The sequence below is a fragment of the Dietzia sp. Die43 genome, assembly GCF_024519835.1.
GTDB classification, from domain to species: Bacteria; Actinomycetota; Actinomycetes; order Mycobacteriales; family Mycobacteriaceae; genus Dietzia; species Dietzia kunjamensis.
In genome coordinates this window covers 113562-170601 of the sequence record NZ_JALJRF010000004.1, presented here as the reverse complement: position 1 = coordinate 170601, position 57040 = coordinate 113562, and the positions used below count along the sequence as shown (strand labels likewise).

Sequence of the window (57040 nt, the reverse complement as noted above, 5' to 3'; positions counted from 1 at the left end):
GCGCGGCCGTCGGACGGCCAGGACATCACCGCCGACACCGAGCTCGTCGACCTCGCCGCCGCGTGGGTGGCGACCCTCGACGACGGGCGGCGGACACCGCAGACAGTCGAGAAGTACCGCGCGACCATCGACAAGCACATCACCCCGGCACTCGGCGGCGTGCGGGTCGGTGAGGCGTCGGTGGGCAAGCTCGACCGGTTCCTCCGCGCCGTGGACGGGGACGCGACGGCCAAGTGGTGCCGGGTCATCCTTTCCGGCATGTTCGCGCTCGCGGCTCGCCACGATGCGATCGAGCACAACCCCGTCCGGGACACCTCGACGCGGCACCGCCCCGCCAAGGTGGTCCGCGCGCTCACCCTCGACGAGGTCGCACAGTTCCGGGCCAACGTCGCCGCGTGGTGCGGCGGGAACACGATGGGTCCGCCGCGTGGGGACGACCTCGCCGAGCTCGTCGACGTACTCCTCGGCTCCGGCGTGCGGATCGGCGAGGCTCTCGCCCTGCGGTGGGAGGATCTCGACCTCGACGCCGCCCTGCCGACGCTCACGGTCCGCGGGACCGTCGTGTTCGTCGGGGGCAGGTACGTCCGTCAGCCCACGGCCAAGACCTCGGCGGGGCACCGCGGGGTGATCCTGCCCGCGTTCGTCGTCGCGGCGCTCCGTCGACAGGCCGCGCGCGACCTCCCGGCCGACGACGGGCTCGTGTTCCCCTCGGCCAGGGGTGGGCCACGCTCCCCCGATAACGTCCGCCGGCAACTCAGGGCGGCGCGCGGCGAGGGATTCGAGTGGGTGACGCCGCACGTGCTCCGCAAGACCACCGCGACCATCGTCGAGCGGGCCGTCGGGATCGACGCCGCCGCCGCTCAGCTCGGACACTCCGGGTCCCGCGTCACCGCCGCGCACTACATCGAACGCGCCGCCACCGCGCCCGACCTGCGGTCCGCCCTCGACGCCCTCGGCCCCGTTTCGGGTGGGTTTCGGGTGGATGAGGCGGCCGATTCGGCGACCTAGTCGACGTTCTCCCTGGTCAGAGAGCTGGAGACGAGACTTGAACTCGCAACCGCCCGATTACAAGTCGGGTGCGCTACCAATTGCGCCACTCCAGCACGGGCAGCGACACCGTCGCGTCCCGCCGGACATCCTAACCCGGCCACCGTCGGGGCTCTTGACTACGGTGTGCACCGTGGAGACCCGCGACGCACCGGCACCGCTCACCCGACCCCTGGCGTGGATGGGACTGCGCAAGTCCGCCATGGACCTGGCGGTCGAACCCCCGCTGTCCCCCATGGCGCCGGTCGACCTCGACGACGACGGCGCCGTCACCGACGTGCTCAACCTCGCCCTCGAGATCGGCGGGATCCTCCTATCCTCCGGTGAGGGTGCGGCGGACACCGTCGCCCAGGCCGAGTCCGTGGCGGCGGCGTTCGGCCTGCCGGGCGCGACCGTGGAGGTCACCTTCACGTCGCTGACCATCGGGGTCAACCGACGTCGCGGACGACCGCCGATCTCGGTCATCCGGGTGGTCAACTACCGCACCGTCGACATGACGCGGGTGACCCGCGTCTCCCGTCTCATCGACCTCATCGTGCGCCGCCAGCTCACCGTCGACCAGGCCGCCGCCGAGGTCGAGAGGATCGTGGCCTCCCCGCACCCGCACTCCTTCCGGGTCGCGGTCCTGGGGTGGGCGATGCTGGGGTGCGCGGTCGTCATCCAGCTCGGGGGCAGCCCGCTGGCCGGCCTCATCTCCATGGTCTCGACGTTCGCCCTAATGTACGCCAACCGCTACCTGGACCGTCACCGGCTGCCGACCTTCTTCCAGCAGGTCGTGGGCGGGTTCATCGCAGCCGCGTGGGCCCTCGCCGCGTACGTGGCCGTGAGCAACAACTTCATCGAGGTCCAACCGTCCCAGCTGGTCGCGGCCGGGATCATCGTGCTGCTCGCCGGGCTCACCCTCGTCGGCGCCATCGAGGACGCCATCACCGGGTTCCCCGTGACCTCCGCCGGGCGAGGGGTCGAGACGATGGTCATGACCGGCGGGGTCCTGGGCGGGATCACGATCGCGCTCGCGGTGTTCGAGCGGCTCGGTATGTCCCCTCCCCCGATCGACCCGGCCATCGCCGGCAACGCCGCGGTCCACATCGCGGTGTTCGCCGCGGGCGTGGGCGCCGCCGGGTTCGCCGTGGCGAGCTATGCGACGGTGCGCGCGACCTGGCTCGCCGCGGCCGTCGGCGCGATCGGGATGCTCATCTTCCAGGCGGTCATGGCCACCGGACTGGGAGTGGTGGTGGGGTCCGCCCTCGCAGCCTGCACGATGGGCCTGATCGGCGGCATCCTCGCCCGTATCGCCACCGTCCCGCCGCTGGTCGTGACCATCGCCGGCATCACGCCGTTCCTGCCGGGCCTGTCGGTGTACCGCGGCCTGTCGGCGCTGACGAGCGACCAGACGGGTATCGGTCTGGGCCTGATGTTCCAGGCGTTGGCGATCGCGGTGGCACTGGCCGCCGGGATCGTGTTCGGTGAGTGGGTGACCCGCAATCTGCGCCGGTCGGCGGCCGCGGACGGGTGACGTAGGATCGGCAGCGGACGATGTCGCCCGAACAGGGCGCGCGCCCCCCACCGATCACAGGAGGACTCCGATGGCATCCGCTGCCGCCAGCAAAGAACCCGAGCTCGACGACCTGGAGCCGGTCGCGGACGAGACCGCCGACATGGCCCGCAAGGTCGTGGCCTCGTACTCGGCCGACGCCGACGAGTGCCGGATGCTCCTCGACATGCTGGGGATCGGTCCGGAGCCGCAGGTGACGGCGGACGCCGAGTAACCAGACCACAGCGATCCACGCGAGGGGGCAACCGATGACGAGCGGTACCGGGCACACGTCCACCGGAGCAGGTGCCGACTTCGTCGTCGTCGCCAATCGTCTCCCCGTGGACCTCGTCATCGACCGGGACGGTACCGAACACTGGAAGGCCAGCCCCGGCGGTCTCGTGACGGCGCTGGAGTCCATCCTCAAGGCCAACGACGGCGCCTGGGTGGGGTGGCCCGGCGTCCCCGACGCCGCCCCCGAACCGTTCGACGCGGACGGCATCCGCCTCCACTCGGTCACCCTGTCCGCCCAGGACGTCGAGCTCTACTACGAGGGTTTCTCCAACGCCACCCTCTGGCCGTTGTTCCACGACGTGGTGGTGCCGGCCGAGTACCACCGCGAATGGTGGAACGCCTACCGCGAGATCAACACCCGTTTCGCCGAGGCCACCGCGGAGGCCGCCGCCGAGGGTGCCACCGTCTGGGTGCAGGACTACCAGTTGTTGCTGGTGCCCTGTCTGCTGCGCGAGCTGCGCCCCGACCTGACCATCGGGTTCTTCCTCCACATCCCGTTCCCGCCCGTCGAACTGTTCATGCAGCTACCGTGGCGCACCGAGCTGGTCGAGGGCATGCTCGGCGCCGACCTGGTGGGTTTCCACCTGCCCGGCGGGGCGGACAACTTCCGGATCCTCGCCAACCGCCTGCGCGGCTACCCGTCCGTCCGACTGCGCTCGACGCGGGGCCGCGCCTCCGAGATCCGGGTGGACGACCGCATGGTGCGTGTCGGCGCGTTCCCCATCTCCATCGACTCCGCGGCCGTGGACGCCACGGCCCGCACGCGCGAGACCCAGGACCGCGCCGCCCGCCTGCGCGAGGAGTTGGGTTCGCCGCGGGTCCTGCTGTTGGGCGTGGACCGTCTGGACTACACCAAGGGCATCGACGTCCGCCTGCGCGCGCTGGAGGAGCTGTTCGAGGAGGGGCGTCTGGAGCCCGCCGACGTGACCCTCCTCCAGCTGGCCACGCCGAGCCGCGAGCGGGTCGAGCAGTACCAGATCATGCGGTCGCGGATCGAGGAGTCGGTGGGCCGCATCAACGGCACGTTCGGCGAGATCGGGCACCCCGTGGTGACCTACATCCACCGGCCCGTCCCGAAGACGGAACTGGTGGCGTTCTACACCGCTGCCGACGTCATGCTGGTGACGCCCGTGCGGGACGGCATGAACCTGGTGGCCAAGGAATATGTGGCCTCGTGCACCGACGGCGACGGCGCCCTGGTGCTCAGCGAATTCGCCGGCGCCGCCGCGGAACTACGCCAGGCGTACCTGTGCAACCCGCACGATCTCGACGGGGTCAAGGACGCCATCATGGCCGCGGTCGACGACTCCCCCGAGGATCGGCGGCGCCGTATGCGGTCGCTGCGTCGTCAGGTGTTGGGCAACGACGTCCACGCGTGGGCCCGCCGGTTCTTCAACACACTCGACGCCACCTCGGACGACTAGGACCCCGTCCGCCCCGCGCGGCGCCCCATACCCGGGCGCCGGCCGGCGGTCAGAGCGCTTCCGGGTCAGAGCGCTTCCGGGTCAGAGCGAGTTGAGCTCGGCGAGCTTCCACGTCCCATCCTGGCGGACCATGTCCACGCTCAACCGTGAGGCCGAGCTGGCCGCCTCGGGTGCGTCCTTGGTGGAGACCATCCGGTTGAGCATGACCAGCACGGTGACGCGCTCGGCGTCCGTCACCTCCTGCGGCGCGGCGGCGGCGACGGTCGCGTAGACGGTGGCCTCCTGCTGCTTGGCGGCGGAGGAGACGGTCGGCATGGACTGTTCGACGAACTCCGACAGTGCCGGGTCGGCGAGCCGCTCCCGTACCGCTCCGAGGTCCGCGTCCACCGTCCGGTGGTCGTAGGTGAACATCTGGGTGGTGATCTCGCGAGCCGCGTCGGTGGCCGCCCGGGGCGCGGCCGCGATCTGTTCCTCGATCGCCGTCGCCTCGCGGGCCTCGACGTACTGCCACGTGGCCAGGCCGGTGACGACGACGAGGACCGCCGACACCAGCGCCAGGGCGGTGATCAGGGTGCGCCGACGGGCCGGGTCGATCGGTTCCCGGGACGCCGGCGACGGCGAGGGGGTCGAGGTGGCCGGCCGGGCGGTCGCGCCGCCGGCGGTGTCCTCGTCCGATCGTGGGTCGGCGGTCTCGGTGCGGGGCATGGCCTCCATGCCCTCGAACAGCCCACCGGCCCGTGCGGCCTCGAGGGCACGCTCGCGGGCGGCGTCGGCCTTGCGCTGGGCGCGGGCCGCGCGTTCGGCCTCGCGCTGGGCGCGACGGGTGGCGCGGATGTCGGAGTCGGGAGTGGTCATGGGATGAAGTTCACCCCCGTGACCTTCATCTCGCCGTCGTCGTGTCGGTTCACGGTCACGCGCACACGGTACTGGCGGTCCTGGTCCTCATCGGACTTCGGGTTGCCGATGGTCTGGTCGATCGCCATGATCACCTCGGCCCGGTCGGGGTAGGAGTGCTCGACGGCGGCGGCGGACACCACACCGTCGGCGACGACATTGGTGGTCTTGACGACGTCCTCGTACGAATCGCGGCGAGGCGCGAACTGCTCCGAGAAATCGCCGTCGATCAGGCCGACGATCTCGTCGACGTCCTCCGACAGCGTCTCCTGCCTGATGGTCATGAGCTTGGTCATCACAGTCGTCGCGAAGTCACGGTACGAGGCGTCCAGTTCGGCAGCGGAGGCCCGGTCGGCGCGCACGGAGGCCGCCGAGTTCCGCTCACCCAGCCACAGCGACGTCGCGACGACGGCGGCCACGAGGCAGACCGCCGCGACCACCGCGGTCACGGTGAGCCAGGGGCGCCCACGGTCGGCGGGGTTGTCGTCCGGCTGTGGCACTAGGTCACTCCGTTCGTGAGGATGTCGGCCAGGTCGGCGTCCGCCGAGAGTCGTCCGGCATCACCGAGATTGAGCTGACGATACGTCTTGCCGTCGGCGCCCAGGTATTCGCCCGTCGACGGGTCGTACATCGCGGCCGACGTGCGGATCTCCTGTTCACCGGTGTCGGACGACGGCACAACGTTCCACCCGTTCGGGTTGTTCCCGGGCGGACCGACCTCGCTCGTGTCCGGGGGGTTGATCCCCTCGGGCTGGTAGTCGTTCGCCGCGCACTCGGCGGGCGACGCCGCCCGCCGACCGGGATACTCCATGCACGGCAGGTTGCGGGCTCCACGGACGGTCGTCTGGGAGTCCTTGGGGACCTTGCAGTAGATGCCGTTCATCAGCGGGGGCACGGACAGGTCGGCGGGCGACCGCCGCTGGTCCGCCGGCAAGAAGCCGGTGGTGCACGGCGGGGTCTCGTTGATCTGGAGGTTGAAATCCACCTTGATCTCACCGGTGTCCTTGGCGCCGTTGATCGCGGTGATGAGCGAGGACACCAGGGCCGGGTAGATCACGAGCAACTGCTCGATGGAGCGGTTGTAGACCACGCCAACCTCGCCGACGCTCACCAGGTTGGCGACCAGCACCGGCATGGTCGGCTGCAGATCGTTGAGGACCCTGGTCGCCCGGGCCAGCGAGTCCGGGCCGCGCTGGATGATCGAGGTCAGCTGGGGCTCGTTGACCCGGAGCTGATCGGTCAGGTCTGCGAGGTTCCGGGTCCAGGCACGGATCGAGTCCGATGAGCGCAGCTGCGAGTCCAGGACCGGCTCGGCGTCGGCGATCAGCTGGCGGGTGGCCCCGGTGTTGCGCTGGGCCTCCTCAAGGAGGAGCTGCGCGGAGTCCAGGAACTGCTGGAGCTCCCGCTCGGAACCGTTGAACGCGTCGAACGACTCAGAGATGACGCGGCGCATCTTGCCGTCGTCGATCGACGCCATGAGCACCGTGGCCTGGTCCAGGACGGGGCCGATCCCCTGGGGCATGTCGACCCGGTCCTCGCCGAGCACGGTGCCGTCGGCCATCTCGCCGACGGGCTCGCCCTCAGGCACTAACTCGACGAACTGCTCTCCGACCGCGGAGACACTCCGGATCTGCGCACGCACGTTCTCGGGGACCTCCGCCCGCGTGTCGAAGTGCAGTTCGGCCACGACGTGACCGGGCTTGAGGGTGACCGCGTCGACCCTCCCGATCACATTGCCCAGGTAGGAGACGTTGGCGTTCTTGTAGAGCCCACCGGTGTCCGGCATCTGCAGTGCGACATCGGTGCGCTGCCAGCCGAACGCAGTCGGCAGCTTGAGGTACGAGACCGACATCACCGAGAGGGAGAGAACCGTCACCACGGCGAAGATGGTCAGCTGGATTCGCACGAACCGGGTCATCGGGGGGCCTCCTCGGTCGGGGCACCGGATTCCGGCTCAGGCGGCAGTTCGGCGAACGGCTCCTCGCCCGAGTGCTCCAGCCGCGGGATCTCAAGGGAGAACGGGTTCGCGCCGGCCAGCGGATTGGGCGCGAGGCCCACATAGCCCTCGAGGCCGGCCATACGGTTGCCGAACTCGGTGCCCAGGAGGAAGGTCTCCGACAGACGCGGCATCGTCGTGTCGGCGTGGATGTACAGGTTGGCGTAGTCGCCGCGGAGGAAGTTGTCGATGCCCGCCTGCGGGAACGGGAACGTGATGAGCACGCTCAGCGCCCGGGTCAGGTCGCGCCCGGCGTTGGCTAGCGAGTCGAGGACCGGCGTGATGTCGCGGAGGTTGTCCACCAGGTTCTGTCCACCACCGGCGTCGATCACCTGGTTGGCCTTGTTGCCGAAATCCCCGAGCGAGACCATTGCTGTGGTCAGCTCCTGCTTCTGGTCGTTGATCAGCGCGACGGCCTCGGGCATCTGACCCAGCGCCTTGGCCAGGGTGTCGTTCTGCTCGTTGATCTGCCGCGAGAGCCGGTCCAGACCGTCCATGGCCGCGATGATGTCGGCCCGCTGCTGGTCGAGACCACTGACGGTGGTCTCCAGCTGGGAGATGACCTCCTTGGCCTCGAACTGGCGACCGTCCAACGCGGTGTTGAGCTCGCGGGAGATGGTCTCGAACTGGGCCAGTCCGCCGTTGGTGAGGACCACCGACAGCGCCGACAGCGTCTGCTCGGTGGTCGGGTACACACCGGCGCGGGCCAACGGGATGACGTCCCCGTCGGAGAGCGAGCCCTCGGGTTCGCCGTCCGGGGGCGGGAAGATCTCGAGATGTTGCGACCCCAGGAGGCTGGTCTGCCCGATCTTCGCATGCGCGTTGGCCGGGAGCCGGACATCCTCGTTGAGCGAGACCGTGACGATCGCCGTGTAGTCCTCCACCTGCATGTCCGTGATCGATCCGACGTTGACGTCGTTCACTCGGACCGGGGAGTTGCGGGTGATGGTGGTGACGTTGGGCATCTCAAGGGTGATCTCGTACGCACCCTCGCCCCTGCCCTGCGCACCGGGTAGCGGCAGGGAGTTGAGACCCTCCCAGGTGCATCCGGCACCGGAGAGCAGCACGACGGCGCCGAGTGCACCTGCCGTCAGAATTCGGCCACTGGGTCGGTTGCGGAACATCTACGCATCTCCCGTCACGAGCAAGGTGTCGGTGAGGTTGTCGCCCTTGTTGACCACGTTGATCAGCGGGTCGGGCCGGTCGGAGACCGGCTGCACACCCGGTGGGGTCTGCGTCCCTGGCTTCTGCGAGTCCCAGATCTGTTGGGGCTCCGCGGTGGGCGTGATCGGCGGGGTGACCGCGCCGTATGGGTAGTTGGAGGCGAGCGAGTTGAACAGCGGGCCCATGTACTGGGCGCACAGCTGTGCGTCGGATTCGGCGGTGTTGTTGGCCAGGCCCGCGATCGCACCGCAGATGAAGTTGGTCGGGTTGGCCATCTGGTTCATGGTCAACACCCCGGTGAGGACGCCCTGGTACGGCCGGTAGATGTTGTAGAAGTTGGCCATGGCGGTGGGGCCCACGTGGAGCACTCCCTCCAGCTCGGCCCGCCGGTCGCGCACCACCTCGGTCGCCTGGCCGAGCTTGTCGACAGCAGTGGTCACGCGTTCCCCGTTGTTGTCAAGGAACCGGTTGATGTCGGTCACCGCCAGGTCGAGATCGCTCAGCGCCGCATCGATGTTGCCCGTCTGGTCTCCGAGCACCTGCGACACGCTGGCCAGCCTCCCCCCGAAGGACACGATCTGCTCCTCGCTCTGTGAGAGCGCGGTGACGAACAGTTGCAGGTTCTTGAGGGTGGTGAAGAGGTTCTCTCGCCCGTCCGAGAGCAGCGCCATGGTCTGCGAGACCTCGTTGAGGGCGTCGCGGACCTCCGCACCGTTGCCGTCGAGCATCGCGTCGGCCGAGTCGACGAACTCGCCGAGCGGGCCCGTCTCCTCGTCACCAACGGGACTGAGGGCGGTGGACAGCTTCATGAGCTGCTCCTTGACCCCGTCCCATTCCACCGGGATCGCGGTGCGCTCGACGGGGATCGTGCCGCCGTCCGGCATCTCCTGGCCGCCCGTGAAGGCGGGGGTGATCTGGATGAACCGCTCGGCCACGAGGGACTGTGCCACGAGCAACGCGGTGGCGTCGGCGGGGACCGGGACGTCCCGGTCGACCTTCATCGTGACCTTGGACCTGCCGTCCTCGGAGGTGATCTCGGAGATCCGTCCGACACGCACCCCGAGCACCCGGACGGTGTCGTCCTCGTAGACGCCCCGGGTGGATTCGAAGAAGGCGATGATCGTCTTGGTCCGGGTGGAGAAGAACCACACCGTGGCAATCACGAGGAGGACGACGACGACGAGGGCCACGACCTTGGACAGTGTGGACGAGAACAGTCGACTCATCGGGGCAACCTCTTCTCGCCCCAGCCGGGGTGCTCGTCCATCAGGGTCAGACCCGGTACGGCCGGCAGCGTCGGCTCGCGCACCAGTCCGGGCTCGGGCTGGACGCGGTCGTCGATGAGAGGCATGAGGTCGCGCAGGATGGTCTGCTGGTAATGACCGATCGACAGGTTGGACACGTAGGCGTTGAACCACGGTCCGGACGCCACGGCCTCGCTCAGCGCCGTGGAGAACGGCACGATCCGGCGCAGCCCCAGATCGATGTCCTCTTTGTTGCGGATCAACAGATCCGACACCTGCTCCAACTTGTCCAGGGCGGGTCCGAGCTGTGCCTCGTTGTCCTGGACCACCCCCGAGAGCTGCCGGGCGAGTTCGTCGATGTTGACAATCAACTCGCTGAGGGCCCTTCGCCGGAGGTCGAGCTGGGTGAACAGCACGTTGCCGTCCACCATGAGCTGGTTGATCTGGTCACTTCGCTGCCCGAGGATGTCGGTGGTCCCCGCGGCCTTGTCGAGGAGCTGCCGTACGCCCTCGTCACGCTCGTTGAGAGAGCGCGAGAGCCTGGTGATCCCGTCCAGCGCTCCCCTGATCTCAGGCGAGGACCCCTCCATGGTCTCGGCGAGCACGGTCAGCGCCTCGTCGACCTTGTCCGTGTTCATTGCCTCGACGGTGTTGCTGAGGTCGCCAAGCGCGGCGGTGAGCGAGTACGGGACCGAGGTCCGCTCGAGCGGGATGATGTTGGCGGGGAGCTCGCCCTGGCCGTCAGAGAAGACCCCGAGCGCACGCCGGCCGAGGATCGAGTCGGTCTTGATCTGGGCGGAGGTGTCCGCGCCGAGCGCGACGTCGGTGTCGATGTCGAAGCGGACCCTGACCCTGTCCCCGTCGAGCTCGATCTTCCGCACCGAACCGACCCTCATCCCGGCCACCTGCACCTCGTCACCGGTGTTGAGCCCGGCTGCGTCGGCCACGTACGCCGTGGCGTTCCGCAGCCCGTTGACGAAGGGGATCCGGTCGTAGTTCAGCGAGATCGCCATCAACGCCACGGCCCCCACGGCTCCCCAGACACCGATCGTCTTGGGGTCGCGGTCGCGGAACCGGAGCTGTCCTCGGGGCGCCTTCGGCGGGGTCCCGTCTATTGTGTCACTCATCGGGGAACGCACACCGTCCCGTCGTCTGCTCGTACTGGGGCAGGTACACGCCCCTGCCGGTCACGGGGTTGGTGACCTGCACGATCACACCGCAGAGATAGAACTGGAAGAAGCTGCCGTACACGCCCAAGCGCCCCATCTTCTCGAAGTCGGACGGGAGCCGGTTGATCACGTTCTCGACGAACGGCTCGTCCTCGTTGATGAGTGTCGCCACCCGGTCGATCTGGGCGACGTCCTCGCGCAGGGCCGGGCGGACGTCGGACAGGAGTGTGGTCATGTTGGCGCTGGCGTCGTTGAGGCGTTCGACGGACTCGCCTATCGGCTCGGAGTTCGCCGACAGACCAGAGACGAGCTGCTGGAGGTCGTCGACGATCGAATCGACGTTGGACTGGTTGTCCGCCACCGTGGTGAGCACCCCGTTGAGATTGGTGATGATGTCTCCGATGAGCTGGTCCCGATCAGCCAGTGTCTGAGTGAGGGACGACGTCGAGGCGAGCAGGTCCTGCACGGTTCCGGCCTCGCCCTGGAATACCTTGACGATCGATTCCGACAGCTGGTTCACCTGGCCGGGGTCGAGTGCCCTGAACAACGGACGGAGCCCGCCGAGCAACGCGTCGAGGTCCAGAGCCGGGGAGGTCTGCGAGATCGGCAGCGTCCCGCCCGCCTCGAGCGGAGACTGATCCCCCTCCCCCCGGTTGAGTTCCAGATAGCGGTCCCCGGTCAGGTTCTCGTACCGCACCATCGCCTCGGTGCTAGCGTGCACGACCTGGTTCCCGGCCACGGAGAACCGGACCGCGGCTGTGTTCCCGTCCGCCAGTGTGATCCGGTCGACGCGGCCCACCTCCACTCCCGCGATGCGCACCTTATCCCCAGACTCCAGCCCCGAGACGTCGGTGAACTCGGCATTGTACTTCTCGGACGCGCCGGAGCGGTACTCGCTGAAGACCATGACCAGACCGGCCAGGACCAGCACCATCACCGTGGTGAAGATCGCCAGCTTGATCAGGGTGAGACGGGCGTTTCGCGCTGCCGAGCGCCCGGCGGTCACGGGGCCTCCCCGTCCATGCCGAGCATGACCTGCAGCAGCGTCGGGGGCGCGGGACGACCAGGCTCGGTGGGCCGCAACGGGCCGAACAGCGGGGCGGGGCGAGTGGTGAACACGTCGGGCATGCCCTCCACGGGGTTCGAGCCGGTGTCGGTGACGACGAACGGGGCGTGGACCTCCGGGTCCGGGAACGGGAGGCCGTAACAGTTGGGTCCGGTGCTGGCGTTGACCTTCGGCAGGTCCTTGGGGTACTCGTACGCTCGCGCCCCCTGCTGCCACCCCGACTTGAATACCAGGCCGGGCTGGTCCTCGCCGCCGAAGGCTGACTTGGCGCCCTCGACGCCCTGGTTCAGGCCCACGATCAGACAGGTGAGCATGGGGTGGTACTCCGCCAGCAGGCTGGTCGAGGCACGCAGGTCCGAGAGCGTCTTGACGAGTTCGTTGCCGTTCTCGGACAGCAGGCGCTTGCCGGTCTCGCCCGTGCCGATCGCAGAGACCAGCAATTGTTCGAACCGCGCCTGGTTGTTGACGACGTTGGCGCCGACATCGGTGCCGGAGTCGAGCAGGCGCATGATGTCGGGGGTGACGTCGGCGTAGAGGTTGGCCACCCGCGACCCCTTGGCCAGGTCCCTCTGGAGGGTGTCGATCTGCGGGTTGATCTCTTGCAGGTAGTCGCCCAAGTCGGTGATCGTGCGCCCCACCTGTTCACCGCGCCCGTCGACCGCCCCGGAGACCGCGCCGAGGGTGGCGTTGAGCTTCTCCGGCTCGATCGCGATGAGCAGGTCGGTCAGGTCCTGGAACAGTGTGTTGACCTCGGCGGTGACATTGGACGCCTCGACGACGGTGCCCGCGGCCAGCGGCGTCGGGTCCGGCCGCATCGGGGACTCGAAGTCGACGGACTTCGCACCGAACACTGTGTTGGATCCGATCGTCACCGGGGAGTTGGCGGGGATGGCCTCCAGCGCCGCGGGATCGACCTCGATCTCGATCGTCGCCCCGCCGAACTCTTGGCGGATGTCCTTGACGTTGCCGATCTCCACACCGCGGGCGCGCACCTTGGCGTCGGCCTCCATGACCAGACCGGCGCGATCACTGCGGACGGTCAACGGCACCCGGCTGTCGAAGACCCTCGCGAACATCAGGAGGGAGAGCGCGATCACCACGACGATGAAGAGCGCCAGCACCGTCGCCGCGATGCGCTTGGGCACCGTATCGCTCTGACTCACAGTTCTCGCCACGTCCGCCTCCTATCCTGACAGGTTGAAGTTGCCGTCTCCGCCGTAGATCGCGAGGGAGAAGAGAAGGGTTACGGTCACCACCGCGATGAGCGAGGTGCGGACGGCGTTGCCCACGGCCGAGCCGACGCCGGCGGGACCGCCGGCGGCGTTGTAGCCGTAGTAGGTGTGGATGAGCATGATCGTGATGGCCATCGCGATGGCCTGAACGAAGGACCACAGGATGTCCGTGGGGATGAGGAACGTCGAGAAGTAGTGGTCATAGACGCCGCCGGACTGACCATAGATCTGCACGGTCGCGAACCGGCTCGCCAGGAACGAGGCGATGACGGCGAGCGAGTACAACGGCACCACGGCGATCATCCCGGCGACGATCCGGGTGGAGACCAGGTAGGTGATCGAGTCGATCGCCATGACCTCCAGCGCGTCGATCTCCTCGGACACCCGCATCGCCCCGAGCTGGGCCGTCGCGCCGGCACCGATGGTGGCGGCCAACCCGATGCCAGCGATCACGGGTGCGGCGATGCGGACGTTGATGAACGCCGCGAAGAAGCCGGTGAGCGCTTCGACCCCGACGTCGGTGAGCGAGGAGAAGCCCTGGACCGCGATCACGCCGCCGGTGGCGAGGGTGAGGAACCCGACGATCACCACTGTGCCGCCGATCATCGCCAGCGCACCCGTTCCCATGGCGATCTCGGCGATGAGCCGCAGTGTCTCCTTCGGGTACTGGGTGAGCGCCCGCGGCGTGGCCAGCAGTGCTCGCCAAAAGAACAGGGCGATGCCGCCGAAGTCGTCGGCCCTGCCGACGGTGTGGTGCCGGGCCCGCGCGAGATGCGGGAACCGGGTGGTCTCGATGACGGCCACCTCACGCCCCCAGGACCTTGACGCCGACCGCCGTGAGCACGGTGTTGACGACGAACAGGGCCATAAAGGCGAAGACGACGGTCTCGTTCACAGCGCTGCCCACCTCTTTCGGCCCGCCCCGGACGTAGAGGCCCTTGTAGCAGGCCACGAGCCCGGCCAGCATGCCGAACATGCCGGCCTTGATCTGCGCCAGGATGAGCTCACCCAGGCCCGTGAGCAGGGTGATCCCGTCTACGAAGGCGCCCGGGTTGACGCCCTGCAGAAGAACCGAGAAGAGGAAACCGCCGAGGATGCCGATCGTGCACACCAGGCCGTTGAGCAGCAGCGCCACGAAGGTGGACGCGGCGACCCGGGGAACGACCAGGCGCTTGACCGGGTCGATCCCGAGGACCTCCATCGCGTCGATCTCTTCGCGGATGGTGCGGGCCCCGAGGTCCGCGCAGATGGCGGTGGCCCCGGCCCCCGCCACGATGAGGACCGTGACCATGGGGCCGACCTGGGTGACGGCGCCGAGCGCGGCCCCCGCCCCCGACAGATCGGCCGCACCGATCTCGCGGAGCAGGATGTTGAGCGTGAAGCTCACCAGGACGGTGAACGGGATCGCCACCAGGATGGTGGCCATCATGGAGACCCTGGCGATGAACCAGGACTGTTCGACGAACTCCCGGCCCTGCCGCACGATCGACGGGAAGGACACGAACGTGTCGAGACTCATGGCGACGAAATCGCCGACTCCCTTAAGCGGCGCATCGAGAACTCTCGCCATATCGCCCCCCTCCTGTCTTCCTTCATCCCCCGGTCACACCAAACTGAACAAGTGACCGGTTCATCGTGACCCAGATTACATAGTAGCTAGAACACGTTCTATCTGACAAGGGCTTCCCCATCCCCCCGACCGGTGCCCCTGCCAGCTCGCGTCGGGGGAATCCAACACGCCCGACACACCAATAAGTCGTCCCCGGCGCGATCGACGTCGATCACGCCGGGGACGGGCCCGCCACTCAGAGCTTCATGATCTCCGCAGCGGAGAAGGACTTGCCCTCCGGGCGTCCTGACCAGTGCCCGGAGATCGCATCCGCGAACTCGCGACGGTCCCATACGCCACCCTCCGCGTCGAACCTCTTCTCCACGACGGGCGCCTCCACGAGCGCCACCATCCCGCCGTATACCACGAACAGCTGACCGGTGACGTGCGCAGCAGCGGGCGAGGCCAGGTAGGACACGAGGTCCGCGACCCGGTCCGGCGAGAGCGGATCCGGCCCCTCGGAGGAGTCCCAGGGCTCGAAGACCGCCTCCGTCATCCCGGTGCGACCGCGAGGGGCGATAGCATTGGCGGTGCAGCCGATGCGCTCCAGCACCCGCGACGCGGACAGCGTCAGCGCGGTGATCGCGGCCTTGGCCGCGCCGTAGTTGGCCTGGCCGGGCGGGCCGAAGAGCCCCGCCTCCGACGAGGTGTTGATGAGCCGGCCGTAGACCGGCCCCCCGGACTTCTTGCTCTCCGCGCGCCAGTGGGCGGCCGCATTGCGGGTGAGCAGGAAGTGACCGCGCAGATGCACCTTCACGACCGCGTCGAAATCCTCGTCGGAGAGGTTGAACAGCATCTTGTCGCGCGTGATCCCGGCATTGTTGACCACCACGTGCAGCCCGCCGAGTCTGAGTGCCTCGGCCACCATGGCGTCCGCGGTCTCCCGCTCGGAGACATCGCCCACGACGAGTGCCGCCTTGGCTCCGGCCGCCTCGATGTCCGCGATCACCGCATCTGCTGCTTCACCGGCGCGGATGTCGTTGATGACCACCGCGGCCGCGCCCGACCTGGCGAGCTCGACCGCCTCGGCCGCGCCGAGACCCGAGCCGGACCCGGTGACCACGGCGACGCGCCCGTCGAGTGAGAGGTCCGCGTCGAGATTCTCCCGACCCATCCCCGCGGTCACTCCGCGGCCTTCAGCGCGGCCATCGGGCACTTCTCCACAGCCTTGAGTGCGCGCTTCTGCAGGTCCTCGGGGACCTCGTCGACGATCACACGCACGACCTCGTCGTCGTCGTTCAGCTCGAAGACCTTCGGCGCCAGGCCGACGCACACGGCCTGCCCCTCGCAGCGGTCGGGATCGACTTCAATCCTCATGCCGTCCTCCTCGGTCGCACCCACGGCCACCATGGCCGCGAGATGGTTGGATACTATGTGAGACACGACACTAGAACGTGTTCCACTCACCGATGAGCTTAGGGCATATGGACATCACCTACACCACCGACCAGGAACGTCTGCGCGGGGAGTTGCGCGAGTATTTCTCGGCACTGATGACCCCTGAACGACGCGAGGCCTTCACCTCCACCACCGGCGAGTACGGGCACGGCGACGCGTACCGCGAGATCGTCGCGGAGATGGGCCGAGACGGCTGGCTGACACTGGGGTGGCCCGAAGAATTCGGCGGGAAGAACCGGCCGATGATCGAGCAGTTGATCTTCACCGACGAGGCCGCGATCGCCGGCGTCCCGGTGCCGTTCCTCACCATCAACTCCGTGGCGCCCACCATCATGGCGTTCGGCTCCGACGAGCAGAAGAACTACTTCCTGCCCCGGATCAGCCGCGGTGAGCTGCACTTCGGCATCGGCTACTCCGAGCCGGACTCCGGCACCGACCTCGCGTCGCTCCGCACGCGGGCGGTCCGCGAGCCCGGGACCGGTGAGCACGAGGGCGGCGAGGTCTACCGGATCAACGGTCAGAAGATGTGGACGTCGCTGGTGGCGTACGCCGACTGGATCTGGCTGGCCGCGCGCACCGATCCGGACGCCAAGCGCCACAAGGGCATCTCCATGATCATGGTGCCCACCGACGCCGAAGGCTTCTCGTGGACCCCGGTCCACACGATGGCCGGCCCGGACACCAGTGCCACCTATTACCAGGACGTGGTGGTCCCGGCGAGCAACCTCGTGGGCCCCGAGCACGGCGGCTGGCCGCTCATGACCAACCAGCTCAACCACGAGCGCGTCGCCCTGACCTCGGCGGGGCCGCTGCAGGCCTCACTGCGGCAGGTCGTGCAGTGGGCGCGCACCACCCGCTCGGCGGACGTCGGCATGCCCGGGGACGGCACCGTCATGGACAACGAGTGGGTGCGGACCCACCTGGCCCGCGTCCACGCGATGGCCGAGTACCTGGCCCTGCGCAACTGGGAGATCGTCTCCGCGGACACCGCCGCGCCCACCCGCATCGCCGCGTCGGCGACCAAGGTGTACGGGACCGAGACGGCGTGCGAGGCCTACCGGTTGCTCATGGAGGTCCTCGGATCGAGCGGCTACCAGCGCTCCCACTCCCCGACCGCCGCCCTGCACGGGCGCATCGAGCGCCTCCACCGATCGGCGCTCATCCTCACCTTCGGGGGCGGCACCAACGAGGTGCAGCGCGACATCATCGCCACCGCCGGATTGGGGCTGCCCCCGGCGCCACGTGTCGCCCCCGCGCCGTCCGCCAGCACCGCCCGGAAGGAGCGCTGACATGGATTTCTCCGTCGACGACACCACCGCGGAGCTGACCGCCCTCGTCCGTGACATGGGCGAGCGTCTGGTCACCGACGACTCCCTGCGAGAACTCGACGCCCGGTTCGGCCCCGGCACCGAGTCCGGCGGAACCGACCGCGACACCGCCCGGTTCCACGCCCGATACTGGGAGGAACTGGTCCGGGCCGGCGTCCCGGCCGCCCTCGCCCCGGAGTCGCTCGGCGGCGCCGGGCTGGGGGTGATCGGCGAGGCCCTGGTCCTACGCGAGTTGGGCCGGGTCGTCGCCCCGGTTCCCCTGTCCCCCGCGATACGCGCGGCCCACCTGCTCGAGGCGACCGGGCAGACCGACCGCGCCACCGCCGTGGCGGAGGGGCGCGAGATCGCCGCTGTCGCCGACGGCTGGTCCGGCTCCGCACCGGAGGTGGACTGGGCGCCGATCGCCGATGTGATCGTCCGGTCTTCGGCCGACGGCCTACACGTGACGGACGGCGCGGCGGTCACCGTGGAACGCACGGTCCCCGTCGACTACTCGTGCAGCGGGCTCGTCACCGGTGACCCCGGCGACGCCACCGCGCTCGCCGCCGGGGCGCTCGAGTTCGATGCCCTGCGCCGCCGCGTCCACCTTGCCGCCCACCAGTGGGGCGTGATCGAGGCCGCGCTCGAGCGCACCGCCGCGTACGCGAGCACCCGCCACCAGTTCGGTCGCCCCATCGGCACGTTCCAGGCCGTCGCCGCCCGCCTGGCGGACGGGTCCATCGACGTCGACGCCGTCCGGTTGAGCACCCTGCGCGCCGCCTACGAACTCGACGCCTGTAGCGGCGACCCCGGACCGACCGCACACGCGGCGGTGGCCTCCGCCCACTTCTGGGCCTGCGACGCCGGCCACCGCCTCGCCCACACCGCCGTGCACGTCCACGGCGGCGTCGGGCTGGACCGCTCCGAGCCCGCCCACCGCTACTTCCTCGCCGCGAAGGCCGACGAGTTCCGCCTCGGCGGCGCCACCCGGCAACTGCTCGACCTGGGCGACGTGCTGGCCACCGCAGGCGACCCCTGGGAGTACTCGGCGTGAGCGGCGCGGTGAAGACGATCGCGGACGTCGCCGCCCAGCCGTTCACCTCCGTCGCCGACGCGGTGCACGCCCTGTCCGCCGTCGGCGACCGCGGAATCTGGTCCGACGGCCGGCTCACGCCCTGGTCGGAGGCCGTCGGCGCGGTGGCCGTGCGGATCGCGGCGCTTCGGGAACTGATGACCTCGTCGTCGCCGCCTTCGTCGTCGTCACCATCGTCGTCGTCACCGTCACGCCCGCACATCGGCCTCCTCCTGGCCGGCACACCCGAGTACCTCCACCTGCTCGGCGCGGCGGCATGTTCGGAGCTCGTCGTGGCCGGGCTCAACCCCACGCGACGCGGCGAGGCTCTGATCCGCGACGCGGCCCTCGCCGACTGCACGCTCATCCTCACGGACACCGACAACGCCGCACTGCTCGACGGGCTCGACCCCGGCGTGCCCGTGGTCTCCGTCGACTCCCCCGAGTGGACCGCACTGCTCGACCGGCACGCCGGCGCGCCGCTCCCCGAGGTGGCGGACGTGCCCGTCGGCCCCGACGACCTCGTCGCCCTGGTGTTCACCTCGGGCACGAGCGGCGACCCCAAGGCCGTCCGGATCACGCAGAGCAAGATCTCCGTGCCCGGCCGCATGCTCGCCGAGAGGTTCGGGATCGGTTCGGACGACTGCGTGTACAGCGCGATGCCACTGTTCCACTCCAACGCCGTGATGGTGGCGTGGCCGATCGCCCTGTACTCCGGATGCTCGATCGCACTGCGGCGTCGCTTCTCCGCCTCCAACTGGCTCGACGACGTCCGGCGACACGGATGCACCTTCGCCAACTACGTCGGCGCACCACTGTCCTACATCCTGGCCACCCCCGAGCGACCCGACGACGCCGACAACCCGATGCGCGTGGTCTACGGCAACGAGGCGCCCGCCGACGTGCGTCGCGAGTTCGCCCGGCGCTTCGGCGTCACCGTGGTGGACGGGTTCGGTTCCAGCGAGGGCGGCATCTCCGTCACCCGTACGCCCGGGACCCCCGACGCCGCGCTCGGTCCACTGCCGGACGGGGTGCGGATCGTCGACCCGGAGTCCGGGGACGAGCGCCCCCGCGCCCGCTTCGACGACGCCGGTGTCCTGCTCAATGCCGACGAGTCCGTGGGTGAGATGGTCGCCGACGGGCCGGGCCTGTTCGCCGGGTACTACGGCGACCCCGCCGCCGACGCCGAGAGGATGCGCGGCGGCCGATTCCACTCCGGTGACCTCGCGTACGTCGACGACGACGGATGGGTCTACTTCGCGGGCCGGTCCGGTGGCTGGATGCGCGTGGACGGGGAGAACCTGGCGGCGGCACCGATCGAACGCGTACTGCGCCGTCACCCCGATGTGGCCGAGGTCGGCGTGTACGCCGTGCCGGCGGAGACGGTGCGCGGCCCGGCCGTGATCGGCGACGCCGTCGCCGCGGCCGTGGTGCCACGCGAGGGTGCAGACGCCTCGGCCCTGGCCGACGGATTCGGCGATTTCCTCGCCGCCCAACCCGACCTCGGGCCCAAGCAGTGGCCGTCGCTGCTCCGGATGACCGCCGCGCTACCACGGACGGCCAGCTTCAAGTTCCGGGCCCGCGACCTCAGCTCGCTGGGCGCCGAATCGGCCGGGGACAGGGTCTGGGTCCGCGCCGACGGTGCGGGGGCCTTCACCCCCGGGTGAGGTCGTCGGTAGGTTTGGCGTGTGGACCACGCCGTGAACCCCGACCTGCAGCATCCCGCCGGCGACGGCATCAACGCCGATGCCGTCGCCGCCGACGACGACTTCGGTATCTCCGCGCCCGTCCCGCCCAAACCGCTGCTGCGGGGGTGGATTCACGCCGGCACCCTACCCGTCGCGATCGCGCTGGGCGTCGTGCTCACCGTGCTCGCCGAGGGGACCGCGCTGACCTGGGCCTGCGCCGTGTTCCTGGCGACCTCGACCCTGCTGTTCGGGATCTCGGCCCTGTACCACCGGGTGAACTGGGGGCCACGCGCCGCGGCCCTGATGCGCCGGCTCGACCACTCCAACATCTTCCTGCTCATCGCCGGGACGTACACCCCCATGACGGTGGCGGCACTGGAGCCCCCGACCACACAGATCCTGTTGACGCTCGTGTGGTCGGGGGCTCTGCTGGGGATCCTGTTCCGCCTGTTCTGGTTGTCGGCGCCGCGCTGGCTGTACGTCGTCCTCTACATCGGCCTCGGCTGGACCGCGGTGTGGTTCGCCGGCGACCTCATCACCGCCAACCTCGCCGCCGTCATCCTGGTGATGGTCGGTGGCGTCGCCTACACCGGCGGCGCGGTCGTCTACGGCCTCAAGCGACCCGACCCGGCACCCGGCGTCTTCGGCTTCCACGAGGTGTTCCACACGTGCACCGTGATCGCGTTCGCCTGCCACTGGGCCGCGATGCTGCTGTTCGTCCTGACCAGCTGATGACCTGCTGACGACCTGACGGCCGAGAATCCGCTATCCCGATTCCGGATCCGCTACCCGAATTGGGCTGGCGGATCCGGAATCGGAGTAGCGGATCTGGCCGATGACGGCGAGACGGGCCCGTCCGCTCAGGCCAGGGTCGCGCGCAGCCGCTCGACGGCGGCCTCGTACTCGGCGACGATCTGCGCCATCGTCTCGGCCACGGGCACCACACCCTCGAGGGAGCCGATGATCTGGCCGGCGGGCATGGCGACGACCTCGGGATCCTGCGCCTCGGAGATCCGCTGGTGGGCCTCCGCGACGAGGATGTTCTGCAGCGGCATGGGCAGCGGGTCCGGCGCGTCGGCGGCGGCCCACGCCTCGGTCCACTTGCTCTTGAGCAGCCGCGTGGGCTTGCCCGAGTAGATGCGCGTGCGGACGGTGTCGCGGCTGGTCGCGGCCACGAGCGCCTTCTGCATGGCCTGCGACCCGCCGTCCTCGGCGTACTCGGCGGCCGTGAGCCAGCGCGATCCCATCCAGGCGCCCTGCGCGCCCATCCCGATCACGGACGCGACCTGGGTCCCGTCGCCGATGCCACCGGCGGCCAGCACCGGGGCCCGGCCGTCGAGGGCCTTGACGATCTCGGGGACCAGCACCATCGTCGCGACGTCGCCGGTGTGACCTCCCGCCTCGCCGCCCTGGGCGATCACGATGTCCACGCCGTTGTCGACGTGGGCCAGGGCGTGCTTGGTGGCGCCGGCGAGAGCGGCGACCTTCATCCCGTTCTCGTGGGCGAGGTCGATGATGTGCTTCGGCGGCGAGCCCAGGGCGTTGGCGATGAGCACCGGCCGGTGCTTGAGAGACATCTCCACGTGCGACTGGGCGACCGAGTGGAGCCACCCGATGACCCCTGCGTTGTGCTCGGCGTCATCGCCGAGCGGCGGGACGCCGAGGTCGTCGAGGACCCGGGAGACGAACGACTTGTGCTCCTCGGGGATCATCGCGGCGATGTCCTCCGGGCTCCCCTCGGTGGGGACCTTGTTGGGCATGACGATGTCCACCCCGTAGGGCTTGCCGTCGGTGTTCTCGTCCATCCAGGTGAGGACCTCGTCGAGTTCCGCGGCATCGTTGTACCGCACACACCCGAGCACGCCCATGCCGCCGGCACGGGTCACGGCGGCCGCGACGGCCTTGGACGGGGTGAACGCGAAGACCGGGTACTCGATCCCGAACTCCTCCGTGAGGGAAGTGCGAATGCTCACTTGCTGATCTCCTGGCTGTCGTCTGCGGGGCGGGACGCGGCGATGTCCGCGGCCCACCGGTAGTCGGGCTTGCCCGCGGGATTGCGCTTGACCGAGTTCTCGACCCAGACCGCGCGCGGGCACTTGTAGCGGGCGATCTCCGTGCGCGCGTGCTCGTTGATCTCCTCGATGGGCGGGCACTTGCCGTCCCGGGTGTGCAGCACGGCGGCGACCTTCTGCCCCATCCGCTCGTCGGGGACGCCGATCACCAGCGCGTCGAACACGTCGGGGTGCGTCTTGAGGGCCGCCTCGACCTCCTCCGGGTGCACCTTCTCGCCGCCGGTGTTGATGGACACCGAGCCGCGGCCGAGCATCGTGACGGTGCCGTCGGACTCGACCCGGGCGTCGTCGCCGGGGATGGAGTAGCGCTTGCCGTTGTACGTCTTGAAGGTCGCCGCGGTCTTGGCCTCGTCCTTGTAGTACCCCAGCGGGATGTGACCGGTCCGGGCCACCTTGCCGATGACATCCGATCCGGGTCGGATCTCGTTGCCGTCGTCGTCGAGGACCGTGGTCTCGCCGTCGATCTTCACGCGCGGACCGCCGGTGTGGGTCTTCCCCTTCTCCGCCAGTGCGATGCCCGAGAAACCCGTCTCCGACGAACCGATGGAGTCCGAGATCATCGCGTTGGGGAAGGCCTCGATGAACTGGTCCTTGACCGAGGGCGAGAAGAGGGCAGCCGAGGACCCGATGTAGAAGAGCGACGAGGGGTCGTACTTCTCCGCGTCCCAGGCCTCGATCATCGGTCGCGCCATCGCGTCACCGGTGATGAACATCAGGTTGATCTTGCGGTCGGTGACCGTCTGCCAGACCGTCTCCGCGTCGAATTCCGGGATGAGCACACTCGTGTGACCGGCGAACAGGGCCATGAGGATCGCCCACTGGGCTCCGCCGTGGATGAGCGGCGGTAGCGCGGCCCGGACCAGCACCCCGCCGTCGACAGCCTTGTTCGCCAACTCCCACTCGTCGGCGACCCGCTCCCCCGTGAGGAAGTCGATGCCACCGCCCAGGACCATGAACACGTCCTCTTGGCGCCACATGACGCCCTTGGGCGAGCCCGTGGTGCCACCCGTGTACAGCATGTAGATGTCGTCGTTCGAGCGCTCGCCGAAGTCCCGCTCCGGGGACTGCGCCGCCAGGGCGTCCTCGTAGTGCGCCACGGAGACGCTCTCGGGGACCACCGGGTCCGGTCCGTCGGTCCCGTCCTCGAACACCAGGCAGTGCCGGACCCCCGGGGTCCTGGGCAGGGCCTCGGCCAGGGTCTGCGAGTACCGCCGCTCGTGGATCACCGCGACGGCGTCGGAGTTGTCCAGCAGGTACTCCAGCTCGGCCGGGACGTAGCGGAAATTCACGTTGACCATGACCGCGCGGATCTTGAAGATCGCCACCATGGCCTCGACGGCCTCGATAGTGTTGCGGCTGTACACCGCGACCTTGTCGTCGGGCCCCACCCCCACCGACTGCAGGTGGTGGGCGAGTCGGTTGGCACGGTCCTCGAACTCCCGGAAGCTGAGCTCACGATCACCCTGGACGAGCACGAGCCGGCCGGGGACACGGTCCACGCTGTGTTCTACGAGATCTCCGATGGTGTACGCCATGCCCCCAAACTAGAACGTGTTACCTTCCCGTGGTGTGGGTTACATCGAACCAGGCATAAAGAAATCCTCCAGGAGGCCGAAGATGACCAGCGCCGCAACCCCCGAGGACCAGCACCTGCTCACCGAGCGGCGGGGGCACGTCCTGATCGTCACCATGAACCGCCCCGAAGCCCGGAACGCCCTGTCCGGGCCGATGATGCGGGGCATGGAGGCCGCCTGGGACCTGGTGGACTCCGACCCCGACATCCGGGCGTGCATCCTCACGGGCGCGGGCGGGTTCTTCTGCGCGGGCGCCGACCTCAAGGCCATGAACTCCGACGCCCCGGGGGACAAGTTCGCCGGCGGCGGCTGGGATCTCACGACGCTCCCGGCCCTGCTCAAGGGCCGTCGACTGAGCAAGCCGCTCATCGCCGCGGTCGAGGGGCCGGCCATCGCGGGCGGGACCGAGATCCTGCAGGGCACCGACATCCGCGTCGCCGGACGGTCCGCGAAGTTCGGTGTCTCCGAGGCGCGGTGGGGCCTGTACCCGCTCGGCGGTTCGGCGGTCCGGCTCGTGCGCCAGATCCCGTACACCGTCGCGATGGAGGTCCTCATGACGGGCCGCCACCTCACCGCCGAGGAGGCCGAGCGGTTCGGGCTCATCGGCCACGTCGTCGACGACGGATCGGCCCTCGACAAGGCCCTGGAGATCGCCGACCTCATCTCCGCGAACGGTCCGCTGGCGGTCCGGGGGATGATCGAGACCATCCGTCGCACCGAGGGCATGCACGAGGAGGAGGCCTTCCGCGTCGACGCCGAGGTGGGCGGGCGGGTCTTCGCCTCCGCCGATGCGAAGGAGGGCCCGCGGGCCTTCGCCGAGAAGCGCACGCCCGAGTTCCGGGGAGAGTGACCGGTCCGGCTGCGGGCCTCACGGCAGGCCCGCAGCCGGGCGACGACTACAGCTTGAGCCGTGTCCGTACCTGCATCGCCCTCAGGTATCCCGAGGCCATCCGCTGCTTGTCCTTGGTGAACGGCGGCACCATCATCTCCGAGACGTTGTAGGCGAACGAGTGGTGCGCCACCGCCCGCTCGTGGGTGAACGTCCGGAAGCCGTAGTGGCCGTGGTACCCGCCCATCCCCGAGTTGCCGACGCCGCCGAACGGGATGGTGGACGAGGCCATGCCGATCCCGAAGTCGTTGCCGTAGATGTTGCCGGAGCGGGTGCGGTCGGCGACGGTCTCGAAGCGGTCGTTTCGGTCCCCGTACCAGTACAGGACGAGCGGGCTGGGCCGGTCGTTGACGTAGCGGATCGCCTCGTCGAGGCCCCTGTAGCCGAATACCGTGAGGACGGGGCCGAACACCTCCTCGGAGTCGATCTCCATGTCCGGGGTCACGCCGGTGAGCAGGGTGGGCGCGATCTTGCGGCCGACCGGGTCGGGCAGCCGTTCGCCGGCCGGCGCGGCGTCGCGTTTGTCGGCGCCCTTCCCCACGGCGTCGTCGATCAGGCCGACGATCCGCTCGTAGTTCGAGGTGTTGACGGTCGCCGTGTACTCGGGGTTGCCGACGATCGCGGGCAGGCTGGTGCGCCACTGGTCGAGCACGGTGTCGCAGAACGCGTCCAGTCGGTCCTCGGGGACGAACACGTAATCCGGGCACATGCACACCTGACCGCCGTTGACGAGGCGGGAGGACGCGATGCTGCGCGCAGCCCGATCGATGTCGGCGCTGGTGTCGACTAGGACCGGGTTCTTGCCGCCCAGTTCGAGGGTGACGGGGGTGAGGTTCTCCGCGGCGTCCTTGGCGACGGACTTGCCGACCCCGGGCGAGCCGGTGAAGAACAGGTGGTCGAAGGGCAGGACCGAGAAGTCCGAACCACGGCCGTGTTCGGGTCCGGCGATCGCGAGTTCGTCGACGGCGAAATACTCCGGTGCCAGCCGGCACAGGGCCTCGGTGGTGTGCGCGGTGACCGAGGACGGCCGGATCATCACCCGGTTGCCGGCGCCGAGGGCGGAACCGGCGGGCACGATCGTGAGGTACAGCGGGAAGTTCCACGGTCCGATGATGCCGACGACCCCCTTGGGGTCGTGTCGGACCTGTTGGGTGAAGCCCACCGCCTCCAGGGCTCGGGACACGCGCGTGGGGCGCATCCACTTCTTGATGTTGCCGCGCTGGTGGTCCAGGTCGGGGATGGAGGAGGCGATGTCGGTGAGGGTGGAGAAGGTCTCCGGCCGGGAGCCGTAGTCCTCGCGCATCGCCTCGGTGAGGTCGGCGGCGTTGTCCAGGACGAGGCGTTTGAGGCGCAGGATCCGGTCCCGGCGGATCTTCACGCCCGGCTGGGGATCGGCGAGGAACGCCTGTTGTTGCCGCTCGAGGATCTGCGCGAGCGTGAGATCGCGCGCGGTGGGGGTTCTGGTCATGCGTCCAGGGTAGAACGCGTTCTCGACGCGCGTCGGGGTTCCGCCGCGCCGTCGGTGACGGGATCGACGGGGACGACCAGGACCACGACCACGACTACGACGACGAGGGCCCGCCTCCTCGAAAGAGGAGACGGGCCCACGGGTCGCGCGAGGGCGGGCTCAGCCGCGTCCGTTCTCGACGAGCGGCCCCGGGGCCGCCACCACGTCCCGACCGGCCGGCGTACCCGCCCCCAACAGCAGGACGATCTCCCTGGGCAGTGGCGGCAGCATCGCCGGGTCGAGCCGGATGGCGCCGGTGTTGACCCCGTGGATCAGGCCTCCTACCGCGAGCCCGCCGAGGGCCAGTGACCCCAACGCGACGGAACCGAACCCTCCCGTCGAGCCAGCCGCGTCCGACGATCCCAGCGGACCCAACGATCCGAATGCGATCGCGCCGGTCCCGCCGGATCCGGTGCCGCCGGCACCGCTACCGCCGTCTCCCGCGTCGCCTCCGGAGATCGAACCGGACGCACCGTCGAGGGAGCCGGTCACCGAGCCGGCAGTGACGCCGAGCGAGCCGAAGGCCATCTCGAGAAGGCCTCCGATCGCGCCGGCCAGCCCGATCTCCGCGCTGCCCGGGTCGGTGCCGCCCCCGTTCCCGACGGATCCCGAGCCAATGGATCCGACCCACTCGGGCACCACGGTGGTGGTGGCCACCGAGGTCGAGGTCACCGTGGTGGTCGCTGTCTCGGTGGTGGTTGCCGTCTCGGTGGCGGTGGAGATTTGCGTGGTCACCTCGACCCGGGTGGACGTGGAGGTGATCGTCGACGTCGAGGTCTCCGTCTCCGTGATCGTCACCGTCGGCGGGATGATGGTGGTGGGCAGAAGTTCGGTGGTCGACTGGACGATCGTCGTCGGGACGAGTTCGGTCACCGTCGGCGCAGTCTCCGTCACCGTGGAAGTTTCGACCGCCGTCGTCGTCTCCCGGATCGTCGTCGGCGGCAGGGTCTCCGTCACCGTCGGCGCGGTCTCCGTCGTCGTCTCGACCGCCGTCGTCGTCTCGGTCGCAGTCTCCGTCTCGGTTTCGAACGCCGTCGTCGGAACCAGTTCCGTCGTGGTCTCCCGGATCGTCGTCGAGACCGTCGACGGCGGCAGCGTCTCCGTCACCGTCGGCGGCGTCTCGGTCACCGTCGAGGTCTCCACCGCCGTCGTCGTCTCCCGGACCGTGGTCGGAACAGTGGTGGTCTCCCGCTCCGTCGAGGTTGCAGTCGTCGTCTCGGTGGCGGTCGCTGTCTCGGTCTCGGTCTCGAACGCCGTCGTGGGCACGAGTTGCGTTGTTGTCTCCCGCACCGTCGTCGGCGGCAATGTCTGCGTCACCGTCGGCGGCGTCTCGGTCACCGTCGAGGTCTCCACCGCCGTCGTCGTCTCCCGGACCGTCGTCGGCGGCAGTGTCTCCGTCACCGTCGGCGGTGTCTCGGTCACCGTCGAGGTCTCCACAGCGGTCGTCGTCTCGGTCTCCGTCTCGACCTCCGTCGTCGGAACCAACTCGGTCGTGGTCGCCACAACCGTCGTCGGCACGGTGGTCGGCACGACCTCGGTCGTGGTCTCCACGACTGTGGCAGTCGACGTCTGCGTGGTGGTCTCCACAGCGGTGGTCACCTCGGTCGTCGTGATGGTCGCGGTCACCGTCACAGGGGGCTGAGAGGGGGCGATCCCGAGCGTTCCTGCAGGCGCCTCGTCCGAGACATTTCCGGCCGCGTCCGCCGCAGTCGCAGTCACCGGCAGGCCGTTCCACTGTTCGATCGCGGTGAAACTGCAGGAGAACCTCCCCGCCGCGCTCGCCGTCGCGGAGCATGACGCCTCGTCACCTGCGCCCACGTACACCCGAACCGTCGAGAAGGGCTCGGCCTCCCCGGAGACCGCGACGAGCTGTCCCGGGTCAACCGGCTGCGGGGCTATCACCAGGTCGGTGGGCGGCGCGGGCGCGGTGATGTCACCCGCGATTGTTCCGGTGGTCGGAGCTGAATCCGACGGGGCATGGTCGGCGGAGCCCAGGTACTTCGCCACGAGCGCGAACGGCTGGTTCGCGGTACCGGCGCCGGGACGCCACGGAAACACCGCGACACCGCTGCTGACTTCACTGGTCCCCAGTCGGACCGCCCCATCGTAGAACTCGACGACATCACCGTCTCGGCCATTGGTGACCATTGCTGAGAGAATCGACTCGCTGTTCTCCTCCGGGTCGGGGTCAACCGTGAGCGTCGTGATGGTGGTGTTCAGCGCGGGTCGCACCATGATCGTCGGGCCACTGGTCTCGTACGGGTGATCGACCGCCCGAGAGTCGTCCCAGGTGAATCCGCCGGAACTGATCGACCCGGGCGCGCAAGTCACCCTGTACGTCTCGGTCCAGGTCGTGGTCAGACCATCCCCGTTGCCGCCGTTGATCCGCAATCTCGGCCAAGTATCGGCGAGTTCGGCACGCGTTGTCACCTGACCCCCCTCGGTACCGAACGTGAAATCTATTTCGTCGGCTCGGTCGGTGGGAGAGTACGACCGGGGACTGGTGGAACCCAGCTCGCCTGGCGATCCGATCCGATGCCCCGAAATCGACCACCCGTCGCCCTGCCGTTCGAGGCAACTGGGATGAAATTCCTTCATCCACAAGATATTCGTGTAGGCCGCTACATCGTTGCCCTCGATCACGTTGGTCACGCTCACCAGGTCGCCCTGCCGGGGCGCCCCCTCACTGACCGTCCGGGTCCAATTGGCGTAGTCCGCGATGCCAACGCCATCAACCCCCACCGACACCGGGCCGATGCCCGTCGTCGGCTGGGCCGACACCGCAGGCGCCTGACCCACTACGAGCGTCGTCGTGGCCAACACGACCGAGCTGACCAACGCGGCTATTCGCCGTCGAATCGGCGCCATCTGAGCTCCCCCGAGCATGGGTGGACGTGGCCTCTCGCGGCCACTGGACGCCCATCACATTAGCGAGCATTTATCTAAGTGTGTAATCCTTCATAAAACAGTGCGGATACCGCCTGTACCGCACGATCTTTGAACTCAGGTACGGACTCCAGCTGCGGAATCGGCGATATAAATAAAGCGTGGCCGGACCACGAAGATGGCCCGGCCACGCCGTCGCACAGCCCCTCTCCGGGGCCTGACGTGTGTTTATTGAGCGTCTGCCCAGTACGGATCCTTCAGCGTGCGCTTCATCAGCTTCCCGTTGGCCTGGCGGGGAAGCTCGTCCACCACGTCGATCGAGCGCGGCATCTTGAACTTCGCCAGCCGACCGGACAGGTCCTCGAGGATCTGCGTCTTGAGCTCGTCGGACTCGGGGTAGCCTTCCGCGAGTTCGATGACGGCCTTGACCTCCTCGCCCCAGTCCTTGTGCGGGATTCCGAACACCGCCGCGTCGCGGACCGCCTCGTGGCGGGTCATCTCGGACTCGATCTCGGCCGGGTAGATGTTCACGCCGCCGGAGATGATCATGTCGTTCTTGCGGTCACACAGGAACAGGTATCCGTCGGAATCGACGTACCCGATGTCGCCCATGGTGAACAGCTCGCCGACATACGTCTTCGCCGTCTTCTCCGCGTCCTGGTGGTACTCGAACTTGGAGCCGTGCATCTGCAGGTAGACGTTGCCGATCTCGCCGGTGGGCAGCTCGTTGCCGTCGTCGTCGAGGATCTTCAGGGTGGTGGTCTTCCAGGGCCGTCCCACGCTGCCGGGCTTGCGCAGCCACTCCTCGCCGGTGATGGTGCATCCACCACCCTCGGTGCCGGCGTAATACTCCGTGAGCACGGGGCCCCACCAGTCGAGCATCGCCTGTTTGACGTGCTTGGGGCACGGCGCGGCACCGTGGACGATCGTGCGCAGGCTCGACACGTCGTACTTCGCGCGCACGTCCTCGGGCAGCTCGAGCAGTCGGGAGAACTGGGTCGGCACCATGTGCGACTGGGTGACGCCGTGGGCGTCGATGAGCCGCAGCATCTCCTCGGGCGTCCACTTGTCCATGAGGACTGCGGCCTGCCCGAGGTTGAGCGAGATGGTGACGAAGTTGAGCACGGCCGTGTGGTACAGCGGCGAGCCGCAGATGTGGACGTTGTCCGGCGCCTGGATGTCGAACCCGGCGAAGAAGTAGTAGTTGGGCACCGTCACCTGGTCGGGCGAGGCACCGGTGAGCGGGCGCCGCACACCCTTGGGGCGTCCGGTGGTGCCGGAGGTGTAGAGCATCGGAGCGCCGAGGGTCCGGGACGACGGCAAGGGGTCCTCCCCCTGGGCCGGGGCGGTGAGCTCGGCGAGCGGACGGAACCCGGGGACGTCGCCGATGGCGTAGCAGCGGGCGGGGTCGAGCCCGGCCTCCGCGGCGGCGGCGGTGGCGACGTCGGCGAACCGCTCGTCGGCGATGAACACCGTCGATCCCGAGTTCTCGAGGATGTAGGCGACCTCCGGGCCGGTCAGATGCCAATTCGCGGGGGCCACGTAGAGGCCGATCTCGATCGCCGCGTAGTAGACCTCGAGAAACCCGATGCTGTTCGGCGCCAGGAGGACGATGCAGTCCCCGGCCTCCAGCCCGAGCTCACGAAGGCCGCGGGCGTAGCCGTGGGCGACGCCCACGAGTTCGCCGAAAGTCACCTGCCGACCGCCCGCCTCGATCACCGCGACACGGTCCGGCTGGGCCTCGGCGATCCGGTAGACGCTGGTCACGTGCTCCCCGGTCCGCGAGTCGAGGACGCCGGCGTCGGCGGGGACGGAGGGTGTGGGTGCGCTCATGCACCCCACACTAGAACGCGTTCTAGCCCCCGTCGAGGCTTTGCCCTCTGCCGGCCCGGATCCGCCGGGCGCCGGCCCCCTGGCCACGTCAGTCGATGAACTGCGCGATCGTCTCGATCTCCTCGACCGTCCGGGCGGTCACCACGAGCATGGTGATGCCCGCCGCCTCCCATTCGGCGATCTGCGAGCGCACCGAGTCGGCGTCGCCGATGATCGCGGTGGCCTCGACCATCTCGTCCGGCACCGCGGCGGCCGCCTCCTCCTTGCGCCCGGTGCGGAACAGTTCGGTGATGCGGTCCACGTCGTCGGCGAACCCCATCCGACGGAACGCCTCGGCGTGAAAGTTCTTCTCCTCAGCGCCCATCCCGCCCGCGTACAGCGCGGTGAACGGCTTGTAGGCGTCCAGGACCGCGCGCCGGTCCTCTGTCACGTGGAGCTGGCAGAGGAAGGCCACCTCGAAGTCCTCGCGCGTCCGCCGTGAGCCGGGGCGCGCGAACCCCTCGTCGAGCCACGCGTTGAACTCGTCCGCGGTCCGCGGGGAGGCGAGGAACCCCAGCCAACCGTCAGCGATCTCGGCGGCCAGCGCCACGTTCTTGGGCCCCTCGGCACCCAGCCAGATCGGCACGTCCTCGCGCAGCGGATGCAGGATCGACTTGAGCGGCTTGCCCAGCCCGGAGGCGTCCGCGCCCCGGTAGGGCAGGGCGTACGCGGGACCGTCGGACGTCACGGGCCCCTCGCGCCGCAGCACCTTCCGGATGATGTCGATGTACTCCCGCGTCCGCGCCAGCGGCTTGGCGAAGGCCTGCCCGTACCAACCCTCCACGACCTGCGGTCCCGAGACGCCGAGGCCCAGGCAGAACCGGCCGTTCGACAGATGGTCGAGGGTCATGGTGCTCATCGCGGTGGCCGTGGGCGTACGCGCCGAGAGTTGTACGACGGCCGTCGACAGTCGGATTCGCTCGGTGAGCGAGCCATACCAGGCCAGGGGCGTGAAGGCGTCCGACCCCCAGGCCTCGGCGGTGAAGACGGTGTCGAACCCCGCCCGGTCCGCCGCCACCACGAGGTCGGCGTGATTGGTGGGCGGCTGGGCGCCCCAGTATCCGAGTTGCAGCGCGAATTTCATGCGCATCAGTGTGACCCACGCCGCTGGCCCGTGGTGTCCCGCCCGGGGAAACCCACACAACCCGCGGTGGAACGTGTTCTACTCGAGGGCGTGACATCCAGAGAGATCGTTGTCGATATCACCCCACCGGACGAGCCCGTACTGTCGGCGTCCCTGGCCCCGTCGTTCGACTACACACGGTCGACCGGCCCGGTGCTGGGAGCGTTCTTCACCGGCCTCCGCGATCGACGCCTGGTCGGTAACCGCGATTCGGCCGGCACCGTGCACCTGCCGCCCGTCGAGTTCGACCCCCACACACGCCGGGCCCTCACGGAGACCGTGGAGGTGGGTTCCGGTTCCGGGATCGAGGGCCTCGTCGTCGCATGGACCTGGGTCCCCGAACCCACCGAGGTCAACCCCCTGGACTCCCCGTTCGCGTGGGCGCTCGTGCGGTTCGACGGCGCGGACACCGCCATGCTCCTTCCGCTGGCCGTCGACGGCCCCGACGCGGTGAGCACCGGGATGCGCGTCCGGCTGCGGTGGGCCGCCGAGCGCACCGGGACCATCCACGACATCGCGTGCGTGGTCCCCGCCGACGCCCCGGTCGACGCCGGTGTCGACGACGACGAGGTCCCGCAGCAGACCGACGACCCGGTCACCACCGTGGTGACGCCGATCGGCCTGTCGGTCACCCACACCGCCGGACCCGCCGAGAGCGAGTACCTGCGCGCGATCGTGCAGGGCAAGGTGCTGGGGCGGCGCCGCTCCAACGGCCCCGAGGTCTACGTGCCCCCGCGCGACTACTGCCCGTCCGACGGCGTGGCCATGGGCGAATACGTGGAGGTGTCCGACATCGGCACGGTGACCACGTTCGGCATCGTCAACGTGCCGTTCGCCGGTCAGCAGATCAAGCCTCCGTACGTCACCGCCTACATCCTGCTCGACGGTTCCGACGTGCCCATCCAGCACCTGGTGCTGGGCTGCGAGGCGTCCGAGGTGCGGATGGGGATGCGCGTTCGCGCCGTGTGGACCCCCGAGTCCGAGCGCCCCGCCTCGATGAAGGCCATCGCGCACTTCGAGCCCACCGGCGATCCCGACGCCGACCCCGACACCTACGCCGATCACCTGTAGAGGACACCACACGTGACCCCCAACGCACCCCGGGACGTGGCCGTCGTCGGATTCGCCCACGCCCGCCACACCGAATCCACCTTCGGCACCACCAACGGTGTCGAGATGCTCGCCCCCGTCTTCGCCGAGTGCTACCGGCAGACCGGACTGGATCGCACCGACATCGAGTTCTGGTGCTCCGGCTCCTCGGACTACCTCGCCGGCCGCGCCTTCTCGTTCATCTCCGCGGTCGACTCGATCGGCGCGGTCCCGCCGATCTCCGAGTCGCACGTCGAGATGGACGCCGCCTGGGCGTTCTTCGAGGCCTACCTCAAGATCGCCTCCGGACAGGCCGACACCGCCTTGGTCTACGGGTTCGGCAAGGCCTCGGCCAGCACCGATCTCGACTCCGCCCTGGCGCTGCAGCTCGACCCGTACACCGTCGCCCCGCTGTGGCCCGGCCGGCACCACGTCGCCGCCCTGCAGGCCCGCGCCGGCATCGACGCCGGCCGGTGGTCCGAGGCGGAGATGGCCGCCGTCGCCGCCCGCGCGACCGGCCGCGACGAGACGGACCTGCTCGCCGAGCCGTACGTGGCCGACCCACTGCGTCAGCACGACTGCCCGCCCGTCACCGACGGCGCCGGCGCGATCATCCTCGCCTCCGCCGACCGGGCCCGCGAGCTGGTCGACACCCCGGCGTACATCACCGGGATGGAACACATCGCCGACTCCGCCGAGTTCGGCGCACGGGACCTCACCGACTCCCCGTCCGCCCGCGCCGCCGCCGTCCGCGCGACCGGTTCGTCCGGGGACCGCCCAGACCTCGGCGGCGTCTCGGTGGCCGAGCTCCACACCCAGTACACCCACCAGGAGCTCCTCCTGCGCGGCGCGCTGGGCATCTCCGACGACGTCGCCGTGACCCCGTCGGGCGGCTCCCTGCTCGCGGACCCGCTGTTCTCCGCGGGCCTCGAGCGCATCGGCTACGCCGCGCACAGCATCTGGGAGGGCCGCTCCGAGCGCGCCCTCGCCCACGCCACCAGCGGCCACCTGCTGCAGCAGAACCTCATCTGCCTCCTGGAAGGACGCACCGCATGAGCGCCCCCGCATCCGGAACCCACGGCTCCGGTCTGCCCGCCGCCGTCCTCGGGACCGGCCAGACCCACCACGTCGCCCGCCGCACCGACATCTCCATGGCCGGGCTCTGCCGCGAGGCCATCGATGCCGCCATGATCGACGCCGGGGTCGGCTGGGACGACATCGACGCCGTGATCGTCGGCAAGGCCCCCGACCTGTTCGAGGGCGTCATGATGCCCGAGCTGATGATGGCCGACGCTCTCGGCGCCGTCGGCAAACCGCTGCTGCGCGTCCACACGGCCGGGTCCGTCGGCGGCTCGACCGCTGTCGTCGCCGCGTCCCACGTCCAGTCCGGCCGCTACCGCCGGGTGCTGGCAGTGGCGTGGGAGAAGCAGTCCGAGTCCAACGCCATGTGGGCGCTCAGCCTGCCCGTGCCGTTCACCGCGCCCGTCGGGGCCGGCGCGGGCGGCTACTTCGCCCCCCACGTGCGCTCCTACATCCGCACCACCGGGGCGCCCGAGCACGTGGGCGCGATGGTCGCGGTCAAGGACCGCCTCAACGGTTCGGTCAACCCGCACGCCCACCTCAAGCAGCCCGACATCACGATCGACAAGGTGCTGCAGGGACAGATGTTGTGGGACCCCATCCGGTTCGACGAGACCTGCCCCTCCTCCGACGGCGCGTGCGCGATAGTCATCGGCGATGCCGAGGCGGCCGAGGCCGTGGAGTCCGCCGGCCGACAGGTCGCGTGGGTCCACGCCACCGCGCTGCGCACCGAGCCCGGGACCTTCGCCTACCGCAACTACCGCAGCCCGCAGGCCGGCCGCGACGCCGCCGCCGCCCTCTGGGCCGAGGCCGGGATCACCAACCCGGCAGAGGAGATCGACGCGGCCGAGATCTACGTGCCGTTCTCTTGGTTCGAGCCCATGTGGCTGGAGAACCTCGGGTTCTGCGCGGAGGGCGAGGGGTGGCGCATGACCGAGTCCGGTGCCACCGCGCGCGACGGCTCCCTGCCGGTCAACCCGTCCGGCGGCGTGCTGTGCTCGAACCCCATCGGCGCGTCCGGCATGCTCCGGTTCGCCGAGGCCGCCCGCCAGGTGATGAACCGGGCGGACGAGCACCAGGTCCCCGGCGCGCGCAAGGCCCTGGGCCACGCGTACGGCGGTGGATCCCAGTACTTCTCCATGTGGGTCGTGGGGACCGACCGTCCGGAGCGTCACTCATGAGCAACCCCTATCTGGACGCCGACGGGCAGTACCGCCCGCTCGAGATGAGCGACGCAGCGCTGGCGAGTCCCGCCTACGCCGCCGCGCGCCGCTCGTGGGCCGCGACCAACGCCGGCGACCGCGACGCCTGGATCGCCGGCTGGAACCCCGAGGGCACCATCGAGGATCCCGTGGGCCCGTCGATGTTCGACGCCGAGGGCCTCGGCCACACCGGCACGGAGAGGCTCCTGGAATTCTGGGAGAAGGCCGTGGCCACCCCGGATCACATCGAGTTCCGGTTCGACCGCGGGATCGCAGCGGGCGACGAACTCCTCTGCGTCGGCACCATGCGCACCCACATGGGCTCCAGCATCATGGAGATCGACATCGCCGTGGACTACCGTGTCGACTCCCAGGGTCGGCTCGTGAACCTTCGTGCCTTCTGGGAACAGGACGTGGCCATGGCCTCAGGACTGCGTCCGCTGACCGACGACGACCGGGCAGCCATCGCCGGTGCCGCAGGAAAGAGCGAATGACCATGAGCCGCGTAGCGGATGTCGAGTTCTCCGTCCCCGTTTCCTTCTCCCCCGTCGACCAGTACCTCGACATCGCCCGCGGGGCCGAGGCCGCGGGCATCGACCGGATCGTCCTGCCCGACTCCCTGTTCCACCCGCGGCGTCAGGACAAGGACTACCCGTACACCCCGGACGGTTCCCGGATGTGGGACGAGAACACCGAGTGGGTGGAGCCGCTCATCGCCTGCGCCGCCATGGGTGGAGCGACCTCCCGGATCCGCTTCTGCCCTCAGGTGCTCAAGGTGGGCCCGCGCAACCCCCTGCTGCTCACCCGGCAGGTGGGGTCGGTCGCGTTGCTCACCGGCAACCGGTTGGACCTGGGCGTGGGCATCGGCTGGGACCCCAACGAGTTCGAATGGTGCGGCGCGCCGTTCAAGGGCCGCGGCAAACGCACCGACGAGTCGCTGGCCATCCTGCGCGAGGGCCTGCGGGGCCAGTGGATGGAGTTCCACGGCGACCATTTCGACTTCGACGAGCTCATCTTCACCCCGGCGCCGTCCGAGCAGGTCCCCTTCTACGTCGGCGGCCACACCGAGATCGCGCTCAAGCGCGCCGCCCGCGTCGGCCAGGGCTGGACCAGCGCGATGATGGGGTTCGACGAGATCGTCACCACCGTCACCCGCCTGGGCGAGCTGCTCGAGGAGCAGGGGCGCTCGCTGGCCGATCGCGGCGACGGCAAGCGATTCGCCATCCAGGTGGTGTGCCTGGACCGCTACGGCTCGAAGGGCTTCGCCGAACTGGCGGAGGCCGGCGTCACCGACATCATCGTCATGCCATGGCTGATCGAGGGCCACGGTTACGACTGCACGGCCGAGCAGAAGATCGAGTCGATCGCCCGCTTCGGCGAGAAGTACGGCCTCACCGGCTAGTTGCACGGGGCGCTTCGGCGCGTGATGCCCCTCAGGCGGGCAGGTGCGCAGCGACGTCGTCCAGGCAGGCGAGGATCTCCCGGTGCGTGTCCTGCGTGGCCTCGAGGTGCATGAGGTGTCCCGCCGGCGCCGTGATCGCGCGGACCATCCGCACGTCGTCGTGATAGCGGCCGAGCTTGGTCAACGGGTCGCGGCCGTGGAATCCCTCGAGGTCCGGGTCGTGCTCGGAGTAGAGGAAGTAGAAGGGCACGGGGTTGGTCTGCCGCTCGAACTCCTTGCGCGCGTGCCAGCTCACGTCCATCGCCCGATACCACTGCAGCGGCCCCGCGAACCCGGTCCGCGCGTACTCCGCCTCGTAGGTGTCCATCTCCTCGACGGACAGCCACGGCCAGGGCAGTGGCGGCGCCTCGGGCAGCGCGTCGAGATAGGTGGAGCCGGGCGGATGCTGCCACACGTCGAGGTAGTGATAGTCCGCGGACAGTGCCCAGAAGACGCGGGTGAGGAATTCACGCTCGCGCCCCGCCAGGTCGGCCTCGGCCACACCGGGCTGCGCGAAGTAGTGCAGGTGGAGGAAGTGCTTCTGCGCCATCATCGCGGACCCCTCCAGGGGCGGGACCGACCCGGCGGTGCTCATGAACGGGTTCTCCATCCCGATCACCGCGCGGACCCGCCCGGGTTCGAGGTGGCACGTGTCGTAGGCGACGCCGGCGCCGAAGTCGAAGCCCACCAGTACCACCCGGCCCGCGTCCTCGGCATCGCAGACGGCCACCACGTCGTCGACGACCTCACGCGGGGCGTACGCCGCGACGTCCGTGGGCGCGTCCGACCCGCCCATCCCGCGCAGGTCGGGGGCGATGACCCGCCATCCGGCCGCGGTCAGGTCGGGGATCAGGCGGTGCCACGTGAACCAGAAGTGCGGGAAACCGTGCAGGAGAACCACGGTCCCGGGGCCGTCGCCGGTCGGCGCCGTGGCGGACCGGGGGTCGGGGTCGGCGACCACGTAGTGCAGTCGGACGCCGTCACGGTCGACGGAGCGGTGGTCGATCATGGTGATCACCTTGCCTGTTCGATGGGGCTGACGGGATCGGTTCGGGGTGTGTGCGAGGTCTGTCGACGACGCCGACGACGACGAGGTCACCCCTCCCCCGAGACGAGAGCCCCGGCCCGGCCTGCGGAACAGGCGGGACCGGGGCTGACCGGCCGGGGGCCGGGTCTGGCTGCTCGCTGTGTCAGGCTCGCGGTGTCAGGCTCGCTGTGTCAGGTCAGTGCATGACCGGGCACTTGAAGTCGACCTTCCAGTCCTGGATCGCGTTGAGCCAGCCCGAACGCAGACGCGTCGAGTCCCCCAGCGAGGTGATGTCCGGCATGTGATCGGCGATCGCGTTGAAGATCAGCTCGATCTGCAGCTTGGCCAGGTTGGCGCCGATGCAGTAGTGCGGGCCGTTGCCGCCGAACGTCAGGTGCGGGTTCGGGTCGCGGGTGATGTCGAACGTGAACGGATCGGAGAAGACGTCCTCGTCGAAGTTCGCCGAGCCGTACATGATCGCGGCACGGTCACCCTTCTTCATGGTCACCCCGCCGATCTCCACATCCTCGGTGGCGGTGCGCTGGAACGAGGTGATCGGGGAGGCCCACCGCAGGATCTCGTCGTAGGCGGTCGCCGGGCGCTCGCGCTTGAACAGCTCCCACTGGTCGGGGTTCTCGAGGAACGCGATCATCCCGTGGGTCGTGGCGTTGCGGGTGGTCTCGTTGCCCGCCACCGCGAGCAGGACCACGAACCAGCCGAACTCGTCGGAGGTGAGCTTCTCGCCGTCGACATCGGCCTGGATGAGCTTGGTGACCAGGTCGTCACGGGGGTCGGTCTCGCGCTTGGTGGCCAGCTCCTGGGCGTAGGAGAGCACCATGGCGTTGGCCATCTGCGACTCCTCGACCTTGCCGGGGACGTCGTAGCTGGTCATCTGGTTGGACCACTCGAAGATCTGGTGACGGTCCTCCAGCGGGATGCCGATGAGCTCGGCGATCGCCTGGAGCGGGAGCTCGGAGGCGACGTCGACGATGAAGTCGCCGCTGCCCTTCGCCGCCGCGGTCTCGACGATGTTCTTGGCCTTCTCGGCGAGGTGCTCGCGCATCTTCTCGATGTTGCGCGGGGTGAACCCCTTCGAGATGATCCGCCGGTACTTCTTGTGCTCCTCGCCGTCCTGGTTGATGAACAGCAGGCGGGTGAGCTCGACGATCTCCCGCTCGGTGCCGGGGGCGAAGCGCGGGATGGCGGTGTTCTCGAAGGTGGAGAAGACCTCGTTGGTCCGGCGCGAGATCTCCTTGACGTCCTCGTGCTTGGTGACGACCCAGTAGCCGTCGTCGTCGAAACCGTCGACCCCGGGGTCCTTGGCGCACCACCAGATCGGCTCGGTCCGGCGGAGGTGGGCCCACTCGGGATGCGGTAGGCGCTTCTCGTAGAGCTCCGGATCCGTGAAATCGAACCCCTCGGGAATGGTGACTGGCTGCACTGGCACTCCTTGACCACGTCTGATTGCGTCTCGTGCTCGAACGGCGCCGGGACATCTCTGCCCTCACCCCGCAATGTAATCTAGAACACGTTATAGGCACCATACTGGAACACGTTCACTTCTGGGTCGTCGTTCCTGATCGCCCGGAGCGCCCGGTCGCCCCCCGCACCGCGAACTCGGAATCCCCCGCCGGGTGACGTAAACTAGAACTCGTTCTAACCTTGCTTCCGAAGGAGCGCATCCATGGGAAATCCCGTCATCGTCGAGGCCGTCCGGACCCCGATCGGAAAGGCTCGCGGCGCACTGTCGGGCCTGCACCCCGCGCACCTGCTGGGGGCCTCGCAGAAGGAGGTCATCCGGCGCGCCGGGATCGACGCCGCGCTCGTCGAGCAGGTCGTCGGAGGGTGCGTCACCCAGGCCGGCGCCCAGGGGAACAACGTCACCCGCGGCGCCTGGCTCGCGTCGGGACTGCCGTGGCAGACGGCGTGCACGACCATCGACTGCCAGTGCTCGTCCGCGCAGCAGGCCAATCACTTCATCGCCAACCTCATCCACGCGGGGGCGATGGACGTCGGGATCGCGTGCGGCGTCGAGTCGATGAGCTGGATCGCGCTGCGCGCCGCCGTCGGCGACGGCTCCAACGGGATGCCGCGCCCGGACGACTGGGACGTCGACCTGCCCGACCAGTTCACCGCGGCCGACCGGATCGCGAAGCGCCGCGGGTTGAGCCGCGCCGACCTCGAGGAACTGGGTGTCCGGTCCCAGGCCAACGCGAAGCGCGCGTGGGAGGAGGGCCGCTTCGATCGCGAGACCTTCGCCGTCGACGCCCCCGAGCGCCTCAAGGACGGCACCTACACCGGTGAGACGGTGACGGTCACCCGCGACCAGGGGTTGCGCGACACCACCGCCGAGGCACTGGCGTCCCTCAAACCCGTCATGGAGGGCGGACTGCACACCGCCGGCACCTCCAGTCAGATGTCCGACGGTTCGGCCGCCGTCCTGCTCATGGACGAGGACGTGGCCAGGGCGCACGGACTGAAGCCGCGGGCACGGATCCTCCACCAGGCACTCGTGGGCGGCGAGCCCGAGTACCACCTCGACGGCCCGGTCCAGGCCACCCAGCGGGTCCTCGACCGCTCCGGCATGTCGATCTCGGACTTCGATCTCTTCGAATGCAACGAGGCGTTCGCCTCCGTGCTCCTAAGCTGGGCGCAGGTGCACGGGCCCGACATGGACAAGGTCAACGTCAACGGAGGGGCCATCGCGATCGGCCACCCCGTCGGCAGCACCGGGTCGCGGCTCATCACCACCGCCCTGCACGAGCTCGAGCGCACGGACGGCGAACGCGCCCTCATCACGATGTGCGCGGGAGGCGCCCAGGCCTCGGCGAGCATCATCGAGAGGATCTGACATGAGCAACGCCATCGAGACGGCCGCGAACCGCCGGCGGGAGGTCTTCGCCGCCGTGTCGTCGGCCGACGGCCCCGAGGACGCGGTCCGCGCCATCGCGAGCCTGCTATCGGTGTCCCCCGACGAGGCGGGCGAGGTCCTGCGGGCCCCACTCGAGGCGTTCGCCGGCTCCCCCTCCGGAGGGCCGGCTGGCGGGGCCGGACAGGGCTTCACCCTCCGTCCCTTCACGGAGTCCGAGGAGCACACGTCCCTCTATCACGCACGCTCGTCCGATGAGACGTCCGCGACCGGCGGGACCTGGGACCGGGAGAAGACCGAGCAGGAGTTGCGGAACGGTCTGGACCGTATCGAGGCCGAGTCGGCGATGTGGTTCGTGGCGGTCGACACCGACCGTGACGCGCCCATCGGGCTCGTCTTCGGTGAGCAGATCGACAACGGCGACGTCGATGTGGCCATCTGGATCCGCCCCGAGGAGCGCAAGAAGGGCTTCGGGCTCCGGTCGCTCAAGGAGAGCCGCCGCGAACTCGCCGCGTTCTTCCCCGGCAAGCACCTGATCGTCCGCGCACCGATGGCCGGTAACCGGTGAGCGGAGCCGGTCCCACCCCCGAGACCGGCGTCGACGACCCGAGGCGCGGCGCGCCGTGGGTCGTGGGCGTCATCAAGGTGATGTCGCGGGTCAACACGTGGGCGTACCGGGTGTCCGGCGGGCGGGTCGGCGGCTCCTGGCGGGTGGGTTCCGCGCTGCGGGCCCCGGTCCCCGTGTGCCTCGTGACGACGACCGGCCGCAAGTCCGGCGAGCCGCGGACAGTGCCGCTGCTCCACCTCCCGGACGGGGACCGGGTCCTGCTCGTCGCTTCCCAGGGCGGACTCCCCAAGCATCCTCAGTGGTACTACAACGTGCTGGCCGACCCGAACGTGACGGTCCAGGTGGGTCGCCGCCGTCGCGCGATGACGGCGAGGGAGGCGACCCCGTCCGAGCGCGCCGAGTTGTGGCCCAGGCTCGTCGAGCGCTACGCGGACTTCGCCGATTACCAGGCCAACACCAGCCGGGTCATCCCGGTCATCATCTGCGAACCGAAGACCTGACCGAGGCGACCGGCTGAGGCCGGGGTTCCCGACCGGGAGCCCCGGCCTCAGCTGATTCTTCGATGGAGTGTCTCTTCTCTGGTTCGCACGGCGCCGGTGACCCGCTCCTGCGGCTTCACACTGCGGCGTTCTCACGTGGGTGAACAACATTTTCGCCACTCTGATCACTTCATTAACATCTTCTGAGAAGGGCGTTGACACCAGCGCTTTCTTAGAGGATTCTCATCGAAGTGAAATGGTGTGGCCGGCGACCTCGTGGTCGACACGGTTCCCAGGAAACCGCAATGACCCGAGAGGACCTTCCGTGAACAAATCAACCAGGGCCGCAGCCGTCGCTGCCACCGCGGCGCTCGCCATCTCCGGCGCGACCGGTATCGCCAATGCCCAGAGCGCCTTCCCCGACCTGGGGATCATCGGCGATCTGCTCGACCCGTTCACCGGCTCCGCCGGTGACCTCGCCGGCGGTTCGTCCGGCCTGAACCCGCTCGAGGGCTCCTCGGCCCTGCCTGGCTCGGGCGACTTCCCCGTTCTCAGCTCCGAGCCACTCGGTGGATCGTCGACCTTCGACTCGTCCGAACTGCCCGCTCTCAGCTCGGAGCCGCTCGGAGGCTCGGCGACCTTCGACTCGTCCGAACTGCCCGCCCTCAGCACCGATCCCCTCGGCGGCTCCGCGGCCCTCCCCGAGACCCTGACCGGGTCGCTCGGGACCGTTCCGCTGTCCTCCGAGCTCCTCGGCGGTTCCGCGGCGCTGCCCGCGTCGTCCGAACTCCCGCCGCTGTCCACCAACCTCCTCGGCGGCTCCGCGGACTTCCAGTCCACCGAGGCCGGCTCCACCGATATGGCCCCGCTGTCCACCAACCTGCTCGGCGGCTCCGCCGAGTTCGGTTCGTCCGACCTCGCGCCTCTGACCGGTTCCGACGGCATGGGTTCCACCGGCATGTCGCCGCTGTCCACCGAACTTAACCTCCTCGGAGGCTCCGCGGAACTGCCCCCGCTGTCCGCCAACTTCCCGGACGGTTCGACCGAGGGCATCGGCGGCTCTGCGGAGCTCGTCGGTGAGGGCATCGCCGGGTCGCTGACCAACGGTTCCGCCAACCAGCTCGCCGGGTCGGTGGAGAGCAACTCCGCCGACCCGATCATCGGCTCGATCGCCGAGGGCGGCATCCTCCCGGCGCTGTCCGGTTCCATCTCGGAGACCTCCGGATCCCTCTCGGGCAACGGCGGATCGACGGGCCAGAGCTCCGATCTGATCACGGGATCGACCGGTGGCAGCGCCGAGGTCATCACCGGTTCGTTCGGTGAACTCACCGAGGTCAACGGCTCGCTCACCGCGCTCACCGGGTCTCTCGAGAACGGCTCCATGCAGGGCACCTTCTCGACCAACCTGGGTTCGGAGATGGGCGCACTCGCCTCCCTCGAGAGCTTCGCCAGCCTCGGCGAGAGCGGCACGGGGAGCCTGCTCCCGGTCCTGGCCCTGGGAGCGTCCGCCGGAGGTGGCGCCATGGTCGCGACGGCCGCCGCGAACGGGACTCTCGCTCTCCCGCCGCTGCCCGGCCTGCCGCCGCTGCCGACCGTCTGCGACCTCCCGCAGGCCCAGGTCGACCAGTTGGCCGGCCTCGGTTCCGTCGACGCGCAGCAGTGCCCGGAGCCCGGCGCCTGACCTCGCCCGCCCCAACCGGCTCGCGAAACGAGGAACCCCGCACCATCACGGTGCGGGGTTCCTCGTTGTCGTGGCGGAGTCAGCGAGCCCCGTAGACCGGCACCGGGGTGGGCGACTCGTCGAGCAGACGGGGCACGAGCGACCCGAGCTCCGCGGGCTCCCACTTGGCACCCTTGTCCTCGGACGCGGCACGCTGCCACCCGTCGCAGACGGTGACCTTGCCGCCCTCGACCTCGAACACCCGACCGGTCACCTGCGCCGACTCCTCGGAGCCCAGCCACACGACCAGCGGCGAGATGTTGGCCGGGTCCATGGCATCGAAGGACCCGTCCTCGGGCGCGGCCATCTGCGAGGCCATTCCCTCCCCCGCGGAGGTGGTCATGCGGGTCCGCGCGGCCGGAGCGATGGCGTTGGCGGTGACCCCGTAGCCCTTCATCTCGGCGGCGGTCTGGATGGTCAGCAGCGCGATGCCGGCCTTGGCCGTGGCGTAGTTGCCCTGGCCCACCGATCCGAACAGTCCGGCGCCGGACGAGGTGTTGATGACCCGGGCCTGGCGCGGGCGACCGGCCTTGGACTCGGCGCGCCAGTATTCGGCGGCGTGCCGCAGCGGCGCGAAGTGGCCCTTGAGGTGGACGTTGATCACGTTGTCCCAGTCCTGCTCCCCCATGCCGACGAGCATCTTGTCGCGCAGGAAGCCGGCATTGTTCACCAGGACGTCGAGCCCGCCGAAGGTGTCGATGGCCTGCTGGACGAGCTCGCGGGCCCCCTCCCACGAGGAGATGTCGTTCCCGTTGACCACGGCGTCGCCGCCGGCGGCCTTGATCTCCGCGACGACCTGCTCGGCCGGGGACTCCCCGACGTTCGATCCGTCCAGGCCCGCCCCGAGGTCATTGACCACGACCTTGGCGCCCTCGGCGGCGAAGGCCAGCGCGTGCTCGCGGCCGATCCCGCGGCCGGCGCCGGTGACGATGACGACGCGTCCGTCGCAGATTCCCATGGTTGTTCTCCTTGTTCGTGGGTGGTCAGTGCTTGTTGTCGGCGGTGGACGCCGAGAGGAACGCAGGCTTCTCGCCGCCGCCGTGGACCAGCAATTCGGCCCCGGTGATGTACGCGGCCAGGGGCGAGGCCAGGAATGCTGCGGCCTGGCCGACGTCCCGCGGGTCCGCCATCCGGCCCATCGGGATCGTCGCGTCGACGGCCGCCACGCCGTCGGAGTCCCCGTAGTGCATCTCGGCCAGCTCGGTCTTGACCGGACCCACCACGACGGAGTTGATGCGGACCGCGGGCGCCCACTCCACCGCGAGGGACTGCGTGAGCGAATCGACGCCCGCCTTTGCGGCGCCGTACGACGCGGTGCCGGGCGAGGGCCGGTGCCCGGAGACGGACGAGATGTTGATGATCGCCCCACCGGTCGGCTGCATGACCCGGTTGGCCTCCTGCGCCACGGTCAACGCCGACAGCAGGTTGAGGGCGACGATCTTGGCGTGGAAGTTGGCGCTGGCCTCCGCCGCCAGGGCGAACGGTGCGCCCCCGGCGTTGTTCACCACCACGTCGAGCCGCCCGTGGTCGGCGACGATGCCGTCGATCATCGCGCGCACCGCCTCGGCGTCGCGGAGATCGACGGAGTGGAACTCCAGATCGGCCACGTCGGAGCCTTCATCGGCGGGCCGGCGCGCGCAGGTGACGACCACCGCGCCGGCCTCCCGGAAGACCGTGCTGATGCCGGCGCCCACGCCGCGTACGCCCCCCGTGACGAGGACGACCTTCCCCGCCAGACCCAGATCGATGTTCGTCATGCGTGCTAGCCTACCAAGCAAGCGTTTGGTTAGTCACTGTGCCGTCCCGGACGGCGGTGGCGTGGGAAGGAGCTCCATGGGCATCAACGTCGACAAGGGCGCAGACGGGATAGCCACCGTCACGGTCGACTACCCACCTGTCAACGCCATCCCGTCCGCGGGATGGTTCGAACTCGGCGAGCAGATCCTCGCCGCGGGCCGCGACCCCGACGTCCACGTCGTGATCCTCCGGGCCGAGGGCCGGGGATTCAACGCGGGCGTCGACATCAAGGAGATGCAGGACTTCGAGGGGTTCGACCACCTGCTGGCCGCCAACCGCGGTTGCTACGTCGCGTTCAACGCCGTCTACGAGTGCGCGGTCCCCGTGATCGCCGCGGTGAACGGGTTCTGCGTGGGCGGCGGGATCGGCCTGGTGGGCAACGCCGACTGCATCGTCGCCTCCGACGATGCGGTGTTCGGCCTGCCCGAGGTGGACAGGGGGGCGCTCGGCGCCGCCACGCACCTGGCCCGGATGGTCCCCCCGCACATGATGCGCACCCTGTATTTCACGTCGCGCAACGTCACGGCGCAGCAGCTCCACTCGTGGGGCACCGTCTACAACGTGGTCCCCCGCGACCAGCTGGACGCCGCGGCACGCGACCTCGCGGAGACCATCGCGGCCAAGGACACGCGGGTCATCCGGGCGGCCAAGGAAGCCATCAACCACATCGACCCGGTCGACGTGAAGTCCTCGTATCGCATGGAGCAGGGTTTCACGTTCGAACTCAACCTCGCCGGCGTGGCCGACGAGCACCGCGACGAGTTCGTCAAGACGGGCCAGAACTTGGACAAACGAGACACACGAGACAAGCGATCCGAGAGGACGGGCGAGAACAAGTGAGCAGCACCCCCACCCCGCGCGACAAGCGCTCCAGCCTGGACGAGGCCGTCTCGCGCCTCTCCAGCGGCATGACGATCGGCATCGGCGGCTGGGGTTCCCGACGCAAGCCGATGGCGCTGGTCCGCGCGATCCTGCGTCGCGAGGACCTCACCGACCTCACCGTCATCACCTACGGCGGCCCGGACCTCGGCCTGCTGTGCTCGGCCGGCAAGGTCTCCAAGGCCTACTACGGCTTCGTCACCCTGGACTCGGCCCCGTTCTACGACCCCTGGTTCGCCACGCGCCGCACCGAGGGTTCGATCATCTCCCGCGAGATGGACGAGGGCATGGTTCGCGCGGGCCTCACCGCCGCCGCGCAGCGCCTGCCGTTCCTGCCGACCCGCGCCGGCCTCGGTTCGGACGTCTTCCGGTTCTGGGGCGACGAGCTCAAGACCGTCGACTCGCCGTACCAGGTCGACGGCAAGACCGAGACCCTGGTCGCGATGCCCGCCCTGCGCATGGATGCCGCGCTGATCCACCTGGACAAGGCGGACAAGCACGGCAACGCCGCGTTCACCGGCGCCGACGGGTACTTCGACGATCTCTACGCCATGGCCGCGGACACCGTCCTGCTCGAGACCGACGAGATCGTCGATTCCGCGGACGCCCTGATGAACGAGGTCGGCCCGCAGCGCATGCTGCTCAGCCGCATGTTCGTCGACACCGTCTCCGAGGCCCCGAACGGCGCCCACTTCACGTTCGCGGGTGGCTACGGCCGCGACGAGGCGTTCCAGAAGCACTACGCCACGTCCGCGAAGGATGAGACGTCGTGGAAGGCGTTCGTCGACGAGTTCCTGTCCGGGTCCGAGGAGGACTACCAGAAGGCCGTCACCGCGTTCGCGGAGAAGGTCGCTGCCGAGAAGGCCGCCCAGAAGGGAGCCAAGTGATGTCCGACGTCACCACCGAGTCCGCCACCACTCAGTCCATCAGCAGGGCCGAGTACTGCGCTGTCGCCTGCGCGGAGATCTTCGCCGGCGCCGGTGAGATCTTCGCCTCCCCCATGACCCCGATGGCCACCATCGGCGCGCGTCTGGCCCGGCTCACCACCGAGCCGGACCTGCTCATCACCGACGGCGAGTACCGATTCCTCGGCCAGACCCCGCCGCTGGGCAAGACCATCGACTTCGAGGGGTACATCCCGTTCCCCCGCGTGTTCGACGTCCTGCAGGCCGGCACCCGCCACGTGGTGATGGGCGCCAACCAGATCGACCGCTTCGGCAACCAGAACCTCTCCGCGTTCGGTGACGACGTGCAGAAGCCCACCCGCCAGATGTTCGGCCTGCGCGGGGCGCCCGGCAACTCGATCAACCACGCCACCAGCTACTGGGTGGGCAAGCACTCCTCCCGGGTCTTCACGGCGAAGGTCGACGTCGTCTGCGGCGTCGGTTACGACCGCTACACCGAGGGTGACCCCGCCTTCCGTTACCACCACATCCACCGGGTGGTCTCCAACCTGGGCGTGTTCGACTTCGGCGGCGCCGACCGCAGCATGCGTGCGGTCAGCCTGCACCCCGGCGTCACGGCCGACGAGGTCGCCGAGAACACGGGCTTCGAGATCGAGGGCCTGGCCGACGCCGCGGTCACCCGCGCCCCCTCGGACGAGGAGCTGCGCATCATCCGCGAGGTGCTGGACCCGCGCGGGTTCCGCGACCGCGAGGTGCCGGCCGCATGAACGCGCCGACACTGTCCACGGCCTTCACCGAGCTCGTCGGTGTCGAGTACCCGATCGTCCAGACGGGCATGGGCTGGGTCTCCGGACCCGAGCTGACCGCGGCCACGGCCAACGCCGGCGGACTGGGGATCATCGCCTCGGCCACCATGACCTACGCCGAGCTCGAGGACGCCATCGTGCGGACCAAGAAGCTCACTTCCAAGCCCTTCGGCGTCAACCTCCGGGCCGACGCCGAGGACGCCGCCGAGCGGTGCGAGCTGATGATCCGCCACGGGGTGAAGGTCGCGTCGTTCGCCCTCGCGCCCAAGCCGGAGCTGATCGCCCGGCTGAAGGAGAACGGCCTCGTCGTCGTCCCCTCCATCGGCGCCGCCAAGCACGCCGTCAAGGTCGCCTCCTGGGGCGCCGACGCGGTGATCGTCCAGGGCGGTGAGGGCGGTGGACATACCGGCCAGGTCGCCACCACCCTGCTCCTCCCCAGCGTCATCGACGCCCTCGGCGGCGCCGGCAACACCTCGATCCCCGTGGTCGCCGGCGGCGGTTTCTTCGACGGCCGCGGACTGGTCGCGGCACTGTCCTACGGCGCCGCCGGCGTCGCGATGGGCACCCGCTTCCTGCTCACCAGCGACTCGCAGGTGCCCGACGCCGTGAAGAAGCAGTACCTCGAGCGTGGGCTCCAGGACACCGTCGTCTCCACCCGTGTCGACGGCATGCCGCACCGCGTCCTGCGCACCGGCCTGGTCAACGCCCTCGAATCGGGCAGCCCCCTCAAGGGCATGGCCGCCGCCGTCCAGAACGCCAATAAGTTCAAGTCCATGACCGGGATGAAGTGGCAGCAGCTGGCCAAGGACGGCCTCAACATGAGGAAGGCGTCCGACCGGACGTGGCAGCAGATCGTCATGGCCGCCAACACCCCGATGCTGCTCAAGGCCGGGCTGGTCGAGGGCAACACCGAGGCCGGAGTCCTGGCCTCCGGACAGGTCGTGGGCATGATCGACGACCTGCCGAGCTGTGACGAACTGATCCAACGGATCATGACCCAGGCTCACGAACGGCTGGACGCGCTCCGCGAACTCCGCTGAAGTACCGCCCTCCGGACGCCCCCACCCATGTTCACAACGGGTGGGGGCGTCCGTATTCGATAATCACCACCTGTGGCGAACTCTTGGCTTATCCTTAGACGGTTCACATAACAGGCGGGCTCGGCCCGTCCCATCCCCTCCGGAGGAACCCCTCATGTCCCGTACTGCTCTCCGCACCGCCGCCGCCCTCGGTGCAGCCACCGCACTGACCGTCGCCGGCGCCGGCGTCGCGGCCGCGACCACGGCCGACACCGCGACCGACGGCAATACGGTCTCGGTGACCTTTACGCTGGACGGGGGCTTCATCGACGGGGACGCCTGCGGTGCGCTTCTCGCGCCGACCTCGACGGCCGCCACCCTCGCGGGTCAGCTCGCGACCGCCACCGACACGAATCTCCTGGCCACTCTGCAGAACATCAGTGAGGCCCCCGGAGTGGAACTCCTCAAGGCCAACGGCTCCCCGGCCGTTCTGCTGGGGACCTTCGGCGACATCGGCGTGGACTCGGCCACCGTGTCCGCCACCGTCGACTCCAACGTCTACGCGCTGGTCACCTACTGCTCGTCCGATGACGCGCCCGGGGTCACCCCGTTCCTCCTCGTCGGCGATCCGGTCGAGGCCGTTATGGGCAGTGTCGCCACCGGCAGCGAGGGTGACCTGCTCGGCACTGCGTCCGCGATGCTCGGGGAGGCCGACGGCGAGGCCGGTGGCGGCCTCGGCCTCGACACCCTCTCGTCCGCGCTCGGCGGCGAGGCGGAGGGCGAGCTCGACCTGGCCGTCCTGTCCTCCGCGCTGGGCGAGACCAATACCGAGAACTGACCCCTCACCGCGCCCGGGCCTACCGGCGCCACGAGACGGGCCCCGCACCGGCTGGTGCGGGGCCCGTCTCGTCATCGGGGGTCGTCGCCGTCAGGCGTCCAGACGCTCGATGATCGTCACGTTGGCGGTGCCGCCGCCCTCACACATGGTCTGCAGGCCGTAGCGACCACCGGTGCGCTCGAGCTCGTTCAGCAGGGTCGCGAACAGCTTGGCCCCCGTGGCGCCGAGCGGGTGGCCCAGCGCGATGCCGCCACCGTTGGGGTTGACGCGCGCCGGGTCCGCGCCGGTCTCCTTGATCCACGCCAGGACGACGGGGGCGAAGGCCTCGTTGATCTCCACCACGTCGATGTCGTCGATCGTCAGGCCGGTCTTGGCCAGTGCGTGCTTGGTCGCCGGGATGGGTGCCGACAGCATCATCACCGGGTCGTCACCGCGGACGGTGAGGTGGTGGATGCGGGCGCGCGGCGTCAGTCCGTACTTCTCGACGGCCTCGGCGGAGGCGAGCAGCCCTGCGGAAGCGCCGTCACAGATCTGCGAGGCGACGGCGGCGGTGAGTGAGCCGCCCTCGGCCAGCACGGGCAGCGAGGCCATCTTCTCGAGGGTGGTCTCGCGGGTGGTCTCATCGGCCTCGAGGCCGGCCATCGGCACGTACTCGCCGGCGAACCGCCCCTCGGCGATCGCGGCGCGGGCGCGGGCGTGGGACTGCAGTGCCCACTCCTCCATCTCCCGGCGGGAGATGTCCCACTTGTCGGCCATCATCTGGGCGCCGTTGAACTGCGAGATCTCCTGGGAGCCGAAGCGCTCGACCCAGCCGGTGGAACCGGTGAACGGGTCGTCGAATCCGTACTCGCGCCCGGCGAGCATGGCCGACGAGATGGGCAGGGCGCTCATGTTCTGCACCCCGCCGAACAGGATCACGTCCTGGGTGCCGGACCAGATGGCCTGTGCGCCGAAGTGGATGGCCTGCTGACTGGAGCCGCACTGTCGGTCGACGGTCGTGCCCGGGACGCCCAGGGGCATCCCGGCGGCGAGCCAGGCGGAGCGGGCGATGTTGCCGGCCTGGGGGCCGATGGTGTCGACGCAGCCGAAGATGACGTCGTCGACGACCTCCGGGTCGATACCGGTGCGTTCGACGACCGCCTTGATGACGTGCGCGCCCAGGTCGGCCGGATGCTGTCCGGACAGGCTGCCGCCGCGCTTGCCGACGGGCGTGCGGACGGCGTCGATAACGTAGGCCTCGCGGCCGGTCACGCTGGTCATGTGTCTCCTCGGGAAGGGGTGGGAAGGTCAGCCGACGGCCAGGCCGTCGAGCACGATGTTGAGGTATTGGTCCGCGATGGCCGCGTGATCGTTCTCGTCGTCGGGCCGGTACCACCGCACGGCGACCCACACCGTGTCGCGCAGGAAGCGGTAGGTGAGCCGCACGTCGAGGTCACCGCGGAATTCACCGGACTCCATCCCCCGGGTGAGCACGTCGGTCCACATCTCGCGGAACTCGGTGTTGCGCTCACGGAGGTAGTCGAATCGCGGGTTGCCGCGCAGGTGCTTGAGTTCGTCCTGGTAGATGGCGACCTCGTCGCGGTCGCGGTGGATGGCCTCGAACGAGGCGCGGACCAGCTGTTCCAGGGTCTCCCGCGGGCCGAGGCCGGCCTCCACGATCCGACGGTATTCGCCGAAGAGCGCGTCGAGGAATCCACGGAGGATCTCGTCGACGATCGCCTCTTTGGACGAGAAGTGGTGGTAGAGGCTCCCCGAGAGGATGCCCGCGGCGTCGGCGATGTCGCGGACGGTGGTCGCACGCAGGCCGCGTTCGGCGAAGAGCCCTGCCGCGATCGACAGGAGCTCCTCACGTCTGGTCGTGCTGGTCATACCCCGAGGGTACCAACCAAGCACTTGCTAGGTAGAGGTTCGGTCCTCCCCCGCGCCACCGAGCCCCCGGAACGGTCCCCGGGGGCTCGGCCACTGTCGCGCGGTCGGGTCAGGAACCGAAACCCAGGAAGACGTACTCCAGGGTCGCGATGAGTGTTCCGGGAATGTTGAGGACCCCGTGGACGATGTCGCCGAGGGAGCCGGCCGGCAGGGAGGGGGCGAGGCCGTCGACCGATCCGTCGATCGTCTCGTGGAGGTCGTGCAGTGAGCCACTGAGCATGGTGTTCTCCGTTCGGTCGGATCAGGCGGGGCCGTGGGAGCCGAAGCCCCAGAACAGGTTGGACGAACCGTAGAGGAGGGCCGCGGGCAGCTTGAGCACGCCACCGATGACGTTGCCGGCCGATCCGGCCGGCACGATGCCGTCCACGGATCCCCACAGGTCGTCAGCGAGCCCTCCGAGCACGCCGCTGAGGTCAATCATTCTTCATCTCCGATGGTCGAGGGGGTTGACGACACTCAGCTTAGTGAGGCCCCCGACTGCCCGCGTGGCAGTCCCCCGGATTGCCACGCGGGCACCGGGCGCGGCGCACGGGCGCCGCCGCCCCGCCCACCTCGCCGCTAGACTCCGGCGCATGCGGACCACCTCACCACTGACCTCCCGCCCCTGTCGCACCCGTGCCCTCGCAGCGTCGGCGGTGCTCGGCCTGACGCTGGGGCTGGGCGCGTGCGCGACCGGGGAGGGGAACGACGACGAGGGCGGCACCGCCACCACCACCGCAGCGGCCGAGTCGGCCGAACCGGCGGGGTCGGCAGCGTCGTCGGAGTCTGCAGTGTCGTCGGAGCCCGCCGATCCGGGGTCGACCCCGCCGCCCGGCAAGGTCGAGCAGCTCGTCCTCACCGCCGAGGACGCCCCGGAGGTCGGGCTGCAACCCGTCCCCGCGGATGAGATCGCCGGCGGGATGGACGCACTCGGCGCGTTCACGTCCGATGTCCGCGTGGAGCCGGAGCAGTGCGCGGACATCAGTCAGGACGGCCTGGGCGCGCAGTCGGAGCCGGACGCGATGGCGATCCAGGCCGGCCAGGTCGGGGGCACCTCGTTCGCGGTGGCCGTGACCCGGGTGACCGACGGCCTGGCCGCGCGTGCGCAGCAGATCGAGGACTGCCCGGTCATGACGGTCGCGTTCCCGCTCCAGGGCGAGGAGATGATCACCGAGGCGCAGAACTCGCTGCTGGACGTCGACGCCCCGGAGGGGGTCGAGGACTTCGCGGCCGTCGTCCAGGACAACTCGATGAACATGATGGGTCAGACCATCCGGACGTCGAACGTGATGATCACGGGCGTCGTCCGCGGGCTCGGCATCTCCGTCACCGCATCCGGCACCGACGGGCCGATCTCCGACGAGGCCCGGGACACCGCCCTCGAGCTCTTCGCATCGCAGGCGGAGAAGGTCCGGACCGCCTGATGCCGCTGCCCGTCAGGCGCGCTGCGAGGAGATGGAGACGACCTCCCCGGTGAGGTACGTGGTGTAGTCGCTGGCGAGCATGGCGATGGTCGCGGCGACCTCCCACACGTCGGCGGCCCGCCCGAAGGCCTCCTTGGCGGCGAGCTCGTCGAGCAGTTCCGCCGAGGCGGACTTCTCGAGGAACTTGTGGCGCGCGATCGACGGGGCGATGGCGTTGATCCGCACCCCGTAGTCGGCACCCTCGATGGCGGAGCAGCGGGTCAGCGCCATGACGCCGGCCTTGGCCGCGGCGTAGTGGGCCTGCGCCCGCTGCGCGCGCCAGCCCAGCACCGAGGCGTTGTTGACGATCACGCCGTTGTGCTCCGCGTCGCGGAAGTACCGCAGCGCCGCGCGCGTCGCGCGGAAGGTGCCGTTCAGGGTGATGTCGAGGACACGGTCCCAGTCCTCGTCGGTCATGTCGACGAGTTCGGTCTCGCCGCCGAGTCCAGCGTTGTTGATGAGCACGTCGATCCGGCCCAGCTTCTCCGCGGCACCGGCGATCAGCGCGTCGACGTCGGCGGTCGACTGGACGTTGCAGGTCAGCGACTCGATCTGCTGGTCCGGGAACTCGGCGGCGAGCGCGTCGCGGGCCTCGTTCATGCGGCGTTCGTGGAAGTCGGAGACCAGGACGTCGGCGCCCTCGAGCGCCGCGCGTCGGGCCGCCGAGAAGCCGATCCCGGTCCCGGCCGCCGCGGTCACCACGACCTTCTTGCCCTTGAGCAGTCCGTGTCCGGGGGTCTCCTCGGGGACGACGGCGAGGGGGGATTTCTGCTCGGTCATGACGGCCTTGCCTCTCGGGGTAGTCCGAGCACGCGCTCGGAGATGATGTTGCGCTGGATCTCGTTCGATCCGCCGTAGATGGTGTCGGAGCGGGTGAACAGGAAGAGCCGCTGCCACAGCGCGAGCTCGAGATTCTCGGGGTCGCGGAGGTCGTTCGGCGCACCCTCGGAGGTGTGGGTGGGACCGGTGAGGGACTGCGCCCCCTGCACCTCCATCGCGAGCTCGCCGAGGTCGCGGTGCCAGTTGGCCCACAGCAGCTTCGCGGCGGAGGCGTTGCCACCGGAGGAGTCGCGCTCGGCGAGGGTCCGCAGCGCGTGGGCACGGATCACCTTGAGCCCGATCCACGCGCGGGTGATGCGCTCGCGCACGGCGGGCACCTCGGCGCTGCCGTTGGCGCGGGCCATCGCGACGATCTCGTCGAGTTCGCGGGCGAAGCCGACCTGCTGGCCCAGGGTGGAGACCCCCCGCTCGAACTCGAGCAGGGTCATGGCCACCTTCCAGCCGTCGCCCCGCTCCCCCACGATCATGCCGGCGTCGGTGACCGCGTCGTCGAAGAAGACCTCGTTGAACTCGGACGTCCCGGTCAGCTGCTGGATCGGGCGGATCTCCACACCCGGCTGGTCGAGCGGGACCAGGAGGAAGCTCAGTCCCTTGTGCCGGCTCGTACCCGCTTCCGTGCGGGCCACCACGAACACCCACTGACTGAGGTGCGCGAGCGAGGTCCACACCTTCTGCCCGTTGAGGTGCCACCTGCCGTCGTCCCTGAGTTCCGCGGTCGTCGCGACGTTGGCCAGGTCGGACCCGGCGCCGGGCTCGGAGTACCCCTGAGCCCACAGTTCGGTGACGTCGATGATCCGCGGCAGGAAGCGGTCCTTCTGCTCCTGCGTCCCGTGGGCGATGAGGGTCGGGCCGAGGAGCGTCTCACCGAGGTGGGACACCCGCGCCGGGGCGTCCGCCTTGGCGTACTCCTCGTGGAACCGCACCTGCTGGCTCAGCGACGCGCCGCGCCCGCCGTGCTCGACCGGCCAGCCGACGCAGGTCCACCCCGCCGCCGCCATGTGCCGCTCCCAGGCGAGGCGTTGCGGGAAGAACTCGTGTTCGCTACCGGGGCCGCCGACTCCCTTGATCTCGGCGAACTCGCCGACGAGGTTGGCATCCAACCAGGTGCGGAACTCCGCCGCGAACTCGTCGTCGGTCATCTCCGACGCGGGCGTGCGCTTCTCGGGTGCCGTGCTCTCGGTCATACGCCCACACTACCAAGCACTTGCTTGGTTTGCCGGAACCGCCCTCCGCCCACGCCAGGATCGGTTTGGATGACGCCCATGACCTCCCCCTCGACGCCCCTGTCCGGCAAAGTCGCGTTCATCACCGGCGCCGCGCGCGCCCAGGGCCGGGCCCATGCGGTCTGCCTCGCCTCGGAGGGCGCCGACCTCGTCGTCGTCGACGTCTGCGCCCCGGTGTCCGGGTCCGCCACCTATCCCGCACCCACGCCGGACGACCTGGCCGAGACCGTCCGCCTCGTGGAAAAGACCGGCCGGCGCGCGATCTCGGCGGTCCTCGACATCCGCGACCTGGGCGCGCTGCAGGATCTCGTCGCCCGCACGATCTCCACCTTCGGACGGTTGGACATCCTGGTCGCCAACGCCGCCGTGCTCAGCTGGGGGCGACTGTGGGAGATGCCGGAGGACGACTGGGACACGGTCATCGGCGTCAACCTCAGCGGCACGTGGCGGACGATCCGTGCGGCGGTGCCGGCGATGATCGAGGCGGGAAACGGCGGGTCGATCATCATCGTGAGCTCGTCCGCGGGCCTCAAGGCGACGCCCGGGAACGGGCACTACTCCGCCTCGAAGGCCGGCCTGGTGGCGTTGACCAACGCCCTCGCACTCGAGGTGGGCGAGTTCGGCATCCGCGTCAACTCGATCCATCCCTACTCGGTGGACACGCCGATGATCGATCCCGAGGGCATGGCCGACCTCTTCGGCCGCTTCCCGTCGTTCCTCCACAGTTTCTCGCCGATGCCCCTGAAGAACGCCCGCGTGGACGGCGCGAGCACGCTCGCCGACTTCATGCCGCCCGAGGAGGTCTCCGAGGTGGTCTCCTACCTCGCCGGCGACGGTTCGCGGTCGATCTCCGGCGTCCAGCTCACGGTCGACCGGGGAGCGCTGAAGTACTAGGCGGGAGCACTCACCAGACCTGACCAAGCACTTGCTTGGTAGAGTTGCGCCCGCATCACCCGCAGTCCGCAGCCCCACCGAGGAGTCCGCGATGAACCCGACCGACGACACCGCGCCCGCCCAGGGCGCCCCAGTCGAGACCACCCCAGCCGCACTGCGTCGCGCGGCCCGGTCGTGGCCGGAGCGCGAGGCGATCGTCGACGTGCAGCCCGGCCAGGACACCCGCTGGACGTGGGCGCACCTGCACGACGAGGTCCGCCGGTTCGCCGCCGGCCTCGTCTCGCGCGGGATCGCCCCCGGTGACCGCGTGGTGATCTGGGCGCCCAACACCCGCCACTGGGTGGTCGCGGCGCTGGGCGTGCAGTTCGCGGGAGGCACCGTCGTCCCCGCGAACACGCGCTACACCGGGAGCGAGACGCTCGAGATCATCCAGCGCACCCACGCGGTGGCGGCCGTGGTCGCGGGGACGTTCCTCGGCACCGAGCGGATCGTCGACCTCGTCGACGCCGCCGGGGCCGCCGACGCCGCCGACGCCGCCGGGGCCGCCGGGGCCGCCGCCGGCCCGCTCGCGGCGGCCACCTCCCTGCGCACGATCGTGCGCATCCCCCTCGACGCCGGCGACACGGTCCCCGCGGGGGCCGGCGCCGCCGGGGGCGTCGACGTCGTGGACTTCGACGACCTCCGCGCGCTGGCCACCGAGGAGCTGCTCGCCGCCGCGGACGCGCGCGCCGACGCGGTGACCGGGGACGACGTGGCCGACATCCTCTTCACCTCCGGCACCACCGGCAAGAGCAAGGGTGTGGTGGCCCTGCACCGGCAGACCGTCGCGGGTTCGCGCGCGTGGGGCGGCAACAACGGGCTCACGGAGCGGGACGGGTACCTCATCGTCAACCCGTTCTTCCACAGCTTCGGCTACAAGGCCGGCTTCCTGG

The 57040-nt window shown here is 69.6% G+C and carries 56 protein-coding genes and 1 tRNA gene (2 of these 57 only partly in view); 28 read left to right on the top strand and 29 right to left on the bottom strand.

The genetic code is table 11. From position 1 onward, the window contains the following. Nucleotides 1-1008, top strand: partial view of a site-specific integrase gene (gene xerC / locus NR111_RS18680; RefSeq protein WP_256820104.1) — the 3' portion only. 183 nt of this gene lie to the left of the window's left edge; the window shows 1008 of its 1191 coding nt (coding positions 184-1191); the start codon falls outside the window, past its left edge; the stop codon is at nt 1006-1008. A gap of 22 nt (nt 1009-1030) precedes the next feature. On the opposite strand, the gene NR111_RS04815 is transcribed toward xerC, so the two are convergent. Further along, nucleotides 1031-1103: transfer RNA gene (locus NR111_RS04815), tRNA-Thr, on the bottom strand. Nucleotides 1104-1180: 77 nt separating this feature from the next. On the opposite strand from NR111_RS04815, the gene NR111_RS04810 reads away from it, so the two are divergent. The 3 genes from NR111_RS04810 (at nt 1181) to NR111_RS04800 (ending at nt 4299) form a co-directional block, all read left to right on the top strand. After that, nucleotides 1181-2563, top strand: coding sequence for a threonine/serine exporter ThrE family protein (locus tag NR111_RS04810; protein ID WP_256820103.1), 1383 nt, complete (start codon nt 1181-1183; stop codon nt 2561-2563). A 70-nt stretch (nt 2564-2633) separates the two neighbouring features. Further along, entirely contained in the window at nt 2634-2816 is a 183-nt protein-coding gene (locus tag NR111_RS04805) for a hypothetical protein (RefSeq protein ID WP_067711921.1), read from the top strand. A 34-nt stretch (nt 2817-2850) separates the two neighbouring features. Further along, the gene (locus tag NR111_RS04800) at nt 2851-4299 is read left to right on the top strand and encodes a trehalose-6-phosphate synthase (protein WP_256820102.1); all 1449 of its coding nucleotides are present in this window, start codon (nt 2851-2853) and stop codon (nt 4297-4299) included. Nucleotides 4300-4380: 81 nt separating this feature from the next. Here NR111_RS04800 and NR111_RS04795 read toward each other — a convergent pair whose 3' ends face one another. The 12 genes from NR111_RS04795 to NR111_RS04740 all read right to left on the bottom strand — a co-directional run bounded on the left by NR111_RS04795 (nt 4381) and on the right by NR111_RS04740 (nt 15990). After that, nucleotides 4381-5154 carry a hypothetical protein gene (locus NR111_RS04795; RefSeq protein WP_256820101.1) on the bottom strand — a complete coding sequence of 258 codons (774 nt, stop codon included), beginning with the start codon at nt 5152-5154 and terminating at the stop codon, nt 4381-4383. Next, nucleotides 5151-5693: a hypothetical protein gene (locus NR111_RS04790; protein WP_256820100.1), complete on the bottom strand. Its 543-nt coding sequence runs from the start codon at nt 5691-5693 to the stop codon at nt 5151-5153. Before NR111_RS04790 ends, NR111_RS04795 begins: the two co-directional genes overlap by 4 nt. Beyond that, the gene (locus NR111_RS04785) at nt 5693-7111 is read right to left on the bottom strand and encodes an MCE family protein (RefSeq protein WP_067711912.1); all 1419 of its coding nucleotides are present in this window, start codon (nt 7109-7111) and stop codon (nt 5693-5695) included. The genes NR111_RS04790 and NR111_RS04785 overlap by 1 nt, the downstream gene beginning before the upstream one ends. Further along, entirely contained in the window at nt 7108-8313 is a 1206-nt protein-coding gene (locus tag NR111_RS04780) for an MCE family protein (protein WP_067711909.1), read from the bottom strand. Before NR111_RS04780 ends, NR111_RS04785 begins: the two co-directional genes overlap by 4 nt. Next, on the bottom strand, nt 8314-9579 hold the full coding sequence (locus NR111_RS04775) for an MCE family protein (protein WP_256820099.1): 1266 nt from the start codon (nt 9577-9579) through the stop codon (nt 8314-8316). Next, nucleotides 9576-10724, bottom strand: coding sequence for an MCE family protein (locus tag NR111_RS04770; protein ID WP_256820098.1), 1149 nt, complete (start codon nt 10722-10724; stop codon nt 9576-9578). The genes NR111_RS04775 and NR111_RS04770 overlap by 4 nt, the downstream gene beginning before the upstream one ends. After that, entirely contained in the window at nt 10717-11772 is a 1056-nt protein-coding gene (locus tag NR111_RS04765) for an MCE family protein (RefSeq protein WP_256820097.1), read from the bottom strand. The genes NR111_RS04770 and NR111_RS04765 overlap by 8 nt, the downstream gene beginning before the upstream one ends. Further along, nucleotides 11769-13007 (bottom strand): MCE family protein, encoded by a 1239-nt coding sequence (locus NR111_RS04760; RefSeq protein ID WP_256820096.1) that lies wholly within the window; start codon nt 13005-13007, stop codon nt 11769-11771. Before NR111_RS04760 ends, NR111_RS04765 begins: the two co-directional genes overlap by 4 nt. Nucleotides 13008-13016: 9 nt before the next feature. Further along, nucleotides 13017-13868 (bottom strand): ABC transporter permease, encoded by an 852-nt coding sequence (locus tag NR111_RS04755; RefSeq protein ID WP_256820095.1) that lies wholly within the window; start codon nt 13866-13868, stop codon nt 13017-13019. A 1-nt stretch (nt 13869) separates the two neighbouring features. Next, entirely contained in the window at nt 13870-14634 is a 765-nt protein-coding gene (locus NR111_RS04750) for an ABC transporter permease (protein ID WP_067711895.1), read from the bottom strand. Between the two features lie 235 nt (nt 14635-14869). After that, nucleotides 14870-15787, bottom strand: a complete 918-nt coding sequence (locus NR111_RS04745) for a 3-oxoacyl-ACP reductase (RefSeq protein ID WP_163375507.1) — start codon at nt 15785-15787, stop codon at nt 14870-14872. A gap of 8 nt (nt 15788-15795) precedes the next feature. Beyond that, nucleotides 15796-15990 (bottom strand): ferredoxin, encoded by a 195-nt coding sequence (locus NR111_RS04740; protein WP_067712138.1) that lies wholly within the window; start codon nt 15988-15990, stop codon nt 15796-15798. Nucleotides 15991-16097: 107 nt separating this feature from the next. Here NR111_RS04740 and NR111_RS04735 point away from each other — a divergent pair, with 107 nt between their 5' ends. The 4 genes from NR111_RS04735 to NR111_RS04720 are packed head-to-tail and all read left to right on the top strand — an operon-like array spanning nt 16098 to nt 20870. Further along, nucleotides 16098-17360: an acyl-CoA dehydrogenase family protein gene (locus NR111_RS04735; RefSeq protein WP_096906017.1), complete on the top strand. Its 1263-nt coding sequence runs from the start codon at nt 16098-16100 to the stop codon at nt 17358-17360. Nucleotide 17361: 1 nt separating this feature from the next. After that, nucleotides 17362-18432: an acyl-CoA dehydrogenase family protein gene (locus NR111_RS04730; RefSeq protein WP_256820094.1), complete on the top strand. Its 1071-nt coding sequence runs from the start codon at nt 17362-17364 to the stop codon at nt 18430-18432. Beyond that, entirely contained in the window at nt 18429-20117 is a 1689-nt protein-coding gene (locus NR111_RS04725; RefSeq protein WP_256820093.1) for an AMP-binding protein, read from the top strand. Before NR111_RS04730 ends, NR111_RS04725 begins: the two co-directional genes overlap by 4 nt. A gap of 21 nt (nt 20118-20138) precedes the next feature. Beyond that, entirely contained in the window at nt 20139-20870 is a 732-nt protein-coding gene (locus tag NR111_RS04720; protein ID WP_181694273.1) for a hemolysin III family protein, read from the top strand. 128 nt (nt 20871-20998) lie between these two features. Here the strand turns inward: NR111_RS04720 and NR111_RS04715 are convergent, their stop codons facing one another. Continuing rightward, nucleotides 20999-22105: a nitronate monooxygenase family protein gene (locus NR111_RS04715; RefSeq protein WP_256820140.1), complete on the bottom strand. Its 1107-nt coding sequence runs from the start codon at nt 22103-22105 to the stop codon at nt 20999-21001. Between the two features lie 2 nt (nt 22106-22107). After that, entirely contained in the window at nt 22108-23745 is a 1638-nt protein-coding gene (locus tag NR111_RS04710) for an acyl-CoA synthetase (protein WP_256820092.1), read from the bottom strand. A gap of 82 nt (nt 23746-23827) precedes the next feature. On the opposite strand from NR111_RS04710, the gene NR111_RS04705 reads away from it, so the two are divergent. Continuing rightward, nucleotides 23828-24634 (top strand): crotonase/enoyl-CoA hydratase family protein, encoded by an 807-nt coding sequence (locus tag NR111_RS04705; protein ID WP_067711883.1) that lies wholly within the window; start codon nt 23828-23830, stop codon nt 24632-24634. A gap of 46 nt (nt 24635-24680) precedes the next feature. Here NR111_RS04705 and NR111_RS04700 read toward each other — a convergent pair whose 3' ends face one another. Beyond that, the gene (locus NR111_RS04700) at nt 24681-26141 is read right to left on the bottom strand and encodes an aldehyde dehydrogenase family protein (RefSeq protein WP_096906023.1); all 1461 of its coding nucleotides are present in this window, start codon (nt 26139-26141) and stop codon (nt 24681-24683) included. A 159-nt stretch (nt 26142-26300) separates the two neighbouring features. Continuing rightward, nucleotides 26301-26837, bottom strand: coding sequence for a hypothetical protein (locus tag NR111_RS04695; protein ID WP_256820091.1), 537 nt, complete (start codon nt 26835-26837; stop codon nt 26301-26303). Here NR111_RS04695 and NR111_RS04690 point away from each other — a divergent pair. Continuing rightward, nucleotides 26797-27822, top strand: coding sequence for a hypothetical protein (locus tag NR111_RS04690; protein WP_256820090.1), 1026 nt, complete (start codon nt 26797-26799; stop codon nt 27820-27822). The genes NR111_RS04695 and NR111_RS04690 overlap by 41 nt on opposite strands. A 498-nt stretch (nt 27823-28320) precedes the next feature. Beyond that, entirely contained in the window at nt 28321-28446 is a 126-nt protein-coding gene (locus NR111_RS04685) for a hypothetical protein (protein WP_256820089.1), read from the top strand. Nucleotides 28447-29294: 848 nt separating this feature from the next. Here the strand turns inward: NR111_RS04685 and NR111_RS04680 are convergent. Together NR111_RS04680 and NR111_RS04675 are read right to left on the bottom strand one after the other, a co-directional pair. Further along, entirely contained in the window at nt 29295-30899 is a 1605-nt protein-coding gene (locus NR111_RS04680; RefSeq protein WP_256820088.1) for an AMP-binding protein, read from the bottom strand. An 88-nt stretch (nt 30900-30987) separates the two neighbouring features. Further along, nucleotides 30988-32022, bottom strand: coding sequence for an LLM class F420-dependent oxidoreductase (locus NR111_RS04675; protein ID WP_256820087.1), 1035 nt, complete (start codon nt 32020-32022; stop codon nt 30988-30990). Between the two features lie 90 nt (nt 32023-32112). Here NR111_RS04675 and NR111_RS04670 point away from each other — a divergent pair, with 90 nt between their 5' ends. From NR111_RS04670 to NR111_RS04650, 5 genes are read left to right on the top strand one after another with little or no spacing between them, the layout of a single operon-like run. Then, entirely contained in the window at nt 32113-33132 is a 1020-nt protein-coding gene (locus tag NR111_RS04670) for an OB-fold nucleic acid binding domain-containing protein (RefSeq protein WP_256820086.1), read from the top strand. A gap of 12 nt (nt 33133-33144) precedes the next feature. Further along, nucleotides 33145-34206: a thiolase domain-containing protein gene (locus tag NR111_RS04665; protein WP_256820085.1), complete on the top strand. Its 1062-nt coding sequence runs from the start codon at nt 33145-33147 to the stop codon at nt 34204-34206. Then, nucleotides 34203-35411 (top strand): thiolase domain-containing protein, encoded by a 1209-nt coding sequence (locus NR111_RS04660; protein WP_256820084.1) that lies wholly within the window; start codon nt 34203-34205, stop codon nt 35409-35411. Before NR111_RS04665 ends, NR111_RS04660 begins: the two co-directional genes overlap by 4 nt. Continuing rightward, nucleotides 35408-35926 (top strand): nuclear transport factor 2 family protein, encoded by a 519-nt coding sequence (locus tag NR111_RS04655; RefSeq protein ID WP_256820083.1) that lies wholly within the window; start codon nt 35408-35410, stop codon nt 35924-35926. The genes NR111_RS04660 and NR111_RS04655 overlap by 4 nt, the downstream gene beginning before the upstream one ends. A 2-nt stretch (nt 35927-35928) precedes the next feature. Continuing rightward, complete coding sequence (locus tag NR111_RS04650) at nt 35929-36834, top strand: TIGR03619 family F420-dependent LLM class oxidoreductase (RefSeq protein WP_256820082.1); 906 nt, start codon at nt 35929-35931, stop codon at nt 36832-36834. A gap of 31 nt (nt 36835-36865) precedes the next feature. Here the strand turns inward: NR111_RS04650 and NR111_RS04645 are convergent, their stop codons facing one another. Together NR111_RS04645 and NR111_RS04640 are read right to left on the bottom strand one after the other, a co-directional pair. Continuing rightward, nucleotides 36866-37882 (bottom strand): alpha/beta hydrolase, encoded by a 1017-nt coding sequence (locus tag NR111_RS04645; protein WP_256820081.1) that lies wholly within the window; start codon nt 37880-37882, stop codon nt 36866-36868. 214 nt (nt 37883-38096) lie between these two features. Continuing rightward, complete coding sequence (locus NR111_RS04640) at nt 38097-39341, bottom strand: cytochrome P450 (RefSeq protein WP_096906029.1); 1245 nt, start codon at nt 39339-39341, stop codon at nt 38097-38099. Nucleotides 39342-39584: 243 nt separating this feature from the next. Between NR111_RS04640 and NR111_RS04635 the strand changes: the two genes are divergently transcribed. The 4 genes from NR111_RS04635 (at nt 39585) to NR111_RS04620 (ending at nt 43497) form a co-directional block, all read left to right on the top strand. Beyond that, nucleotides 39585-40751 carry a steroid 3-ketoacyl-CoA thiolase gene (locus NR111_RS04635; protein ID WP_067711854.1) on the top strand — a complete coding sequence of 389 codons (1167 nt, stop codon included), beginning with the start codon at nt 39585-39587 and terminating at the stop codon, nt 40749-40751. 1 nt (nt 40752) lies between these two features. Beyond that, complete coding sequence (locus NR111_RS04630) at nt 40753-41337, top strand: GNAT family N-acetyltransferase (RefSeq protein WP_096906030.1); 585 nt, start codon at nt 40753-40755, stop codon at nt 41335-41337. Beyond that, on the top strand, nt 41334-41837 hold the full coding sequence (locus tag NR111_RS04625) for a nitroreductase family deazaflavin-dependent oxidoreductase (protein ID WP_374210688.1): 504 nt from the start codon (nt 41334-41336) through the stop codon (nt 41835-41837). The genes NR111_RS04630 and NR111_RS04625 overlap by 4 nt, the downstream gene beginning before the upstream one ends. A gap of 304 nt (nt 41838-42141) precedes the next feature. Next, nucleotides 42142-43497 (top strand): hypothetical protein, encoded by a 1356-nt coding sequence (locus NR111_RS04620; protein ID WP_256820080.1) that lies wholly within the window; start codon nt 42142-42144, stop codon nt 43495-43497. A 79-nt stretch (nt 43498-43576) separates the two neighbouring features. On the opposite strand, the gene NR111_RS04615 is transcribed toward NR111_RS04620, so the two are convergent. Together NR111_RS04615 and NR111_RS04610 are read right to left on the bottom strand one after the other, a co-directional pair. Then, a complete protein-coding gene (locus NR111_RS04615; protein ID WP_256820079.1) occupies nt 43577-44494 on the bottom strand; it encodes an SDR family oxidoreductase in 918 nt (305 codons plus the stop codon). A gap of 25 nt (nt 44495-44519) precedes the next feature. Continuing rightward, nucleotides 44520-45293: an SDR family oxidoreductase gene (locus NR111_RS04610; protein WP_163375488.1), complete on the bottom strand. Its 774-nt coding sequence runs from the start codon at nt 45291-45293 to the stop codon at nt 44520-44522. Nucleotides 45294-45369: 76 nt separating this feature from the next. Here NR111_RS04610 and NR111_RS04605 point away from each other — a divergent pair, with 76 nt between their 5' ends. From NR111_RS04605 to NR111_RS04585, 5 genes are all read left to right on the top strand, one after another. Next, nucleotides 45370-46173 (top strand): enoyl-CoA hydratase family protein, encoded by an 804-nt coding sequence (locus NR111_RS04605; protein WP_256820078.1) that lies wholly within the window; start codon nt 45370-45372, stop codon nt 46171-46173. Further along, nucleotides 46170-47099 carry a CoA-transferase gene (locus tag NR111_RS04600; RefSeq protein WP_256820077.1) on the top strand — a complete coding sequence of 310 codons (930 nt, stop codon included), beginning with the start codon at nt 46170-46172 and terminating at the stop codon, nt 47097-47099. Before NR111_RS04605 ends, NR111_RS04600 begins: the two co-directional genes overlap by 4 nt. Continuing rightward, nucleotides 47099-47884 carry a CoA-transferase subunit beta gene (locus NR111_RS04595; RefSeq protein ID WP_154828927.1) on the top strand — a complete coding sequence of 262 codons (786 nt, stop codon included), beginning with the start codon at nt 47099-47101 and terminating at the stop codon, nt 47882-47884. Before NR111_RS04600 ends, NR111_RS04595 begins: the two co-directional genes overlap by 1 nt. After that, nucleotides 47881-48963 carry a nitronate monooxygenase family protein gene (locus NR111_RS04590; protein WP_096906035.1) on the top strand — a complete coding sequence of 361 codons (1083 nt, stop codon included), beginning with the start codon at nt 47881-47883 and terminating at the stop codon, nt 48961-48963. The genes NR111_RS04595 and NR111_RS04590 overlap by 4 nt, the downstream gene beginning before the upstream one ends. Nucleotides 48964-49117: 154 nt before the next feature. Then, nucleotides 49118-49780, top strand: a complete 663-nt coding sequence (locus tag NR111_RS04585) for a hypothetical protein (RefSeq protein WP_256820076.1) — start codon at nt 49118-49120, stop codon at nt 49778-49780. Between the two features lie 90 nt (nt 49781-49870). On the opposite strand, the gene NR111_RS04580 is transcribed toward NR111_RS04585, so the two are convergent. The 4 genes from NR111_RS04580 to NR111_RS04565 all read right to left on the bottom strand — a co-directional run bounded on the left by NR111_RS04580 (nt 49871) and on the right by NR111_RS04565 (nt 52130). Beyond that, nucleotides 49871-51040, bottom strand: a complete 1170-nt coding sequence (locus tag NR111_RS04580; protein ID WP_096906037.1) for an acetyl-CoA C-acetyltransferase — start codon at nt 51038-51040, stop codon at nt 49871-49873. 27 nt (nt 51041-51067) lie between these two features. Beyond that, nucleotides 51068-51649, bottom strand: coding sequence for a TetR/AcrR family transcriptional regulator (locus NR111_RS04575; RefSeq protein WP_120284559.1), 582 nt, complete (start codon nt 51647-51649; stop codon nt 51068-51070). Between the two features lie 109 nt (nt 51650-51758). After that, nucleotides 51759-51929 (bottom strand): hypothetical protein, encoded by a 171-nt coding sequence (locus NR111_RS04570; protein WP_156523482.1) that lies wholly within the window; start codon nt 51927-51929, stop codon nt 51759-51761. 21 nt (nt 51930-51950) lie between these two features. Then, nucleotides 51951-52130, bottom strand: a complete 180-nt coding sequence (locus NR111_RS04565; RefSeq protein WP_067711812.1) for a hypothetical protein — start codon at nt 52128-52130, stop codon at nt 51951-51953. 151 nt (nt 52131-52281) lie between these two features. Between NR111_RS04565 and NR111_RS04560 the strand changes: the two genes are divergently transcribed. Continuing rightward, the gene (locus NR111_RS04560) at nt 52282-53112 is read left to right on the top strand and encodes a hypothetical protein (protein ID WP_256820070.1); all 831 of its coding nucleotides are present in this window, start codon (nt 52282-52284) and stop codon (nt 53110-53112) included. Between the two features lie 12 nt (nt 53113-53124). Here the strand turns inward: NR111_RS04560 and NR111_RS04555 are convergent, their stop codons facing one another. Further along, nucleotides 53125-53931: an SDR family oxidoreductase gene (locus NR111_RS04555; RefSeq protein ID WP_067711807.1), complete on the bottom strand. Its 807-nt coding sequence runs from the start codon at nt 53929-53931 to the stop codon at nt 53125-53127. Continuing rightward, on the bottom strand, nt 53928-55175 hold the full coding sequence (locus NR111_RS04550; RefSeq protein WP_256820069.1) for an acyl-CoA dehydrogenase family protein: 1248 nt from the start codon (nt 55173-55175) through the stop codon (nt 53928-53930). The genes NR111_RS04555 and NR111_RS04550 overlap by 4 nt, the downstream gene beginning before the upstream one ends. Before the next feature lie 78 nt (nt 55176-55253). On the opposite strand from NR111_RS04550, the gene NR111_RS04545 reads away from it, so the two are divergent. Together NR111_RS04545 and NR111_RS04540 are read left to right on the top strand one after the other, a co-directional pair. Continuing rightward, nucleotides 55254-56108, top strand: coding sequence for a mycofactocin-coupled SDR family oxidoreductase (locus NR111_RS04545; RefSeq protein WP_256820068.1), 855 nt, complete (start codon nt 55254-55256; stop codon nt 56106-56108). 91 nt (nt 56109-56199) lie between these two features. Further along, a protein-coding gene (locus tag NR111_RS04540; RefSeq protein WP_256820066.1) for a FadD3 family acyl-CoA ligase crosses the window boundary here: on the top strand, nt 56200-57040 show its 5' portion. 824 nt of this gene lie beyond the right edge of the window; the window shows 841 of its 1665 coding nt (coding positions 1-841); the start codon lies at nt 56200-56202; the stop codon falls past the right edge of the window.

Coding starts and splice junctions, on each gene's coding strand:
- NR111_RS04805 (WP_067711921.1), top strand. CDS start 2,634: ATGGCATCCGCTGCCGCCAGCAAAGAACCCGAGCTCGACGACCTGGAG.
- NR111_RS04800 (WP_256820102.1), top strand. CDS start 2,851: ATGACGAGCGGTACCGGGCACACGTCCACCGGAGCAGGTGCCGACTTC.
- NR111_RS04795 (WP_256820101.1), bottom strand. CDS start 5,154: ATGACCACTCCCGACTCCGACATCCGCGCCACCCGTCGCGCCCAGCGC.
- NR111_RS04785 (WP_067711912.1), bottom strand. CDS start 7,111: ATGACCCGGTTCGTGCGAATCCAGCTGACCATCTTCGCCGTGGTGACG.
- NR111_RS04780 (WP_067711909.1), bottom strand. CDS start 8,313: ATGTTCCGCAACCGACCCAGTGGCCGAATTCTGACGGCAGGTGCACTC.
- NR111_RS04775 (WP_256820099.1), bottom strand. CDS start 9,579: ATGAGTCGACTGTTCTCGTCCACACTGTCCAAGGTCGTGGCCCTCGTC.
- NR111_RS04770 (WP_256820098.1), bottom strand. CDS start 10,724: ATGAGTGACACAATAGACGGGACCCCGCCGAAGGCGCCCCGAGGACAG.
- NR111_RS04750 (WP_067711895.1), bottom strand. CDS start 14,634: ATGGCGAGAGTTCTCGATGCGCCGCTTAAGGGAGTCGGCGATTTCGTC.
- NR111_RS04745 (WP_163375507.1), bottom strand. CDS start 15,787: ATGGGTCGGGAGAATCTCGACGCGGACCTCTCACTCGACGGGCGCGTC.
- NR111_RS04740 (WP_067712138.1), bottom strand. CDS start 15,990: ATGAGGATTGAAGTCGATCCCGACCGCTGCGAGGGGCAGGCCGTGTGC.
- NR111_RS04735 (WP_096906017.1), top strand. CDS start 16,098: ATGGACATCACCTACACCACCGACCAGGAACGTCTGCGCGGGGAGTTG.
- NR111_RS04730 (WP_256820094.1), top strand. CDS start 17,362: ATGGATTTCTCCGTCGACGACACCACCGCGGAGCTGACCGCCCTCGTC.
- NR111_RS04710 (WP_256820092.1), bottom strand. CDS start 23,745: ATGGCGTACACCATCGGAGATCTCGTAGAACACAGCGTGGACCGTGTC.
- NR111_RS04705 (WP_067711883.1), top strand. CDS start 23,828: ATGACCAGCGCCGCAACCCCCGAGGACCAGCACCTGCTCACCGAGCGG.
- NR111_RS04700 (WP_096906023.1), bottom strand. CDS start 26,141: ATGACCAGAACCCCCACCGCGCGCGATCTCACGCTCGCGCAGATCCTC.
- NR111_RS04690 (WP_256820090.1), top strand. CDS start 26,797: ATGGATCCGACCCACTCGGGCACCACGGTGGTGGTGGCCACCGAGGTC.
- NR111_RS04680 (WP_256820088.1), bottom strand. CDS start 30,899: ATGAGCGCACCCACACCCTCCGTCCCCGCCGACGCCGGCGTCCTCGAC.
- NR111_RS04675 (WP_256820087.1), bottom strand. CDS start 32,022: ATGAAATTCGCGCTGCAACTCGGATACTGGGGCGCCCAGCCGCCCACC.
- NR111_RS04660 (WP_256820084.1), top strand. CDS start 34,203: ATGAGCGCCCCCGCATCCGGAACCCACGGCTCCGGTCTGCCCGCCGCC.
- NR111_RS04655 (WP_256820083.1), top strand. CDS start 35,408: ATGAGCAACCCCTATCTGGACGCCGACGGGCAGTACCGCCCGCTCGAG.
- NR111_RS04650 (WP_256820082.1), top strand. CDS start 35,929: ATGAGCCGCGTAGCGGATGTCGAGTTCTCCGTCCCCGTTTCCTTCTCC.
- NR111_RS04645 (WP_256820081.1), bottom strand. CDS start 37,882: ATGATCGACCACCGCTCCGTCGACCGTGACGGCGTCCGACTGCACTAC.
- NR111_RS04635 (WP_067711854.1), top strand. CDS start 39,585: ATGGGAAATCCCGTCATCGTCGAGGCCGTCCGGACCCCGATCGGAAAG.
- NR111_RS04630 (WP_096906030.1), top strand. CDS start 40,753: ATGAGCAACGCCATCGAGACGGCCGCGAACCGCCGGCGGGAGGTCTTC.
- NR111_RS04615 (WP_256820079.1), bottom strand. CDS start 44,494: ATGGGAATCTGCGACGGACGCGTCGTCATCGTCACCGGCGCCGGCCGC.
- NR111_RS04610 (WP_163375488.1), bottom strand. CDS start 45,293: ATGACGAACATCGATCTGGGTCTGGCGGGGAAGGTCGTCCTCGTCACG.
- NR111_RS04605 (WP_256820078.1), top strand. CDS start 45,370: ATGGGCATCAACGTCGACAAGGGCGCAGACGGGATAGCCACCGTCACG.
- NR111_RS04595 (WP_154828927.1), top strand. CDS start 47,099: ATGTCCGACGTCACCACCGAGTCCGCCACCACTCAGTCCATCAGCAGG.
- NR111_RS04590 (WP_096906035.1), top strand. CDS start 47,881: ATGAACGCGCCGACACTGTCCACGGCCTTCACCGAGCTCGTCGGTGTC.
- NR111_RS04585 (WP_256820076.1), top strand. CDS start 49,118: ATGTCCCGTACTGCTCTCCGCACCGCCGCCGCCCTCGGTGCAGCCACC.
- NR111_RS04580 (WP_096906037.1), bottom strand. CDS start 51,040: ATGACCAGCGTGACCGGCCGCGAGGCCTACGTTATCGACGCCGTCCGC.
- NR111_RS04575 (WP_120284559.1), bottom strand. CDS start 51,649: ATGACCAGCACGACCAGACGTGAGGAGCTCCTGTCGATCGCGGCAGGG.
- NR111_RS04570 (WP_156523482.1), bottom strand. CDS start 51,929: ATGCTCAGTGGCTCACTGCACGACCTCCACGAGACGATCGACGGATCG.
- NR111_RS04565 (WP_067711812.1), bottom strand. CDS start 52,130: ATGATTGACCTCAGCGGCGTGCTCGGAGGGCTCGCTGACGACCTGTGG.
- NR111_RS04560 (WP_256820070.1), top strand. CDS start 52,282: ATGCGGACCACCTCACCACTGACCTCCCGCCCCTGTCGCACCCGTGCC.
- NR111_RS04555 (WP_067711807.1), bottom strand. CDS start 53,931: ATGACCGAGCAGAAATCCCCCCTCGCCGTCGTCCCCGAGGAGACCCCC.
- NR111_RS04550 (WP_256820069.1), bottom strand. CDS start 55,175: ATGACCGAGAGCACGGCACCCGAGAAGCGCACGCCCGCGTCGGAGATG.
- NR111_RS04545 (WP_256820068.1), top strand. CDS start 55,254: ATGACCTCCCCCTCGACGCCCCTGTCCGGCAAAGTCGCGTTCATCACC.